Origin of the sequence: Stenotrophomonas sp. SMYL8, from assembly GCF_036320065.1 — a bacterium.
Lineage (GTDB): Bacteria > Pseudomonadota > Gammaproteobacteria > Xanthomonadales > Xanthomonadaceae > Stenotrophomonas > Stenotrophomonas maltophilia_A.
The window spans coordinates 16514-58903 of sequence record NZ_JAWIRR010000028.1 but is presented as its reverse complement, the minus strand read 5'-3'; the positions used below and the strand labels follow the sequence as shown (position 1 = coordinate 58903).

Here is a 42390-nt window from a genome sequence, read left to right as displayed (position 1 = left end):
GGCACCCACCGGGTTCAAGGTGTGTGCCAACCAAGGTCGGCACCTACCAGAGCAACGGCGGTCAGCTGGTGGTGCGCAGCGGCGCCATCTTCCACAGCAACGCGCGGAACGGGGCCAGCAGGCAGACGCCAATCGCCAGCTTCACCGCCAGGTCGCCGGCAGCCCAGCTCACCCACGGCAGGGTCGAACCGGCAAACGCGATCGACCAGAAAATGGTGGTATCCACCGTCGCGCTGCAGGTGGTGGCCACCATCGGTGCGCGCCACCAGCTGCCACGGCGCAGGCGGTCGAACACGGTGATGTCCAGCAGCTGCGCCACGATGAAGGCCGAGCACGAGGCAATGGCGATGCGCGGGGTGGCCACCCAGATCGAAAGCAGCACCGCCACCGCGAAACCGATCCACGCCACGCGGCGGGCAGGGCCCGGGCCGAAGCGGCGGTTGATCAGGTTGCTGACCAGGAACGCGACCGGGTAACTGAAAGCACCCCAGGTCAGCCAATCGTTGATCGGGTACTGCACCAGCACGTTGGACAGCAGCACCACCGCGCCCATGGCCAGCACCGCCAGCACCAGGGCGCGGGCGGTCAACGGGGCAAACACAGGGGCAGGACGCACGGACATGGCGAGCCAGGGGGACAAAGGGGATCGCCCATTATCCGCCCGGCCCGCGGCAATGCCAAAACCGGCCGTTCAGCTTTACAGCGTTTCGCTCATCACATCGCCGGCGGCATAGGCGGTCGGCACATAGGCCAGCGCCTGGCCCTGCGCGCTCTTCACGGTCCAGCCGGCACCCGCGTCGGTCGGGTCGAAGCGCACCTGCTGGCCGACGACGAAACCGGCAATCGGGTCATCGCCTGCAGCCGCCGGCCATTGCAGCGTTGCGGTCTGGTCGGCCTTGCCGGGCACCTGCAGGTGCACCTGGCGATCACCGGTTGGCGTGGTGGCAACCTGCTTCACTTCCATCGGCGGCAGCGGCACCGCCGGCGTGCGTGCGGCGACCTTGCCGTTGCGCTCGCTGGCCTTGAAAGGGGCCTTGGACAGTTCGGCCAGTCCCATCGACGTGGCCAACGGAATCGACAGCACGATCAGCGACGTGACCAGCACGCTGGTCTGGCCGCTGTTCAACTGCGGCGCGGCGCCGGCATGGACGGTGGGCACCACCAGCGCCGAAAGCAGCAGGGCAGTGGCGGGAACGCGCAGGCAACGGAACATGGAGACCTCCTGATCAGGGTGGGGACGGCGGCTCAGCGCCGGGTGTCGAAGATGTCGCGCGGGCCGGTGGCCTCGGGCAGGTATTCCAGCGGGCGGCCCTGGTTGTCCTTCAACTGCCATCCCTGGTCGGCGCCGGTCGGTTCGAAGTTCACGGTCTGGCCCACGGTGAACTGCACGGCGGGATCGCCGATGCCGCGCGGGTACTGCATCGATGCGGTGTTCTGCGGATCGTTGGCATCGCGCAGCAGCACTTCGCGGCGGCCATCCACGGTGGTGGCGATGGCGCTCACCTGCATCTGCGGCAGCTTGATCTGCTGCGGGCGGGCCAGCGGCTGGCCAGCGTCGGCGGCATCCTGGGCTTCCTTCGCCGCCGCCGCGCGGGCCGACGTCACCATCTGCGTGGACATCTCCAGGCTCGGTCCCTGCGGGCCCGGGTCGTGGATGATCACGATGCGGCGCTCTGCATGAGCGGCCGTGGACCAGGCCAGGCTTGCGACGATCAGCATCGGCATCAGGACGGCGGGCAGGGTACGCATGTCGTTCTCCTTGCTGGATTCAGGGCGTGGCGGCGGCAGCACCAGCTACCGGCACGTGAGGGATCACCAGTTCCTGCTGCAGCTGGCTGCGCTGGTGCAGGAAATCGAACACCGATTCCACCGTCACCACCGAATAGTTGCCGGAGATGCGCTCGCCGGCCGGATGGTCAGTGGTGGTGGCGTTGGCCACGAACAGACGCGCACCCACGCGCTTGCCGAGGCCGATATGCAGCACGCTGGGCTGGTACTTCTGCTGGCGCAGCCACTGCTGCGCCTGTTCGCGCTTGACGATGGCCGGCGCGCCTTCGGTCTGCGCCATCGCCGCGGCCAGCACTTCCAGCACCCACTGGTTGGAGTTCTGGTAGTCGGTGGCAAACGGGTAGGCAACCACGTTGTATTTGGTTTCGTGCAGTGCCTTCGGCTGGATCGACGGCGACACCAGCATCGCTTTCAACGCGGCACGCAGCGGCGCCGAGGGCACGCCGATGCGCAGGTCGGTATGGCCGCCGCTCTCGCCGACGAAGTTGCCCAGCCCTTCGTGGTACAGCTGCGAGCTGTCGGTCTTGCAGCGGTTGAGCAGGTGCATCGCGCGCCAGCGGCCATTGTCCTCACGCACCAGGAAGGCCAGGTGGCTGTGGCGCAGGCCGTAGCGGCTCAGGTCCTGGCCACCGCGCGCGGCCACCACCACGTCCACATCGGGCAGCGCGTCCAGGCGCTCAGCGGTGGTCCAGGCCACGTCCAGCATCGCCGCCTGCGCGGCAACGCTCGGGTAGCGCTCGCGGCATTCGGTGCTGTTGGCCCAGGCCGGTGCGGTCGCCAGCAGGCTGGCGATCAGCAGCGCGGCGCGCGGCAGGTGGGAGAAACGATCCATGTCGATACCTTCAACGGCGGGCAGGCCCGCGCGCCGATCATACGCTGCTCAGCGCAGGGGACGATCCACGCCCTTGCGCTGGAGCTCCTTGTCGCAGGCATCGCTGATCGGGGCCACCGGCAGGGGCGGGCGCTGGCCCTTCGGATCGCGCAGCGCCGGTTGTTCGCGGTACGCGTCCAACTGCTGCTGGCATTGATACGAAATCGGATCCAGCTCGGTGGGCGTGGTGGAACAGGCAGCGAGCAGGGCCAGGGGCAGCAGGAGCAGGGTACGCATGAAGGCGTTCAGAGTGATGGGGGAAACTGGACTCTAACCGCGGTACCGGATCGAAATGTTCAGAAAACGCTGGGCACCCGGCATTACCGTGATGCCAGGTGCCCAGGATTGCCGGCCAGCGGCCGGCACTACCCCGCTGCCAGGCGCTGTTTCACTTCTGCCGCCACCCGCGCGGTTTCGCGCAGCGGCTCGATACGGTCGTACTGCCAGTCCAGCCAGTGCGCCTGCAGCCGCCCGCGATCGCGCAGCTGCTGCTGGAAGCGTGCCAGCCGGCCCTGCACGGTATCGGCCAGTGCCACCATCACCGGCATGCGCGTGGCGCAGGCTTCAGACAGCAGGTTCACCGAATCGGGCGAGACCACCACGCGGTTGGCCCAGCCGAGCAGGCCGCCATAAGGATTCGTGCCGTCGCCGCCGTCGCCCCAGATCACGTGCGGCAGGTCGGCGAACGTCGCGCGCAGGATCTCGGCCAATGCCGGTGGCGTGCGCCGCGAAGTCGTGGCCAGCAGGCTGCCGCCCTCGCTGCGGATCTGCTCGGCCAGCGCCTGGAACACGCCCACCATCGCGGTCTCGTCCCATGGCGCCAGCGGCGTCGGACCGCCCACCAGCAGCGCGGTGCGCGGGCCGGGCAGGGTACTGAAGCCAGCGAACGCGGCGCGGCCCCAGGCCAGCCAGTCATCGTCCACCGGGTTGAGGCTGCCGAGCAGGGTCAGCACGTTGCTGCCACGCAGGGCATCGTGTTCGGGCACCACCACCATGTCCCAGTGGCGGGCATTGATGCGCGGGTCGAGGATCTGCACCACCTGGCTGCCACGTGCGCGCAGCACGCGCAGTGCGCCGGCGGCCTGGCGGCCACAGCCGATCGCAAGCGGCGGTGCGTCCGCGGCGAGTGACGCGAAAGCCTCGCCGTAGCCGTTCACATCACCGGGCAGCCGCCGCGGCGACAGCCAGCGCCAGGGGGCGCGGGGCTGCAGGACCAGCGGGCGATGGGTGCCCTGGCGCAGCGCAGAGGCCAGCGCGACCGCCTGGCGGACATTGCCGGCACGGCCGTCCGTGACCGTCCAGGGCGCACTCGATCGTTTCACCTGTGGCATTAATTCGTTTCAGCCCTGCTGGGTGTTGCAACAGTCGCGACACTCTACACTGCGGCTCGTCGTTTCGCCCCGCGCCGCCCGCGGGCACTGACTTCCCTTAGCCGCCCTGGAGATCCACCGATGTCCCACGCGCTCGACGCTGCTGCCCTCGACCAGCTGTTCCGTACTGCCCGCACCCAGAACGCCTTCCTCGACAAGCCGGTCCCGGCCAGCCTGCTGCAGGAACTGTATGACCTGGTGAAGTGGGGCCCGACCGCCGCCAACACCACGCCCGCCCGCTTCGTCTTCGTCACCTCGAAGGAAGCCAAGGCCAAGCTGGCCCCGGCCCTGTCCGAAGGCAACCACGACAAGACCATGGCCGCCCCGGTCACCGTCATCATCGGCTTCGACCTGGACTTCCACGAGAAGCTGCCGTACCTGTTCCCGCACACCGATGCCAAGGCCTGGTTCGACGGCCCGCAGGAAGGCCGCCACGAAGCCGCCATCCGCAACGGCAGCCTGCAGGGCGCCTACCTGATCCTGGCCGCACGCGCGCTGGGCCTGGATGCCGGCCCGATGTCCGGCTTCGATGCAGCCAAGGTGGATGAAGCCTTCTTCGCCGGCACCTCCATCAAGTCGAATTTCCTGGTCAACCTGGGTTACGGTGACTCGGCGGGCCTGTTCCCGCGTCTGCCGCGCCTGTCGTTCGACGAAGCGGCGCGCATCGCGTAAGTCGCTGTATCGGTTTCGGGCCTGCCGTCCCGTGGCAGGCTCTTGCTGCACCGTGTACCCACCCTACGATCCGGAGAGTTCCTCAGATGAGCGCCACCCGTAAACTGCTGCTGCCGCTGGCCCTGACCCTGGCCATCGCCGCCTGCTCCAAGCCGGCCGACACCGCTGCCCCGGCTGCTGACGCTGCCGCCCCGGCCACCACCGAACAGGCTGCCACCCCGGCTGCCGACGCCGCTGCCGCCGCGCCGGCCGCCGAAGCGATCAAGATCGCCTCGGGCACCTACAAGCTGGACCCGACCCACACCGACGTGCTGGCCCAGTGGAGCCACTTCGGCTTCTCCAACCCCAGCGCGCACTTCGGCAACGTCGAAGGCACCCTGGTGTACAACGCCGAAGACGTGACCAAGTCCACCGTGGAAGTGAAGCTGCCGCTGAGCGGCCTGAACAGCTTCACCGCGAAGTTCGACGAGCACCTGAAGAGCGCCGACTTCTTCGACGCCGCCAAGTTCGCCGATGCCACCTTCAAGAGCACCAAGGTGGAAGCCGCTGGCACCAACAAGCTGACCGTCACCGGCGACCTGACCATCAAGGGCATCACCAAGCCGGTCACCCTGGACGTCACCGTCAACGGCGGCGGCGAGCACCCGATGGCCAAGGTTCCGGCGGCCGGCTTCGATGCCACCACCACCCTGAAGCGCAGCGATTTCGGCGTCGGCGCCTACGCCCCGAACGTCAGCGATGAAGTGAAGATCCGCATCACCACCGAAGCCACCGGCGAAAAGCCGGCTGCTTGATGCACCCCACTCACTCGTCGTGAGAAGGCAGAAGGCCCGCTGAAAAGCGGGCCTTCTTTTTGGGTTCTGGTAGAGCCGGCCGCTGGCCGGCTGCATGCTAGGTGCCCGATGCTGATGGGGTTGCCGGCCAGCGGCCGGCACTACCCGGTAGGTGCCAACCTGCATCTGGTAGGTGCGGACCTGCATCTGGTGGGTGCGGACCGTTGGTCCGCACGATCCCTCAGCGCAGCGCGCCCAACCATGCCACGCACGCCTCGCTCGGGCTCTGCTTGGCCTTCACCGCCAGCCCGCTCACGCGCGCGAAGGTCTGCGCGGCCTGCGCCACCACTTGGCGTGCGATCAGCGCCGCCTGCTTGGTCGCGGCCTGCTGCTTGCGCAGCTGCACGATGTTGATCGAAGGCCGGCCCACCGGCGCGTACTTCTGGTCGCGGCGCAGCACATCGGCTACCTGCGCCACTTCGAATTCGGCCTGCAGGTAGCGGTGTTGTGCTTCCACCAGCTCACGCAGCGGTGCGCGCAGGGCAGCGGTGTCGGCGAAGGCGGCCAGTGCCGCGTCACAGGCGGCGTCATCGGCAAAGCGGGTACGCAGCGCATCCACGCTGGCCAGGGTCAGTTTGGCCATGTGGCCCTCGTTGCTGCAGGAAAGGAGCGCGATTGTCGCATTGCTTGCTGGCTGATGCGTTGAACCGGGCGGCGGAATACCTGTAGAGCCGAGCCCATGCTCGACTCATCGCGCGCAGCGCGATGCGTGCGGGTTTCGGGCTGCTGCCGCTGCTGATCTTCGCGCTGCAGATGGCATCCAACGCGGTAGTGCCGGCCGCTGGCCGGCAATTGCAGGTTCCTGCCGAGGGTTCATGAGGTTGCCCCCCCGCGGGCGGCCCGGCCGGGGGCCGCCATTGCCCGGGACCGCCCGGGGGCCCGGGGGGGGGCCGCCCCGCGCCCGCCACTACCCATTCGAAGGCGTGCCGACCAACGGTCCGCACCTACCGTCTTTTGTTCAATCGCCGTCGGTTTCGTCCGGGTGGGCCTTCCAGTAGCCGGTGGAACGGATCCAGTCGCGCGGCACGCCCAGGTGGCCTTCGATGAACTTACGCATCATCCGTGCGCGGCGCGATTCGGTGGCGATCCAGTAGAAGACATCGCCGTCCGGTGCCTCGAAGTCGGTCAGCATGTCTTCCAGAAGCGTGCTGGTCGCCGCCGGGAAGCCGTTGCGCTCCAGCCAGTGGATACGCACGTTCTCGTACTGCGGCAGGTCCTGGCGTTCGGCTTCATCGCTCACTTCGATGAAGGCCTGCACCTCGGCATCCTCCGGCAGCACGTCCAGCCAGCGGGCGATGGCCGGCAGCGCGGTTTCATCGCCGATCAGCACATAGGCCTCGTAGCTGTCGGCCACCACGAACGAGCCGCGCGGGCCGCCGATCACCAGCGTGTCGCCAGCCTTGGCCTGCTCGGCCCACGGCCCGGCAATGCCCTGGTCGTGCAGTACGAAGTCGATGGCCAGCTCGCCGGTCTCGTGGTCCCACCAGCGCGGCGTGTAGTCGCGGGCCGGGGAAGGCTCCTTGCCGGCCGGATAGCTGCGGCCTTCGGCGGTGACCACCGGCAGCACCATCTCGCCGCTGGCGTTGGGAAAGAACAGCTTGATGTGGTCGTCGGCGCCGGGCGAATCGAAGCCGACCAGATCGTCGCCGCCCAGCACCACGCGTCGCATGTGCGGGGTGACTTCTTCGGTGCGCAGCACGGTCAGTTCACGGAAGCGCACATCCAGGCGCAGGCGCGTGTTGTTGTGTTCGGTCATGGGGATACCTGTAAATGTGTCGCGCGGGGGCGCGCGGCGTAGGGGCGACCTGGCTGGATTCAGTCTGGCTGGGTCGTTGAAAAGGGTGGGCTCTCGCTACCGGCGGTACCGTTGAGCAGCGCGGATGCCCGCGTCAGCAGCGCCGCTACTTCTTCCGCCTCGCCCTCGGCCCAGCGGCCGTGGTGGTGCACCAGCGCCCGCTTGAACTCGCGCAGGGCACCGGCCAGCGGCGGCGGCAGCGAGGCCTTGGTGATCTCGCGGGCACGGTCGAAGGCGCGTCGCTGCGCCAGGCGCACCTGGGTGCGCTGCACCTTCAGCTCGAACTCGCCGGCGGTGGTGATGCGGAAGATCCGCTTGCCGTCCACTTCCTCGGCCTCGATCCAGCCGGCCTGCTCGAAGCTGGCCAGCAGCGGATACATGGTGCCGGCGCTGGGCGTGTAGGCCTGCATGAACTGGTTGCTGATCAGCTGCATCAGCTCGTAGCCGTGGCGCGGCTGCTCGCCGATCAGGGCCAGCACCAGAAGGCGCAGGTCGCCGCGGCTGAGCACCCGCGGCTGGCCGTTGCGGCGTGGCACTTCCGGATTGGTGGAACGGGCTCTGGGAGAAGCGGTACGGCTCATTTCGATATATCGGTAAACGAGTGTGCAAACGATATATCGATATATCGAAGCCGACAATCATCGATCCGGCCACAAGCAGGTCAGTTTTGGGCCACGGCCAGCCCCGCGCACAGCAAAAGGGGCGCCCCTTGCGAGGCGCCCCGGCAACACTGTGGAAGGGAGTGAGGCAGGGCCAGACGGCGGACCGAAGCGGGCGAGGCCAACACTCGAGGCCTACCCTGAGGGCAGGGCGGGGGGCGATCCAGAGGCAGGTGCGACACGTTGTCGCCCGTTCAGCGCCAGCACGCGGAGCCGATACAGGTGGGCATGGCGCTGCCCTACAACCGTCATCGGCAGCGGTAACACTGCGTCCTGCACATGGGCGCAGCGGCCCGCAAGCGACAGCCCGCGCAGCCAACAAGGCCCGCCGCAGGGCCTTCAGCGGGCCCGGCAAGCCCCTTGCGGACACTGGCCGGTTGCATCCATACGCCTGCGTAGCCAAGTGACGAAAGCCCTTGGTGCGCTACACTTTGCGGTCTAGAAATCTATACAACAGTCGCGCGCGTGCGTGCGGTTATGGGAGCGCTAATGAACTGGTTGAACGAGGTGCTGAACAACGACCCGAATCCTGTGGAAACCCAGGAGTGGATCGAGTCGTTGAAGGCCGTTATTGATGTCGAGGGCTCCGAGCGCGCGCATCAGTTGCTGGAAGGCATGGTGGAACTGACCCGTCGTTCGGGCGCCTACCTGCCGTTCTCTCCCACCACCGAATACGTCAACACCATCGAACCGCAGTTCGAGGCCAAGAGCCCGGGCAATGCCGAGCTGGAATGGCGCATCCGTTCGATCATCCGCTGGAACGCGATGGCCACCGTGGTGCGCGCCAACCGCAAGCCGGGTGACCTGGGCGGCCACATCGCCTCGTTCGCCTCCGGCGCCACCCTGTACGACGTGGGCTTCAACCACTTCTGGCGCGCCCCGAGCGAGAACCACCCGGGCGACCTGCTGTTCATCCAGGGCCACAGCGCCCCGGGCATCTACGCGCGTTCCTTCCTGGAAGGCCGCATCAGCGAAGAGCAGCTGGACAAGTTCCGCATGGAAGTGGACGGCGGTGGCCTGTCCTCGTACCCGCACCCGTGGCTGATGCCGGAATACTGGCAGACCCCGACCGTGTCGATGGGCCTGGGCCCGCTGGCCGCCATCTACCAGGCGCAGTTCATGCGCTACCTGGAAAACCGTGGCCTGATCGAGAAGTCCGACCGCAAGGTGTGGTGCTTCATCGGCGACGGCGAGAGCGACGAGCCGGAAACCCTGGGTGCCATCGCCCTGGCCGGCCGTGAGGGCCTGGACAACCTGATCTTCGTGGTGAACTGCAACCTGCAGCGCCTGGACGGCCCGGTGCGCGGCAACGGCAAGATCATCCAGGAACTGGAAGGCGTGTTCCGTGGCGGCGGCTGGAACGTGATCAAGCTGCTGTGGGGCGGTTACTGGGATGCCCTGCTGGCCAAGGACACCAATGGCGTCCTGAAGAAGCTGATGATGGAAACCGTCGACGGCGAATACCAGAACTGCAAGGCCTTCGGCGGCGCGTACACCCGCGAGCATTTCTTCGGCAAATACCCGGAAACCGCTGCGATGGTCGCCGGCCTGAGCGACGACGACATCTGGCGCCTGAACCGTGGTGGCCACGACCCGCACAAGGTGTACGCCGCCTACCACCAGGCCGTGAACACCAAGGGCATGCCGACCGTCATCCTGGCCAAGACCGTGAAGGGTTACGGCATGGGCAGCGCCGGTGAGGCACTGAACCCGACCCACCAGACCAAGAAGCTGGACGACGAAGCGGTGCGCCACTTCCGCGACCGCTTCAACATTCCGGTGACCGACGCGCAGCTGGCCGACGGCCAGGTGCCGTTCTACCACCCGGGCCCGGATTCGCCGGAAGTGCAGTACCTGCAGGAACGCCGTGCCGCACTGGGTGGTTACCTGCCGCAGCGCCGCCGCAAGGCCGACAAGACCTTCGTGGCGCCGAAGCTGGAAGCCTACGAGCGCCTGCTGAAGAGCAGCGGCGAGCGCAGCTACTCCACCACCATGGCCTTCGTGCAGAGCCTGAACATCACCCTGCGTGACAAGGAACTGGGCCCGCACATCGTGCCGATCGTGGCCGACGAAGCCCGTACCTTCGGCATGGAAGGCCTGTTCCGCCAGATCGGCATCTACGCGCCGTTCGGCCAGAAGTACAAGCCGGTGGACGCCGACCAGCTGATGTTCTACCGCGAAGACCAGAGCGGCCAGGTGCTGCAGCAGGGCATCAGCGAGCCGGGCGCGATCGCCTCGTGGATGGCCGCCGGTACCAGCTACTCGGTCAGCAACGTGCCGATGCTGCCGTTCTACATCTACTACTCGATGTTCGGCTTCCAGCGCGTGGGCGACCTGGCCTGGCAGGCAGCGGACATGCGTACCCGCGGCTTCCTGCTGGGTGGCACCGCCGGCCGCACCACGCTGAACGGCGAAGGCCTGCAGCACGAAGATGGCTTCAGCCATCTGGTGGCCGGTGGCATCCCGAACGTGCGCAGCTACGACCCGACCTTCGGCTTCGAAGTGACCGTGGTGCTGCAGCACGGCACCAAGCGCATGATGGAAGACCAGGTGGACGAGTACTACTACGTCACCCTGATGAACGAGAACTACACCCACCCGGAAATGCCGGAAGGCGCGGCCGAAGGCATCATCAAGGGCATGTACCTGCTGACCGACGCCGGCAAGCCGAAGAAGGGCGAGCTGCGCGTGCAGCTGCTGGGTTCGGGCACCATCCTGCGCGAAGCCATTGCCGCCGCCGAGCTGCTGGACAAGGATTTCGGCGTGACCGCCGACATCTGGAGCTGCCCGAGCTTCAACGAACTGCGTCGCGATGGTTTCGACGTGGAACGTGCCAACCGCCTGCATCCGGAAGGTGAGCAGCGCAAGGCCTACGTGACCGAGCTGCTGGAAGGCCGCCAGGGCCCGGCGATTGCCGCTACCGACTATGTGCGTGCGTATGCGGACCAGATTCGTGCGTTCGTGCCGATGTCTTATACGGTGCTGGGTACCGATGGTTTCGGCCGTTCGGATACGCGTGCGAACCTGCGTCGGTTCTTTGAAGTGGACCGGTACTACATCGCGCACGCCGCGATTGCGGCGCTGGCGAAGGAAGGGAAGATGACCGCGAAGGATGTGGCCCGGGCGATCAAGCAGTACAAGATTGATCCGGAGAAGGCTAATCCTGTTGGGGTTTGATTGAAACCGGATTGAACTAAGAAGAGGCGGCCATTGGTCGCCTCTTTTTTTGTGCATAATCGATCAATCGGTCCAGCCATAGCAAGGAGCAGGGGGATGACAATCGTTGCAACGCCGGCTGATGATTTGGAAGGGCAGGTTCTTGATAGTGGCTGGATAGTTGGCCCGAAGATCGGAAAGAAGAAAGGCGGTACTGGTTCGAATTTCGGAGTGTGCTATTCCGTTACCCGAGGCGAAGAGTTGGCGTTCATGAAAGCAGTGGATTTCAGGACGGCTCTCGCCCATTCCGATCCATTGCGAGCGATGCTTGCACTTAGCACTGAGCTGACGTGGGAAAAAGAGGCGCTAGAGTTCTGTGCGGAGAACGGCCTCTCAAAAATTGTCAGGCTAATCAGCCATGAGTACTTTAGTTCGCCAGGCATCACGGACCCTGGCATGAGAGTGTCCTGTCTGGTTATGGAGGTTGGGGCGGGGGATCTTCGGGGCGAGCTCTCGGTGAACGCGCAACGTCCCTTTTCTTGGGTGTTGTCTGTAATGCGAGATGTATGCCTTGCAGTGGACCAACTCCACAGGAAAGGCGTCTGCCATCTGGATGTAAAACCTTCCAATGTCATTGCCATGGACTCTTCTGATTGCGAGAGCGTGCCCGTAAAGCTAGGAGATCTTGGTCGCGTCGTTAGGAAGGGAGTCACCGGCCCATTTGATAGCGCCAACTGGCCGGGGGATAGGGGGTATCAGCCTCCCGAAAAATGGTATGGGTTCCGATGTGCAAACTGGAACGATGAGCGAGAGGCCGGAGATGCCTTTCTTGTCGGGAGTCTGTTTGTGTTCCTGATTACGCAAATTCCAATGCCTACGATGATTTACAACGAACTCCCTGATCCCTATAAGCCTGAGTTGTACAGAGGTAGTTTTAATGAGGAACTTATTAACGTTCTGAGGCTTGCACAGGTCCGTGTTCTGACTGCGCACGTCATTCCTTCAATACCGAGCACTTTCAGGGATGAGCTTGAAAGAATGCTGCTTGAGTTGACTCATCCGGATCCCCGTGTTCGTGGGAATAATAAGGCTCGCAAAGCAGGGACAATAGGCATAGATCGTTACCACCAGCGGTGGCATCAGATGGCTAGGAGGATGAAGTATGATGAATCGAGGGTGGCGGTATGACGTACGCGCTTGCGCGCCGTAGGCTGCTTCCAAAATGGCGTCGAATTACTTCGACGCTTAATATGTCAGAAGCGCAGCCAGAAGGGCGTAGTAGCGCACATCCTATTGCCTTGGATAAAAACGATCTTGATCGTGCTATCGATGCATGGCGAAAAAATCCAACATCAGGGCACATGGGAGACGTTCTCTCTTTTGCTGTCTCGGCAGAGAGTCTTGAGTCCGTGCGACAAGTGCTAAAAGTTGCACTGAATCAGGGTGCCGATCTATCGGCCGCCCAAAGGAGGTTTGCAGAAGATATCCTTGGAGTAAAAGCCCGAAACGAGGTGGTTAGTGGAGTTCTAAATAGTGCTAAATATCTCGAGGAGCGGACTAGACAGGTGAAGCTGTTGTTTAGTTCGGATCCAGGAAATCCCCTCGTTCTGTTGGATATGGCCCAGCTTCGATTGGCTCAGGGTGATGTAAGAAAAAGTGAGAAATTGCTTCGGTCGGCTAAGCAGTTCTCGCCCAATGACAGGCTTGTGCTGCGCATAACATCTAGATTTTTGACTCATGTGAATAGGGCGGACGAAGCTCATCATTTGCTAGCGAGTCATGCTAGAACTGCAATTGATCCTTGGTTGATGGCAAGTGAGATTGCGCTTTCTCAGATGGTAGGGAAAAGCTCGAAATTCGTAAGGATCGGACAGCGAATCATCAAAGAGAAGTCTCAACCGAGCGCGAGCACAACGGAGCTTGCTGCTGCCTTGGCTGGCGTGGAATTGGCTTCAGGAAACTATAAGCGTGCTCGCGAGTACTACAGGGGGTCGTTACTTGCTCCAAACGACAATGTTATGGCGCAAGTTATAACGGATCAGAGGATTCTGTCTCTTGATGCATCTTCATCCATTCTGCAGTCAGGAAGTGCGAATCCCTACGAAGCGAAGGCGCTAATTTCTTGGAGGAATGTGGACTATGCGGGCGCTTTTGACGCGGGCGTTTCATGGCATGCGGAAGAGCCATATTCAAGTCGTCCATTGCAATTCTTGACTTCATTCTTAAGTGCTAGCGCGGACTATGAAGACGCTATAATTCTTGCCCGGCGGGGTCTGGTTGCTGATCCTGACGATGTTGGGCTTGAAGTAAATCTTGCCTACGCGCTTGCGGCTACCGGTGATTTGGAAAATGCGGAGCGTTTGGCTAAAAAGGCTAAATCATCGGATCCTTTGAAATTCGCGGCTCAAGCGACAGCTACTTTGGGATTGGTCGCTATGAAGCGGGGGGACTTTGTTCGGGCGGACGAGTGCTATCTGAGCGCTCTGGACACATTCTCGAAAAGTAATGACAAGGCACTCTATTCAATCTGTCAGGCCTATTATGCTCGAACGGCGTTCGACTGTGGCCACGAGAGGGTGGGCGAGATCATAGATGCCGCTGTCGAAGGTTATAGAAAGAGCCCTGTTCCCGACTCTGCATTCATCTTGAAAGGTCTCGGTGCGGATATATCGAAGAAAGCTGACAGAGATGATGGGGTGAAGCGTGTCATTCAGTGGGAGTTTGACTCAGAAAAGGCGGAGTTGATAAAGAGGAATGTGCTGGTGGATGTGGGTGCTCCCATAATTATTAATCGGAGCAGATAGTTTTTGCACATCTAATCCAGGCTGCTAGAATCTCCTTTTCAATATTTGCAAAGAAGATTGGTTGGGTTCCCGTGGGTTTTGTCATGTTTGCGCGCTGGCTCACGCCGACTTTTTGATCTTAGAGATCCCTGTCCAAGAGGGAGTCTTAGGATCGTCATGATTGGCTCCTTACTTAATATCTAGACGTGACGCAATCGGCTCGATTCGGTACGATGAACGTCAGGTGGCTACTGATGATTTATGCATGGGACGTATAAGCTCGGCTATTGAGTTGCAGGAATTCGTCGTAGGTCAGAACTATTCACGGCAGCAAGTCGCTTCGCTTGGAGGGTTGGCAGTACCCCGTGAGATCTATGGGACCCCCTGGGCTGACGGTATCCTGGAGCTTGAGAACGCCGTAGTTCTGTTTGTCACGCTCGAGAAGGAGGGCGAGGCCGGTTACCTCGACGTCTTCGACGGCACTGACTTCTACTGGGAAAGCCAGAATCGAAACAGCCAGGCGTCCCCGATCATCCGAAGGATCTCCGGCGGTTCGCCGGCCTATCTGTTCGCTCGGATGAGGGCAAAGACTCGCGGCACTTCGAATGCTTCGCCATTCATCTACTGCGGGAAGCTCGACTTCGTGGCAATGGACGGAGAACATCCCGTTACATGCCTGTTCGATGCGATCGATATTGGAACTGACCAAGGCGAGAGCCTAGCCGAGATACTACGGTGGCGGCCGAGCGTTTCCTCGAATGACTTCTCCAAACGCCAGGTGCGATTGAAGGGCCATGAACGCAAGATCCTGCCGCCGGCAACAGCGAGATCATTCACCAGCCCTGCGCCAACCGCAATGACTGACCAACTGATATACGAAGTCGTGCTAACCGACGGCGCAATACGTAATGGTTACATCGCAGTGGATCCGAGTTGGGCAGGCTTCGATGCAGCGATGCTCGGCCGTCCGGATGTGGCTTCAGGTAAGAGATCAACTTTTACATTCCCTGATGGCTATCAGATCACCTCCGATCTGCGAGCCAGTGGACCGGGCTCGGCCCGCATCCGCGCACGGGTTGCGCCCGCGCTTAGGCGCCTTGGGGTAGCGGCGGGCGATTCGCTGCTCATCATTCAAGAGACAAACGGGCAGTATCGAGTCGAAGCGCGCAAGGGCAGCCGAGACACGTTTGAGCTCGGCTACGTACGTCTGCGCGAACGCTTCCTCGGACGATTCCCCGAATTTGCCGGCTTCTCTAAAGATCAGCGCCTGCTGCGCGAAACTATCTACAAGCGTCAGCTAGTAGAGCACTACAGGTCATTGCTGCTGCCTGCGCTAGATGCTGGTGGGCCGAAGGGCGTGTGGTCTGCGCTGATCAAATTACTGCGAGTTCGTGTCGGCGCTGAGAGCCCGCAGCCGCAGAATGTGGTTGGATGGAGAATCGTGGCGCAGTTGGCCGAATTGTCGGGCATAGATCAGGTAAGACTAGGCAAGGCTGTCCTTTCAATGCTTAGGGCTGAATCAGTGTCTACTGGGCTGGAGGCATTCAATCGAGGCACCTCCAAACTGAGTTTGCCGCTACAGCCCGCAGGTCAGCGGTCGCTCTCAAGTCTGTTGCTTACGCTCGAAGACTCGAAGCACTACTTCTTCATCAAGACCGGGCAGATGCGCCGTGCCCTGGAGATGCTCGATCCGTCCTTTGATTTCCGCAAAGGTGGCATGACCGGTGATGAGTGGGAGCGCATTCGCGCGCTATCAGCCCGACTCGCAGTTCGCCTCTCTGAAGACGGGTGGCCGCCGGCAGACATGATCGATGTACAGTCATTTCTCTGGGTAGCCATCGCCTACGAGCAGGGGAACGGTGCGGAGTCTGAGGAAGAAGATGTAGCTGAAATTGGAGCTGAATCTGAAGCCGAAGATGAAGCCGAAGATGAAGATGAAGCTGTGGAAGAGGACGACGACATGCCGGTGATGCACGCTCCCTCCAACACCATCCTTTATGGCCCGCCCGGCACCGGGAAGACCTATGGAGTCGTGAATATGGCTCTGGAGATCCTCGACCCGGCGCTATCTGCCGCCACCAATGGCCAGCGGGCGGATGCGCGTGCAACGCTCAAGCAACGCTTCGATGCGCTGCATGAAGAAGGGCGCATCCGCTTCGTCACCTTCCACCAGAGCTTCGCTTATGAGGACTTCGTGGAGGGCCTGAAGGCTCGTGCGGGTGCAAGCGGTGCGCTCGAGTATGGCGTCGAGAACGGGGTCTTCCTCGAACTCTGCATCGATGCGCAGCACAGCGACCTGCCGTACGTGCTCATCATCGACGAGATTAACCGGGGCAACATCGCCCGCATCTTCGGCGAGCTCATTACCCTCATTGAGCCCAGCAAGCGGCAGGGCATGGATGAAGCGTTGTCCGTTCGCTTGCCGTACTCCAAGCAAGATTTTGCGGTGCCAGCCAACTTGCACATCATTGGCACAATGAACACTGCGGACCGCTCGCTGGCTGCGATGGACGTAGCATTGCGCCGACGCTTCCGGTTCATCGAAATGCCGCCCCAGCCGGAGCTGCTTGATTGGGACGTCGACGGTATTCGCGTGGGTGAACTGTTAAGTACCCTAAACAATCGTATCGAAGTGTTGCTCGGCCGGGACCACCTCATCGGTCATGCGTACTTGATGGGCGCCAAGGATCTGCCTGGGCTGGCTGAGGCGTTCCGCTTGCGCATTCTGCCGTTACTGCAGGAGTACTTCTTCGAAGACTGGCGGCGCATCGCTTGGGTGCTGAACGATGATGCGAAGCCGCAGGGTGAGCGCTTCTTGCGCCAGCGCGAGCTGCAGTTGAACCGCCTGTTTGCTCCGGAGGCAAAGCTCGCACCTGACACTGCCAATTGGTATATCCATGAGGCAGCGTTCGAGCAGGCAGCCAGCTACAGGGGAATTCTCGTCGGCCAGGCAGACTGACCGATGGCTGTGCTCACTGTGCGCGAGTATGCGCGGATCGGCGTTTCAGAAGGCGGTCCGCGGCAGGAGGGGCTGGATGCCGCCTTCTTGCCGCAGGCGTCCTTTGACTGGCTCTGTGGTGAGTTCGAGCGCTTGCGCGCGGGCGGTGCGGCTCTCATGCAGCGCGATGGCGCACGCTGGCTGCGTCTGGACCAGTATGTGGGTGTAGTGGAATGTCCCGACGGCACCACATTGGAGGTGCTGCCGAAGCACGTTGAACATCCGGATGATGCGCTGGGCGCGAGGCGGTTGCTGCGCCGCATGCTATGCACCGTGCTAGACCTCCCACCGAGGGAAGGTAGTCCTGCCGACGTGACTCTGTTCGATACGCCCTTAAATGAATGGGTCATGGGGCGATTCATCGGCGCGCTGGATGAACTACTAAAGCGCGGACTTCGCTTCGACTACACACAGTTCCGCGAGGAGCAGTTATTCCTGCGTGGTCGCCTGGATATGTCGCGTCAGCTACGTCAGTCGCCCACTCGTGCCCACGTCTTCAACATCGAGCACGATGTGTTTAGCGAGGACAGGCCTGAGAACCGGCTACTGCGCGTCGCCCTGGATCGCGTGTGTGCACGTACGCGCAACGCGGGAACCTGGAGACTTGCCCAGGAGTTGTCTACGCGTATGGCCAGCGTGCCACGAAGTACCCAGGTGGCTAACGATCTGCGCGCTTGGGGCAGCGACCGGCTGATGGCCCACTATCGTGAAGTCCGTCCGCTATGCGAGCTGATCTTGTCGGGCCAGAGTCCCTTGGCATTGGCGGGCGATTGGCGCAGCCCAAGCATGATGTTCCCCATGGAGCGGCTGTTTGAGCGCTACGTGGGCGCTTGCCTAGCGCGCCAGTTCGCGCCGGAGTGGCGGGTTGGCGGTGCAGCGTCGGAGTACCTGTGCAGCCATGGCGGGGCAAGCTGGTTCAATCTGATTCCAGATTTTCTGCTGCGACGAGGCGATGAGCTCCGCGTACTTGACACGAAGTGGAAGGTGCTGGATGCGACGGCCAGCGATGCGCGTGAGAAGTACGGGCTCAAACAATCCGACTTCTATCAAATGTTTGCCTACGGGCAGAGCTACCTGGGTGGAGCAGGGCAGATGGCGCTGGTCTATCCGCAGCACGCGGGATTCGCGCAGCCCCTTTCCGCCTTCGATTTCAGCGCCGAACTACAGCTTTGGGTGTTGCCCTTTGATTTAGAGCGTGGATTGCTGGTGATGCCTGAACACTGGAGGCCGAATGGCAACGTCTCTCCTCAAGTGAGCCCACCCGCCGCGCATAGCGGCGAGCTCAGTAGCTGGGTTCCCTTAACTATCTGAGCCGGCCGCTCATGCACACGTGCTACTCCCGCACCTGCAACCGCTCAGTCACCTGCGCAGTCAACGCCACACAAGCCATCTTCAACCCCTCCATCACCCGATCCCCCAGGTACTCCTCGGGCGCGCCGTTCTGCCGAGTCCTTTCCGCAGCCAACATCAGCCCCGCCACCACACGCAGCCCGGCCAGCGCACAATCCGCGTCCGCCAGCTGAAGACACCGCCCAGGCAGTTGATGCCGTTCCGGCCAAGGCTGGCCGTCCGCAGCCGCACCGGTCTCGATGCGGTGCAACGTGGCGACGAAGGCGTTGGGATCGACGGACGGTTCGCGCTCGGCTTCGGCGTTGTCCGGATCGTACTGCGCGTGCAGGGAACGGAAGTCCGATGTGTTCATGGCAATGCTCCGTACAGGATAGATAGCAGCGCCACCTATAAAGGCGGCGGACGGTGCGTGTCTCGAAAACCGGTGAGTACCCAAGCCGGCGGGCCCGAAGGCCCCCACGCACCGCCCGCCATGGAACGCGAACGGATTGCCAGCCGGCGCCATCCGAAGATGGCGCCGACTGGCAAGCGTAAAGCACTGGGTATTCAGACGGGTTTTCGAGTCCCGCGCCACCCTTTTCCGGTGGCACGCCAAGAGATACCCGTGCAGCAACCAAATGCCAAGAAACCACAGGACGGATGATTGCCAGTCCTGACGCTTTTGGCATTGTCGCACACGGTGTTAAGCCAGCAAGCGATTGCGCCGCATGGGTCTTGAAGGGCTTGGCGCTATTGGCTCCAAGCGCAGGAATGCCCGCAGCCAGGGCCATGGCGTAGGGCCAATCGCGACAGATTGGACCAGCGGTTCAGCCCGGCGGTGCCTCGGCCGTGGGCACGAAGGTCAGACGGACCCGCACCCGCACATGCAGCGCGATGCCCTCAACCACGACCGGATCAAAGCGCCACTGGCGCACTGCGGCAAGGGCCGCGCGATCCATCTCCCGCAGTCCGCTGGACCGCGCCACCATCACGTTGGAAACGTGGCCCAGCTCATCCAATTGAGCAACCAACAGCACCGCCATGGGAGCCTGCAGGAAGGTATCGGGCGGCGTGGCAGGGGCCGTTGAAGACTCAATGGCAGGTGCCTGCTGCAGCTTGAAGGAGGGGTTGTCACCGGCCTCTACAAACACTTCAGTGGAAACCTGCGGGTCTGCCGCCATGGCCATGGCAGGTGTAGCGCCCAGCAGCATCAGAGCGAGGTGCAGTGCCGGGGCGGAGTTCAAACGGGGCATGCGTGGTTTCCATTCCGGTGCGCCGCCAGCATAGCGACCATTCACTGGCATCGCTTGCCTTGAATGCCAGTGTGCTGGCCTGCTGCGCGGATCACATAGGAGCGCCCGGCCGTGGCCACAGCGCATCGTCGCGCTCGAGGTCGTAGTCGCTGCCGAACGCCAGTGCAGCCTCGCGCGGTGGGAGGTCTGCGTAGCAGCCCAGCAGGTGCTCATCCATGCCGGCATCGCTATGGTCGATGGCGAACAGGTGGAGGAGCTCTTTGTCGAAGGCTTCGAGCCATGCGGGATCGATCCTGGTCATGGGCATCCTCCGGGGGGAGCAGAGGATGGTCTACCGCCATCTCAGAGGGTGCGATTACGGGCAGTACCTCCTTCTCAGTCATCACAGGGGCTCATCAGCGGAAGCCGCGAACTCATCGCATCCGCCTCGAAACGACCATGCCAAGAGGGGTAAGCTCCATCAGCGACATCATTGCAGGGAATCCAGGGACGCAGGCGATGAAGCGAAGCCCCACCCAAGGCCCTCAAGCGGGCCAGTTCTACCTGTTCTCACCAGATCTGGAAAGCAGCCGTCCTTTCCGGGGCGCCGAGGTTGAGAACCTGTCGGTGTTGCTCGATCCACCGCGCATCATTCTGCGCCCGGACAATGGGGGTTTCCCGGCGCTTTGCGAGACGCCACGCATCGTCTTCGACGCTTCCAAGGGCCCTGAGCCACGTGACCTGGAGGGCGGCTTCAGCGGGTACTGGCTCGTCTCGGAACGGCTATGGCAGGTGATGAATTCTGTGGATCCGCATGCGTTCGACTTTGTTGAGTGTGATGTCCGCCTGGCCGATGGCACAGCTATTTCACGGCGTTTCCTGTGCGACGTGGTGCGTGAACTGGACGCGATAGACGAGGAGTGTTCAAGGCTTGATATCGAGATCGATGAAGACTTCGTCAACGGAAAGTTCTATTCGATTGCAGGCGAGGCGAGTCTGGCCATTCGCCCGGAGGTGGTGCGAGATGCGCATGTCTTCCTGACTCCATTCAGTACCTTCGTGATCGCGAGCCGCGAATTTGTTGATGCAGTTCACGCGGCGGGGATTCCCACGAGTCCTCGGGATAGCGGCATCTCCTTCGTGGACGCTGCGGCAATCTGACCTTGGGGAGCAGACAACTGATGGCAAACCAGCTGCGACGTGTTGAACAGCCGCACGGTTCAGTCAGGCACGCCCGGCTGTAGCCGCTGCCCATCGTCCGGCTCCACGTCGTAGTTGCTGCCGAACACCAGGACTGCCTTGTGCGGTGGAAGGTCCGCGTAGCAGCCTACGAGCGATCTCGATTCACATTTACAGCGTGAGATGACAAGCATGCGATCGGACTCCACCCATCAGCCGCGCCAGGGCGAGTTCTTCAAGCTTCGACCGGATGCCACCCGAGGAGGAAAGGGCCACGGGGTGGTCTTTGACAACGAGGATGCGTTGCTTGCGACTCCCAGGCTGATCCTCTTACCCGAGGCCGGTGGCTTCCCTCCACTGCGTGAAACCCCGCGCTTGGTCTATCGGGAGCGGCAGGGCGTCCCTCCACAGGATCTGGAAGGCGGGTTGAGCGGCTATTGGCTGGTCTCCGAGCGTTTGCGCCAGGTCATGGAAGAGATTGACCCTGACGCGTTCGTCTTCGCTGATACCGACTACCGCTTGGAAGACGGCTCAAAGGGGCCAACCTACTTCCTTTGCGACGTGGTCCGCACGCTGGATGCCTTGGATGAGGAAGCCTCCCAGCTCAAAATCATGATCAGCGATGAGTACAAGGCAGGGAAATACTACCGCCTGACCGGTGATGTCCGGTTGGCGTTCAATCGCGAAGTGCTGGGTTCGGCTCACGTGTTCAGATTGCCGTTCCATGTCGGGGTATTCTGCGACCGAACGTTCAAAGATGCGGTGGAAGCTGCCGGCATCGTCACGGCCAAGAGATCCAACGGGCTCTGGTTTGAAGATGTGGTGAACTGCTGAGTCGGTCCCGCCGACGCCAACTTCGCGACCGATGCTGCAAGTTTGCAAAGTGCGGTACATGCCTCTAATTTGGAGAGGAACAGGCACATGCCCACGTTAGAACGTAATCAGCCTGTGCCCGGCGAGTTCTATCTGCTCATGCCTGACACGACCCGAAGGGGAAGAGGGCATGGCGTTGAGATCGAGAATGAGGACGCACTGCTGACGCCTCCCAGGCTGATCATCCGCCCCGAAGAAGGCGGTTTCCCTCATCTGGCGCAGAGACCGCGCCTGGTTCTCGATCCAAAGCTGGGGGATCCACCGCAGGACCTCGAAGGAGGAATGAGTGGCTACTGGTTGGTATCAGAGCGCCTCAAGAAGGCCTTCACCGAAATAGATCCCGTTGCCTTTGAGTTCGTGGAGTGTGACTACGTGCTTCCGGACGGCACAGAGGGCCCAACGTACTACCTGTGCGAGGTTGCTCGCGAACTGGATGCCGTCGACGAGGAAGCGTCGAAGTTACGGGTCATCGTTGATGAGGGCTATCCGGGCGGAAGGTTCTACGACCTTCGTGGCGGAGCAAGCTTGGCATTCAAGAGGGACGTAATCGGGGGCAGTCATGTCTTCAGGAGCCCCTACTCCGGCGATCTTGTCTACTGCGATCGCATGTTCCAGGATGCCATACGAGCTGCGGGAATCGGAAGCGAGTGTGAAACGCGCGGCGTTCGGTTCATCGATGCAAGCGATATCTAGGAGAGGCTGGCGCGATAAGGTGCGGACGCCGTACGGAGTCCGGAGCCAAGAGGTCACAATGAAAGAGGGAAACGTCCCGAGTGCCGGTGAGTTCTACCTACTTACGCCAGATACGAGGGGTGGCGGGCGTGGCCGAGGCGTGGTGTTGGAGAACAAGCGGGAAATCACCTTGGCAAGTTATCTCAGCTTGCCACCAGGAAATGGGGAACTTTCCGCATTGAAGGAAACCCCTCGACTGCGGCTTGACAGCAGCTTGGGTGAAATGCCAAGGGATCTTGAAGGAGGCTTTAGAGGCTATTGGCTGGTGTCCGAGCCGCTTCGATGCCTCCTTGATGCGATTGACGGAGCGGGTTTTGAATTCAGACGCAGCGTCGTCACTCTTGAGGATGGATCAGCAGGCGAGGCGCGCTATCTTTGCGAAGTTGTGCGCACGCTGGACGCGATTGGCGAGGAGGCATCCACCGTGGAAGTACTGTCGGATGGCTACCCGAATGGAAAGTTCTACGACATAACGGGCGGCGCTGATCTTGCATTTCGAAAGGATGTAATTGCTGGGGCACACGTCTTCAGGACGCCCTTCACCGCAGATGTCTACTGCGACCGGGTTCTGCGTGATGCCCTGATCGAGTCCGGGTTTGGAGTCCCGCCGGCCACTCGTGGCGTCTGGCTCATGGATGCGGCCAGTCTGTAGTTCGCTGCGTGTGGGGCGGCGTATGCTGGCTTGCTGAGTAGATGCATAACAATGGAATCGTTCTGCGTGCCATTGACCGGGTGTGACTGGGGCCCGTGCTATGGGATGGCTCGGGTATTCCGCGCGAGATGGATCCCAATTTCTTGTTGATCTTCAGGCGAAGCGAGCAATGACTTCGAATCTGACAAAGAAGGGCGAGTTCTTCGAGTTGCGCCCAGACGCCCGACGGCGCGGCAAAGGGCATGGCGTCGTTCTTGAGAACGAGTCTTCCCTGAAGACGCCTCCAAATTTCCTCTTGCGTCCCGATCAGGGGGGCTTCCCGCCTCTGCGCGAGACCCCGCGCTTGGTGTATTACCCAAGCGAAGGGTGGCTACCGGAGGATCTTGAAGCTGGGATGAGCGGCTATTGGCTCGTTTCCGGGCGTCTCCGCGAGGTGATGGCGGCCGTGGACCCAGGAGCTTTTGCGTTCAGGGAGACTGACTATCGACTCGCTGATGGAGCAATGGGTGGCCCCTATTTCCTTTGCGATGTCATCAGGACCATCGATGCCTTGGATGAGGCAGCATCCCAGCTGAAGATCATCGTAAGTGACGACTATGAAGAGGGGAAATACTACGATCTGACGGGCGACGTGCGTCTGGCATTCAAGCGGGAGGCCATCGTTGACGCCCACGTGTTCCGGCTCCCCTACTACGAGGGAGTCTTCTGCGACAACATATTCAAGAGCGCAGTAGAAGGCGCCGGCATTGTGACCGCCAGAACATGCAACGGGCTTTGGTTCGAAGACGTTGTGAACTGTTGAGCCAGACGGCCCTCCGAAGATTGAGTAGTGCTGCGGTTTCGAGCCCAATCTTTAATGACAATGCGATTGGGCGTGTTCTGTGGTGACAGAGACCGTAGCCTGCTTTCAGGCTAGGTATACAGGAACGCCTGATGTGCGGCACACCTATCAATCCAAGCGAGGCCAGCAGATGCTGCGATTGGGACGACGGATGGATTCATAGGCTTCTGATTGCTTGCTGTTGATGTTCCGGGTAGAACGGAGGCCAACGGATGCATCACGCCAACAGCGGGAGAAAGCCATGGCTGCTAGTGAAGACAACGTCGGGCTGTTCGATCTGTGCGCTCCGAACAATGTTCGCCTGAGCTCGCTGACACCAGTGGATAACAAGAATGAGTGAGGACGGCATGAATAAAGTTGCCCCCCCTAAAGGTCGCTTCTACGTGCTTAGCCCCGATATGGGCGCACTTGGCCGTGGTCATGGGGTCGAATTGGACAATGAAGAGGAAGTCCCTTGGCCGACCTATATGAGCGAGCCTTCTGAGATGGGCGGGCTTGCATCACTGAGGGTTGTTCCCAAGCTTCGCTTCGATAGCCAAGTGGGTGATATGCCTTTGGATCTGCAAGGCGGATTCAACGGCTATTGGCTGGTTTCTCAACCCCTAAAGCATGTAATGGAGAAAATCGATGCCGAAGGTTTTGCCTTTGCGAAGTGTGCCTTTCAGCTCGAGGACGGTTCAGAAGGTGAGCCCCACTACTTGTGTGAGGTGATAAGAATTCTGGACGCGATTGACGAGAATGCGTCGAGCGTGAAAGTTCTAGATGGCTACCAGAACGGCAAGTACTACAGCCTCTCCGGTGGCGGCAAGTTGTCCTTCAAAGAATCGGAAGTGGCTGATGCGCATGTGTTCATGGATATCCATTCGGGCAGCCGTGTCTACTGTGACAGAGTGCTTCGCGACGCGCTAATTGAGCATGGATTTGGAACGGTGATCAATCCGCGCGGCGTGTGGATTGAAGACGCTGCAGGCTACTAGTTCAACAGCACTTTTCGCCCTCTTGGGAATGGAATCCTATGCCCGCAGAAAGCGTAATTCTACAAAGTCATCATGTCTTTGAGCAGGTGGTGTTCAGGGATCATCCTCTCGTCAAGTAGCTTGCTGGGGCGTGGCGAACGAAAATGAACGAGGAAGTGATGAATAGAGTCGACCCTTCTACAGCTCGCTTCTGTGTGCTCAGCTCTGACATGGGTGCACCGAGTTCGCGCCGTTTCACTGCTGACGTGTGCTGTAATCGGGTTGTGCGGAATGCGCTGATTGAGTCTGGAGTTGGCGTTGCGCCTGCCACCTGTAACGTTTTTCTCACGGAAGTTGGGGAACCTTGTTCGATGGCTGGATAAGAAATCTGCTCCGAACGTTTGAATCTGCGAATCCATTCATTGCTGAAATCGAGGGCTTCTCATGGGAACTGAAAATACGCCAGTGGAAGGTGAGTTCTATCTCCTCCGGCCGGACGTGCGCGGGGGCGGGCGCGGCCACGGAGTGGTGCTGGAGAACGAAAACGAGTTGCCACTACCGGAGCATCTAAGCGAACCACCATCGGCGGGCGGAATTGGCTCCATGAATGAAATCCCTCGATTGCGGTATGACAGCCGGATTGGCGAAATGCCGGAGGATTTGCAGGCGGGCTTCAAGGGCTACTGGCTGGTGTCGGAAGCGCTGAAATCTGCCATGCAGACCATGGATGCAGACGGCTTCTCTTTCATGAAATGTGAGTTCCGGCTCGAAGACAGCTCAGAGGCGGCGCCGCACTACTTGTGCGAAGTGGTCAGAGTGCTGGATGCGATTGACGAGGATGCATCATCGGTGAAGATCCTTACGGACGACTATCCGAATGGGAAGTACTACAGCATTGGCGGCGGGGCCAAGTTTGCATTCCGCAAGAGTGTGATTGGCACGGCGCATGTTTTCAGAACGCCCTATACATCGAATGCTTTCTGTGATCGGGCCATGAGGGACTTCCTGATAGAGAGTGGGTTCGGCCGGCATCCTAATGCGCGCGGAGTTCGTCTGACCGACGCTTCTGACATTTGAAGACCCAGCATCTCCAGGAGTGAGGTAGAAAGGGATGTCAACTGCCAAGACAATTCTCCAGAGCCATCACATCCTGGAGCAGGCGCTGTTCACCAGCAGTCCATTGCTGAAAAAACTGGATCAATTCAACCTGCTGGGCAAGGATACATCGGCCAATCGGCTGTATCTGCCGGTGATAGGTGATCTCGCCGATGATTTGGATACTTCACCCCACAGGGGCCGTACGCGTAGCTCCTACACGGATGGAGTGATGGACTACCTCGAAAGCCTGAGCGAGACTCGAGACGGCCGCGCTGCCCTGGTGAACGACGTTGAGGCACTTCAAAGAGTATCGGCGAGGGTTGAGCGCTTTCGAGACACGCTGAAAGTGGCGCTGATAAACGGCGACGCGTTTGCAACAACGCCGAACGGAATGACCGATGCGGAAGCAAACGCTGTCAATAGGAAGCTGTACTCCCACTTCGCTCAATACGATGTAGATCATGCAGGTCAGATCAATGCGTTGAGACTTATGGGCGGTGTCGAGTCCGAGTGGGCGGCGGTCACCCGTTCTGATTCGAGGGTTTCGCGAGTTATTGATGAAATCTACGGGGCGCCGGGTAACTTGGTGCGCGGATCAAGCAAGGTGGATATGTCAGCTCGTGAAGTCGCGGGCAGAATGGAAATGCGCCTGGCCATATCTGACGCGGTGAGGGCTGGTCGCTTGACAATGTCTGAGTCAACGGCTGCTCAGGTACGTAGGGCGCTGCTGGATGATCTGCCCGAGATCGATGGCGCGGCTCGGGGCTTCTACGATCTGACATCGGGACCGCTCGGGAACTACAAGCCCGTCTCGCAGCGCGGCTTTGTCTCTATGGAGGCGCTCCTCGGCGAAGCCTCCACCAGCCAACTGATCCGCTCCGGCGGCCTGCTCGCCTCCGGCGCCGACGCCGTCATCACCGCCCGCCGCACCTCACAGCTGCTGGAAGCGGGCAACGGCACCGCCGCCCAATCCGAGCTCACCCACGCTCTGGCACGCAACGGCGGTGGCTGGATCGGTGGCATGGCCACGGCATCGGTGATCGGCACGTCCAGCTTCGTCCCTGCGGCCATCGTCGCGGGCGATGCGCTGCTGATGAGCAAGGCGTTCGACAAGGGCGCCGATCTGCTCGACAACCGCGCCGTCTACTGGCAGACCGACAAGGCCGATGTCACGTGGCAGTTCAATGGCCTGAACTGGCAGCGCCAGGCGGTCATGGACAGCGCGGGCGACGGCCTGGGCAATCCGGCTGAGCGCAGTGTGGGCGCCAGTTACGAGAAGGCCCGCGAGCTGGGCGCATACGCCCACGTAAAAGCGGTAGAGCTGGCGCTGGGCAAGGCGCCGCCGCCGCAGGATCCTTTCAGCATCCCGGCGAAGGACGGCGAGGGCCGTCTGGACAATCCCAACTGGCACCGCGATGCGCAGACCGAGCAGTGGACGCGGCAGGTCAAGATTGGCGTGTCCGGCGTTAATGACAGGGGGGTGTACGAGACGCAGACCGCCACCCCCGAGCGCGCCGACGAGTTGAATCGCGAGGCGGTGCAGCGCATCGAGAACAACATCGCCAACGGCAAGGCCGCCATTGCCGCCAGCTATCTGGAGACCTACGCCGCTACTCGTGCCAGCGACTTCGTGCCGCTGGTGCCGGAGGCGGTGGAGCAGGCCCGTGCCAGGCCCGACGCCGTCCAGGGCTCCGACAGCCATCTTTACCAGCGCGACGAATCAGGGCAGTGGAGCCATGCTGGCCAGATCGCGCAGGGCAACATGGCGCTGGAGTTGGAGCTGACCCGCACCATCCAGCAGCCATCACTCGATCAGTTCAACCAGACCATTGCCGCGTTGGACGCGCGGCCATTGCCGTCTGCGGCGGAAGTGAACCAGAACGAGCTGCGCCACAGCTACTACGCTGCGGGCGTTGCGCTGACCCCGGCGTGGGAGCAGGCGGTTGCGCTGGCCACGGCGCGCACGCGCGAGCAGCACGGCATTACGGGGCCCACATTGCAGGAGCTGGGGCCTGTAGCCGAGGGCAACGCCGGCGCCTCCCGGCCTATCACCCATTACCAGGTAGGCCAGGATGGCGTGGCACGCGCCGTCGCGACCACCAGTACGCAGGAGCTGCAGGCCGCATGGAATGAGGTGCGCGCGCGTGCCAATGAGCAGGCGCCGGTGCCGGACTCGCCCGAGCTACGTATTGCAGCGCTGTCGGCGGGTGAGCAGGAGGCGTACCGGCAGGCACTGCAGGAGGCAAATCGGTTGGGTGCTGCGCAGGTGGATGCAGGACAGGCTGCACGAGCGGCCGCGCAGGTGGTACATGGCGACAAGCCATCTGAGCAGGACGTGAGCGCGGAAGTACGGCCGGAAGAGCCGGCCACTGCGCAGCCTATCGCGCCTGCAGCGGTTGCGGCAGCGCCGCCCGCGATAGGGGTCACGCCACCACCTACTCCCGCGCCACAGGACAAGCCCGCGCCTCAGCGGCACGCCGAGCAGCGCGATCCACCGCGGCGTGAGGCGGAGCCCCAACCTCAGCCCCATCCAAACAGCGAGGCGCCCACCGAAAACCGTACCGCCTCACAGACGCCGGAGCCCACCGGGCCTATGCAGGCGCACCCGGCCGTGCCTGAGCGCGCGACGCCACACGCTGCCGCACCTCTGGCAGCGGCAACGCAGGCGGTGCCCACGCAGCGCACAGAGCAGGCATCGGAGCCGGAGCGGATGGCTGCGCCCGAGGTTGCTCCCAGTCCAAAGTTGGACGTGGCAGTACAGGAGGTTGAGACGGTGCCCTTCAAGGAGCCGCTGCCTGCTGAGCCTGCGCGCGATCCATGGCCCTTGGAGCAGGAAGCGGCACAACACGTGCCGGAACCCGAACCGGCCCCATCGGATGACCTCCAGCCTGACACTGCGGCTGTCACTGTTCCTGCCGAGCCTACGAAGGCGCCAAGCCATGAACCGGCCGCGTTCGCACCGGAATCGGATGAGGCTTCGGGCCCGAACCGGGCGCCGCAGGACCCCACGCAGCCCGGTCATCCCGATCATGCGCTGTATCAGCAGATCCGCGAGGGCGTGGAAGCGCTGGACGCCAAGCACGGCCGCAGCTTCGATGAAGTCAGCGAACGCATGACCGCCAGCCTTCTGGTACTGGCCAAGGGCAACGACCTGGAGCGGGTGGACCATGTGCTGGTGAGCAACGCTACGCGCGAACACCCAGCTGGGCACACGCTGTTCGTGGTGCAGGGTGAGCCAAGCAATCCTGCACATCAGCGCGCTGCGATTCCGACCGAGATGGCGGCGCAGACACCGGTGGAGGAGTCACTGCAGCAGTTCGACTCTGTCAGCCGTGAAGCGCATCAGCGTGCGCTTGCCAATCAGATGGACCAGCAGCTGGAAGACCAGCGGGTGCAGCACGACATCCAGATTCGTGCGGCCAGCGCGGGCTGATCACTGGTCAGGGGCGAACAGGTTCAGAAGTATGGCTGTTGTGAATCACCAAGGACAACACTTATCCCCTGTCCCTCAGTAACTTCAGGTCGTGCTTGTCGTGCTGCTGGTCACTTAATCCCTTTGGCGGAATCTGCAGAATTGCGAGCAGCAGATAGCCTTCCAGGGAATCCAGTACGTGGTGCGCATTCGCCGGCACGCCAGCGCCAGCCAAGGCATCCTGCGTGGTCAAGGCGACATAGCGCACATGGTGCCGTGACCGGACACCGGAGCCTGAGGCTGACAGCAGAGCATGAACGATCCTACGCAGAAAGGAAAAATCGTCCTCGGTGCTGCCCAGGGCTGACTTCTCTTCGAGCAAGCATCTCAATGACTGCGGGTATGTGAAGTCGAATGAATAAATGTCCTCCCAATGCCCCTCTTCTCTGATGTACCAATCCAGCCCTCCGCTCACCCCGGCGACCCCAACGCGCTCGCCGTTGCGCCGGAATACGTACTCATACTTTGCAGGTGATGGCCCACCGCCTTGCAGGCGAGCAAGGCTGACCATGACCGCGTTCTGCATCTCGGCTTCTGACGTTGCATCTGGATAGAAAGTACTTGGCATGTGTTTCCCTTGGTTGTCCTTGATGAATTACCGGCGACCCTATTCTCGTACTGCCGTCTGGTTCACACATTCAGCAAGCCGGTACCAGCATCCGGCTGTCCTCCACCTGCCCCCCATCCCACCTATGCCATCATCCGCCCAGGACCGCAGTACCCATCAAGGCTGAACAGGCATGGAGCAGGCAACACGCTACACGGCAACGCTTTATCTGGCCGCCCCCGGCACCCCGCTGAAAAGTGGAGGCATCTCGCCGCGCGGCCATATGTACCTGCAGGTGGCGGCAGGCGACGAGGCCCACAGCTACGGCTTCGCACCACCGCGCCAGGCGCCGGGAGAAACCCGGTCCGGCGTGCAGTACGCGCAGGTGCGCCACGACGATGCCGACGAGCATCTGGACCCGTATTACAGCCGCACCCTGGAAATCACCGAGGAGCATTACGGCTGCCTGCGTGATTTCGCCGAGGAACCGGCCGAGTTCGAATTCGATGTGGATCGCCCGGCCACCATCAACCGCTGCAGCGATTTCGTCTGGGCCGCGCTGCACTACGCTGGCCTGCATCCGCTGCCGGCGCCGCTGGATGGCGGCAGCAATCTGGGCGAGTTCGCGGTGCTGTTCAATCTTCCGGAAATCCAGTGCATTGCCGCGCCGTTCCCGGGCAGCAATCTGAATGCTGAAACCCATCATGCGATGCCCGAGCGCGAGGCCGAACACCATCGCCAGGGCGACCGTGGCAGCGATGAGCCGCCGCCGACGCCGATTGAGGTGGCCGGCACGCTGCTGGACCCCTCGCATCCAGACCATCGCCTGTTCGCGCAGCTGATCCAGAAGGTGGCCGAGCTGGACGCCGCGCATGGCCGCCCGTTCGATGCCGCCAGCCAGCGCATCAGCGCAAGCCTTCTGGTGCTGGCCAAGCAGAACAATCTCTCGCGCGTGGACCACGTGCTGCTCAGCCAGCCGACCCAAAGCAGCCATGCCGCCGAGAGCATCTTCATCGTGCAGGGCGATCGCAACGACCCGGGGCACCGCCGCGCCAGCATCGCCACCGAGGTGGCGGCCAAGACCGATGTGGCCGATTCGCTGCGGTTGAAGGAGCAATGACGCGGCCGCTGCGGCGGGGGCTGGTGGCACTGGCGGTGCTGGCCGCGCTGGCGGCATGCCGTGCGTCACCGGCGCCTGAGGTTGCGCCGACCCTGCTGACGCGCGCACAGGCCGAGGCGCGCACGGTTGTGCCGTTCACGCGGGCCGTGCAGTTGCAGAAGGCCGGTCGGATTGCCGAGGTCACGTTTGATTTGCCGGCGCCCCAGAAGCCGGCCATTCCGATCCTGAACATCGGGTTGCGGCTGCAGGATACCGATGGGCGCTCGTTGCTGGACGCGTGGGAGAAGATCAGGCTGGGAAAGCCACCCACGCGATTGCGCCTGGAGCGGATTGATGGCGGCGCACTTGGTCCTGTACAGCTATGGCAGAGCACTCCTGACGGGCGCGACTCACAGAGAATTCCAGAAGATGAGGTTGTGCGATATCTGGCTGATACAAGCTTGGATGACAACGCACTGATCGAGGCCGGTTTGCACTCGGATGAGATGCTGTATCAGGTGCTTCAGTTCGCGCAGGTCGGTTGGCTGGAGCCGGGCCGGTATCGGTTGACAGTCGACCTGATGGAGGACCGCCCGCAGTTGGAAGGGCTCCAAGCTGAACTTATTGTTGGATATCAATCGCTAGGGAAGTAAGACATGAGCAAGGAAGCAGAGCGCTATACGGTCACGATTCATCTCGCCGCACCGGGCACGCCGAGAGTCGATGTGGGCGACGCGGGCCAGAAGAGATTGTTGGATCCGTCATTTGCCGGGCACATGTTTCTTTCGCTGGCGCGATCAAATGACCCGGTACCCGTGAGCAGGGGATTCACGATGGGGAACGACCGTGCGAATCCCTCGCTGGGCAAAGTCGATGACACGGATCTGAGGGTCTACGACAAGCCCCGCTTCGAGCGCACGATCGAGATCAGCAAGGAGCAGTACGACCGCATCCTCGAGTTCTCGGCAGACCCGAAGAAGCACGGCTTCGACATGGATTACGACTTCTTCTCCAACGCGTGCACCGACTTCGCATGGGGTGCCCTGAACCACGCAGGCCTGCGCCCGGTCGGGCTGGCCGGGGAGATCAGCAACTACGAGGGCGCTACCAGGGTCTTGGACAACATCCGCGCGGTCAACGCCATTCCGCAGCAGGTGAAGGGCAGCGAGCTGGACAAGGTGCAGTGGAACCCGATGCCGAAGCAGACCTTCCGCGAGTGGATATTCACCGAGAACGGCGAGCAGTGGCGCGGCAACAGCACCCTCGCGGCAAGCGGCACGCCCGCAGACCCGGCGCATGACGATCATGCCCGCCTCAACCAGATCCATCAGCAGGTGGCCGACCTCGGCGCTTTCGGGGCGCGCAACGGCAATGTCAGTGCCAGCCTGCTCGCGCTGTCGAAGGAGCAGCAGTTCTCGCGCGTCGACGAGGTGGTGCTGGGCGAGCAGCGCGGTGATACCGCACCGAAGCTGTTCATCGTGCAGGGGGACCGCAGTGACCCGGCACACCAGCGCGCCAGCATGCCGGCAGAGGTGGCTGCGCAGGCACCGGTGGAGGCCTCGTTCGATCGGGTCGCGCAGTTGCAGCAGAATGAGCCGCAGCGAGACGCGCAGCGCCTGCAGGAGGAGCAGCAGCTTCAGCAGAGCCACGGCCCACGGATGGCATAGCGGCGGGCGCAGCATCGAGGTCGAGCGTCGGCCATGCCCGCGCCGGCGCACGCCACGCCCCCCACCTGCTACCATTCCCCCGCAACCCCAGCCAGCCCACCCCGCGCAGACAGATGCAGGTCGGGCCGTCGTAGAACGGCCCAGCGAGCCAGGACACCCTCCCGTGCCCATTCAAGGACGCTCGCATGTTCCGTAATCCTCTCTTCCGCTCGGCCGCCCTGGCCGTTGCCGTTTCGCTCAGCCTCGGCGTGCCCTCCGCGTTCGCCGACAACGCACCCGCCGCCAGCGCCGCCGCCGCCGTACAGCGCCAGGCCGTGGCCAAGGGCCTGTACGAGCTGGCCTACAGCCCGAAGCAGAATGCCGTGTTCGTGGCCTCGTCCGGTGGCTTCGGCGATGACGCCGGCCCGGCCCAGGTGCTGCGCCTGAACCCGGCCACGCTGGCGGTGGAAACCCGCATTCCGCTGGAGCGAAAAGCCTTCGGCGTGGTGCTGGATGACGCCCACAACCGCCTGTACGTGGGCAACACCGTGGACCTGTCGGTGACGGTGGTCGACACCGCGCAGAACAAGGCCGTCGGCACCATCCAGCTGATGGAGAAGAAGACCGGCAAGGACGGCAAGGCTGCCTACACCCACGACCTGCGCGAGCTGGTGGTCGACAGCGCGGCCAACCGCCTGTACGTGACCGGCCACAGCAGCCAGCCGGACGTGAGCAGCGTGCTGTTCGTGATCGATACCACCACGCTGAAGGTGATCAACACCATCGACGGCCTGGGCAATGCCAAGGCACCGGGCCTGGCGCTGGATGCCGCCAACAAGCGCGTCTACACCAGCAATCTGCTGGCCGATCTGGTGGTGGTGGGCACCGATTCGAACAAGGTGGTGGCGCAGCACAAGATCGCCGCCGAGCAGCCGATGAACATCGCGCTGGACCCGGCCGGCAAGCGCCTGTTCGTGACCGACCAGGGCTCGGAATTCCTGCGTGGCTACCAGGCCAAGAGCAGCGGCCTGGTCAGCAAGCATCCGGGCCAGCGCGTGCTGGTGCTCGACCGCAGCACTGGCAAGGAACTGGCCAGCATCCCGACCGATGCCGGCCCGCTGGGCATCCTGCTGGATGCACCGCGCAAGCGCCTGTACGTGACCAACCGCGAAGCCGGTACGGTGACCGCCTACAACAGTGACAGCTACCAGAAGGTGGCCACCTATACGGTGCCGACCCATCCGAACAGCCTGGCGCTGGATGCGAAGAACAACGTGTTGTTCGTGAGCATCAAGAACGGCGAGAAGGACGACAAGGGCGCTGACGAGAGCGTGGCGCGCATCCAGCTGTAACTGTGGTGCCCAAGCTGTAAACGAGGGGGCAGGGCGCAATGCGCTGCCCCCTTTTCAAGCCGCAGCGATTACCCCATCCGCGGCGCAGGATTCTGCATTTCCTGCGCCTGCACCTCGACCTGCGGCTGCGCACCCAGCCCCAGCTTCTGCATCGACTGCTCCACCGGCGTCTGTACCGCCACAGCCGTCGGCATCATCGCGCGCAGGTGCGCCGGATTGGCTGGGTCGCCCTGCACGACGAAGACGTTGTGCCCGGCCGGATGATTGGCCGTGGCGTTGCTGACCAGCACGTGGTCGACCTGCTGCAGGCCCTGCTCGCGGGCGAGCACGGTCAGGCTGGCGGTCAGGCGTTCGCTGGTCTGGTCGAACGGACGGCCATGCTGGGCGTCCAGGGCGGCCACGCCCTGGCGGATCTGCTGGTTGAGGCCGTACTCGGGATGGTTGGGGGTGATCTCTGCCATGGCGATCGGACGGTAGCGCTGGGTCGTGGTGGACCCCGCCAGTATAGATCCGGCCCGTGAAGCGCGCCCGAGGGGTCAGTCCGCCGGGCGATGGTCATAGCTGATCACTCGCTCTGCCAGCCAGCGCCCATCCACGCGGCGCCAGACCTGGATGAAGCGGGCCTGGCCCACCCAGCGCTCCACGCCGTCCTTGCCGCGTTCATGGAAGCGGTGGTCGCCGATCTCCAGCGCCCGCTCGTCGTGCAAGGGGAACACCTGCAGCGAAGATTCCACCAGCTCACGGCGCAGGCTCCAGCCGCCCTTGCGCGCATTGCTGCACATGTTGGCCACGCTGCGGCGGAAGTCCTCGCGGTTGCTGGCGGACTTGCCCGCCTTGTCATGGAAGAACTCCATGTCTTCAGTGGTCATGGCTGCCGCTTTGTCAGCGTCGCAGTCGTCGAACGCGGCAGCGAAAAGCTGCGCGTCGGCCTGGCGGATCTGCTCGCGCAGGGTTTCGGTAGCGTTCGGCGTGGTGGCCAGGCCGGCAGCAAGCAGGGGCAAGGTAAGCAGCAACATGGCGAAACTCCCGGGGATGGTTCACGCAGGCTCACATGGCGTTTGGGCCGCTGCAGCCGGCGTCCGATGAAACGGGTTTTACACGGAGCGAATGCCCGCATTGGCGGCCCGGCCGAGGCGTCGTCGTCTGTGCAGGCGATGTCATGGCGACCGGCGATTCCATCACGGTCGCGATAGGCGGCGGTCAATAGCCTGAAAGCCTCCCCTTCTACAGGAGCTCCCATGCCTGCTTCCCGCATCCGCCTGCACGTTGAAGACACCGGTGGTGACGGCCGCCCGGTCATTCTGATCCACGGCTGGCCGCTGTCTGCCGATGCCTGGAAACAACAGGTGTCGATCCTGCGCGATGCGCAGCATCGGGTGATCAGTTACGACCGGCGCGGCTTCGGCCGTTCCGATAAGCCAGCCGAGGGCTATGACTACGACACGCTGGCAGCGGACCTGGCCGGGGTGATCGAGGAGCGTGACCTGCACGACGTCACCCTGGTCGGCTTCTCGATGGGCGGCGGTGAGGTGGCGCGCTATGTGGCCAACCACGGGCAGGAGCGCCTGCACAGCGTGGTGTTTGCTGCTGCGGTTCCGCCGTATCTGCTGCGCAGTGATGACAACCCGCATGGCCCGCTCACCCAGGAAAAGGCCGATGAAATGCGCAGCGGTCTTGAGAAGGATCGTGAGGCGTTCTTCGATGGCTTCACCCGCGATTTCTTCAGCGCCCATGGCCAGTTGATGGTGACCGAAGAGACGCGTCAGGCGGCGATCGCGTTGTGCCATCAATCCGACCAGAACGCAGCGCTGGGGTGCATGAAGGCGTTTGCTACCACCGACTTCCGCGAAGACCTGAAGAAGATCACGGTGCCGACCTTGATCCTGCACGGTGACAGCGATGCCATCGTGCCGTTTGAAGGCTCGGGCCAGCGCACGCACCGGGCCATTCCGGGCAGCGAAGTGGTGATCCTGGAAGGCGCACCACATGGATGCAATACCAGCCATGCGGACCGCTTCAATCTGGCGCTGCTGAACTTCCTGAAGCGGTAAGCTGCGGCATGCGCCAGACCAAGACACCCCCGTGGAAGAAGCCCAATCCGAAGGGCCAGACCTTGCAGCCGCTGTCGCCTGCGCAGAAGAATGCGGCGCGGCAGCGGGCGGAAGAGAATGGCCGGCGTTATCCGAATCTGGTGGACAACATGTGGGCCGCGAAGCTGCCGCGCGGATCCTGATCTGTAAAGTCGAGCCGTGCTCGACCCCGCACGGTGCCCATCCACGCATGGCGTGGATCTACTGCAACAGCAGCCTGGCCTGGTCCGGCATCTACATGCCGTCCAGCGGCGTCCAGCCGGGTTCCAGCCACGGTGAGATCTCGCGCTGGCGGACGGTGATTGCCTCCGTCGGCAGCCCCGCCAAGCGCGCAAGCTCTGCACGCAGCAGCTCGGAATCCACCGACGCGGCCGTAGCCACCTGCAGCCGATCACCCTGATGCCTCACCTGTACCGGTAGCGTGGCGTGCGCGTCATGCTGGCCGCCGGTGCGCCCGATCGGGTAGCGCATTGTTACCGGCCGTGACAGCTGCGCCAGTGCAGGCTGCCACGCCTGCAGCACGAGGGGCTGCCCGGCAGCGGGAACATGTACTTCAGCAATCGTGGCCGGGTAGCCCGTAAGGCTCTCGACCAGCACCTGGAAGCGCGCGCCATCCGGCATGACCAGCACGGCGGCAATCAACGCAGAGAACGAAACGAACACCGCCGCGAGGTTCCAGCTGCGCGGCGCGGTGGCCGGGCGCGTTGCGGTACGCAGACCTGGCTTTCGCCGCAGCTTGCGCGTGTAGATGCGCCGGTCCTTCCTGCGCGGGCTGCTGCTGTGCTCGGGCAGGTTCAAGGGAACCCGTGGAAGGCGCGCCACGCGGGCCTTGATCAGGCGCGAAAGCAGCATCCACGCGATCACGAACGCCAACAGCGGAAGCAACGTTCGCACCCACAGATACAGCGTGACCATCTACAACACCTCTACATACGACCATCCATGCTCATCCACATCCTACCGGGACCGCGCGCCGGTTGTCGTATCCGCCAGCCGACAAGCACAGGGCGCTTGGTTAGGATGGTCCTTTGTTGTCATGGATGAACCGATGGTCTCTGCTGCTACCCGCTTCTGTCGTATCTGTGGTCCTGGCCCGATCCTGCTGGCACTGCAGGTGGTAGCGCTGCTGGCGGTCGCCCTTGCAGTCGGCTTCTTCCACTACCGTGTGGGACTGCTGCTGGAGCCGGTGGATGATGCATGCGGTGGGCCCGACCCTGTGGCGCGCATGCAGGTGGCCGAACAACTGCTGGCGCGGTCCACTGCGCTTGCACCGTGGCAACCCTTGCAGTGGATTCCGATGGCGGGCGTGGTACTGGCGCTGCTGGGCGCGATGTCGATCAGCGTCTACCGGCTGGGCCGCCTGTCGGAACGCCTGCGACGTGCCAACTGGGGGCTGATGGCGCTGCACGCCGCGATCCTGGCGCTGGCCCTCAGGGCATTGCACCTGTACGACCTGGCATGGACCGGCGTGGCCAAGTTGTCCCCAGCGGCGTGCCTGGTGGAGCTGGGCGAGCAGGGCCGGTTGCCGCTGGCACAGGCACAGCAGGTGGTGTTCGAGATCCTCACCCATGAGCATGCACCGCTGCTGCGCAATCCCGATGATCTTGCCCTGGTGCTGGTCGCATTGATGCTGATGGCGATGGCTGCAGGATTCATGTTGTGGCGGGCGATCGTGCGCGAACGTCAGGTGCAGTCGCCCGGCCCATAGCGGGTGTGGGACCGGCCGCGCGCCCGCAATCGCGCTAGAGTCAGCACTTCGCCCCTGCAAGGATGTGCTGATGCGTTGGTTGCTGCGTGCGGTGCCATTGCTGCTGTGTTCGTTGGCGGTACACGCCGCCGAGGTGGATCGCCGGATCGCGATGACCATCGACGACCTGCCGTGGGCGCGGGTGGACGAGATCGTTCCGCCGGACCTGCAGTCGCGGCACGAAGCGCTGATGGCCCAGCTTCGCCAGGCGGGTGTGCCGGTGGTCGGCTTCGTCAACGAGAACAAGCTTGAGATCAACGGACACGTGCAGCCCGCGCGGGTGCAGATGCTGCGCGACTGGCTGGACGCCGGGTATGTGCTGGGCAACCACACCTATTCGCACATGGATCTGAACGCCAGGGGTGTGCCTGCGTTCCAGCAGGATTTTCTGCGTGGTGAAACGGTGCTGCGGCCGCTGCTGGCCGAGCGCGGACTGAAACCGCAGTGGATGCGCCATCCCTATCTGCGTGCCGGACGCACACCGGAAGAACGCGCGGAGATGGACGTGTTCTTCAAGCAGCATGGCTACCGCGTGGCGCCGGTGACGGTCGACAACGGGGAGTGGGTGTGGGCCTTCGCCTATGCCAACGTGATGAACGAGCAGCCTGATTCCCCGGCGCGCGAGGCGACGCTGGCGCAGCTGCGCAAGGGCTATGTGCCCTACATGCTGAACAAGCTGGACTACTACGAGAAGCAGTCGCAGGCGCTGCTGGGCTACGCGCTGCCGCAGGTGTGGCTGATGCATGCCAACGAACTCAATGCAGCCACCTTCGCCGAACTGGTGGCGGCGACGAAGCGGCGCGGCTATCGCTTCGTTTCACTGGATGAGGCGATGCGCGATCCTGCTTACGGGCGTGGCGCCGAGGGCTACAGCGGTCGCTATGGCCCGAGCTGGCTGCACCGCTGGGCGATGGCCGAGAAGAAGCCGAAAGACTTCTACGCCGGTGAACCGGAAGTGCCGAAGTGGGTGATGAAGCTGGCGAAGGTTGACTCGGAATGAAGCTCAGCGCTTGACGGCCAGCACGCCGTCCAGCGCCAGCTCGGCCTTGAAACCGGCCTTTTCCAGGCGCTTGGCCACTTCGCGCGGCACGTCGCGGCCGCTGGTCAGCTTGTTCGGCGCGCCGGTGTAGTGGAACAGGCGCCCTCCCTTGCGGATGACGCGGGCGAGGTGGTCGTAGAACACCTGCGAGTACAGTTCGCCGGCGATGCCGAAGCGCGGCGGGTCGTGCAGGATCGCGTCGACACTGTTGCTGGCCACCTGTTCGATCTGCTGTGAGACGTCACCGTGGCTGAATTGCAGGCGGCCCCCGGCGGCGGCCGAGTCCGGATCCGGCGACCACGGGTTGAGCGTGCGCAGCCACATCACATCGGCGTTCTTCTCGAACGAGCGGATCTGGCTGACACCGGCTTCCAGCGCGCAGGCGGCGAAGTAGCCCAGGCCGCCGCAAGTATCGAGGATAACCTTGCCGGCCGGGGCGACCAGCTCGACCTTGCGGCGCGCATCCTCGAACGGTGACAGCTTGGAGGTCGGCAGCATCTTGATGCCGTCGATCTCGAAGGTCGGTGCGCCCCATTCGGTCGGCACCAGCTTGATCAGCGAGCTGCTGTAGCGCGAGATAGGTGCGAAGTCCTCGCCATCCCAGTAGTACAGCGTGCGGTCCTTCAGCTTGCCCGGCCACGGGTAGCGCTGGCCACGGAAGTGGAAGCCGTCGGCATCCAGCACCACGCTGTCCTCGCTGCGGCCAAGGTCGAGCGAGCCCTGCCAGTCGGCAGCGCCCTTGTCATGGGCACGGCGCAGGGTGTCAGCGCTGTCGCGGGTCAGCAGGGGGCCGGTGTAATGGGGCACGGCGGGTACCGGGGCGGTTCGGGGAGGGCATGGTACCGCAGCTGTTGCCGGTGGCTGCTGCAGTAGATCCACGCCATGCGTGGATGTAGTCGGGTGGAGCCGAGCGAGGGCTCGGCGCTACCGCTGGCTGGTGCAGCTGTAGCCGTGTGTGGTCCCTTCCCCCGAGAGCATGCCGACGCCACGCGACGGCTGCATGCCTACACGGGCGCACGACCGACGGTGGACCTCCTGGGTTTCCGGTGGCTGCCGATCAAAGTCGTAGCGCAGGCTGCCGTCTTCCTGCATCAGCCAATGCACGGTGACGCGCTCATGGCGACCATCACCGAGATCCCAGTCCAGGGTGCGCATGATCAGGGTCTGGCCATCGGGCAGCTGCCGGACTTCGTCATAGGCACCCTGGGTCTTCGGCGCGCTTACCGCAAGCAGCAGAAACAGCAGCATTGGCATCGCTCCTCAAAGAAGACAGGATGTGCCCATATTGCCCTGAGCCGCCATCAGAATCATTGCGTCTTACGGGCACTTGACCGCGTACACGGGCCCAGCCCCGATCAGCATCAGCGCCATGTAGTCACTATCACTGGCCTTTCCCTTCAGCGTCGCGCCCTTGTTGAAGTGGAAGATGCCGAAGCCACCGGCCATGCGGATCAATGCGCTGTCGATCTGCTCGGCGTCGTCGCGGAAGTAGCGGCTGATCTCGCTGCGGGTGGCCTTGTGCAGGGCATTCGGCTCGCGCTGCCACTGGTCGCCGCGGCTGAAGGAGACGAAGTACTGGCCGCCTTCCTTGTCGATGCGGAAGTCGGCCGGTTTGCGCGCGCCGGTGGCGAAGCAGCCCTGCAACGGGTCGGCGCTGAAAGGAAGCCCGGCATCACCACTGCAGGCGGTGAGCAGCAGGAGGGGACCGGGCAGCAGCAGGCGGAGCGTGCGCATGGGATGTCCCGACGGGGCAGGTGCGGCTAGTGTAGGCAGCACACGGGCGTGGTCCGTACAGAAATTCGGCAAGGACACAGGGGTTTTCGGATGGCGAAGGGCAAGGCACCGTGGTGCGGCGTGGCCAGTTGGCTGGGGATCGTGGTGGGCTGGGGCGCGGGCAGCCTCGCTGCGCAGGCGGCGGTGGCCGCAGGCGGCAATGGCATGGCTGCGGGATTGGGCGTGGGGGTGCTGGGCGCGGCGCTGGTGGGCTGCGGTCTGGCGGTGGCCTCGCGCGTGCGCGGCGAGCGCTGGCCGTGGATCGCATCGGTGGTGCAGTGCTGAGCGCGCTGCCGCTGCTGATGTACCTGCTGCGGATGTTGTTGACGCTTGCGGGTTTGTGCCGGCCGCTGGCCGGCACCTGCAGGTTGTGTGCGGCGTTCATGGGGTTGCCGGCCAGCGGCCGGCACTACCCGGCGTGGATCATGCGCTGCGGTGAATCTCCACCGTCACGTGCACCAGTTCCTCATGAATCGCCAGCGCGTTGCGCACGGTATCGGCATCCAGACCTGCGTCGCTGGTGACCACGCTGGCACTGACCGCGTACTTGCCGCGGCCGACCTGCCAGACGTGCAGGTCGGCCAGGCGCGCCGGCCACGGGCCTTGTTCGATCACCTCGCGCACTTCGGCCACCACAGGTGCATCCATCTGCGCGTCGAGCAGGATGCGGCCACTGTCGCGCAGCAGGCCGATCGCCCAGACCGTCACCAGCACGGCGCCGACCAGGCCCATCACCGGGTCCAGCCAGGTCAGGCCCAGCAGCTTGCCGCCAAGCAGGGCGACGATGGCCAGCACCGAGGTGGCGGCGTCGGCCAGCACGTGCACGTAGGCCGAGCGCAGGTTGAGGTCGTGACCGTGCGCATGGCCGTGATCGTGGTCGTGCCCGTGCCCGTGATGATGGTCATGGTCATGCCCGTGGTGGTGGTGCGCGTGGCCCGGGCTGTCGTGCAGCCACCAGGCGCAGAGCAGGTTCACGCCTAGGCCCACCGCTGCGATGGCGATGGCTTCGTTGTAATGGATGGGCGCCGGTACCCACAGCCGCTGTAGTGACTGCACGGCCATCAGCGCGGCGACGCCAAGCAGTGCGATGGCGCTGGTGTAGCCGGCCAGGATCTCGATCTTCCACGTACCGAAGGCGAAGCGCGGATCGTGCGCGTAGCGGCGCGCGCAGCGGTAGGCGAACACCGAGAGGCCCAGCGCCAGCGCGTGCGAACTCATGTGCCAGCCGTCGGCGAGCACGGCCATGGAGTTGAACCACCAGCCGCCGACGATCTCCACCAGCATCATGCTGACGGTGAGCCACAGGGCGCGGCGGGTGTTGCGTTCGGCCAGCGGGTTGCCGTCGTCGAAGCGATGTTCGTGGCGACGGGCGGCGGCAAGGGCGTCCAATTGCATGGCGGTGGGAGCTGGAGTGGATACCCCAATAGGGTATATGATCCCACCATGGCCCATGTACACAGGAATCGAAAGCAGCTGCTGACCCGGGTGCGCCGCATCGCGGGTCAGGTGGCGGCGTTGGAGCAGGCGCTGGACAAGCCCGAGGGGGAAGCGGGGGACTGCGCGGGCGTGCTGGTGCAGGTTGCCGCCGTGCGCGGTGCCGCCCACAGCCTGCTGATGGAGTTGCTGCACGAGCACCTGCAGGAACATGTGGTGGGTGCCGATGACCCGCAGCAGCGGGCGGACGAGGCTGCGGTGCTGGTGGAGCTGCTGCGCCGCTACGGCAAATAGCAGGGGTAGTGCCGGCCGCGGGGCGGGCGCAGGGGGTTGGGGGCGAGGGGGAGTGCGGTTGCGGGCGCCGGGCGGGCACG

General features: G+C 63.0%; 44 protein-coding genes and 1 pseudogene. 25 read left to right on the top strand and 20 right to left on the bottom strand.

The features are described 5' to 3' along the window. Nucleotides 1-61: 61 nt before the first annotated feature. The 6 genes from V3B25_RS18135 to V3B25_RS18110 form a co-directional block, all read right to left on the bottom strand. On the bottom strand, nucleotides 62-622 hold the full coding sequence (locus V3B25_RS18135) for a queuosine precursor transporter (RefSeq protein ID WP_004139497.1): 561 nt from the start codon (nucleotides 620-622) through the stop codon (nucleotides 62-64). Nucleotides 623-697: 75 nt separating this feature from the next. Continuing rightward, entirely contained in the window at nucleotides 698-1213 is a 516-nt protein-coding gene (locus tag V3B25_RS18130; RefSeq protein ID WP_065724830.1) for a hypothetical protein, read from the bottom strand. A 32-nt stretch (nucleotides 1214-1245) separates the two neighbouring features. Continuing rightward, the gene (locus V3B25_RS18125) at nucleotides 1246-1749 is read right to left on the bottom strand and encodes a hypothetical protein (RefSeq protein WP_004139502.1); all 504 of its coding nucleotides are present in this window, start codon (nucleotides 1747-1749) and stop codon (nucleotides 1246-1248) included. Between the two features lie 19 nt (nucleotides 1750-1768). Beyond that, nucleotides 1769-2620 carry a DUF2145 domain-containing protein gene (locus V3B25_RS18120; protein WP_032130025.1) on the bottom strand — a complete coding sequence of 284 codons (852 nt, stop codon included), beginning with the start codon at nucleotides 2618-2620 and terminating at the stop codon, nucleotides 1769-1771. Nucleotides 2621-2668: 48 nt separating this feature from the next. Beyond that, on the bottom strand, nucleotides 2669-2896 hold the full coding sequence (locus V3B25_RS18115; RefSeq protein WP_004139505.1) for a hypothetical protein: 228 nt from the start codon (nucleotides 2894-2896) through the stop codon (nucleotides 2669-2671). A 128-nt stretch (nucleotides 2897-3024) separates the two neighbouring features. Then, entirely contained in the window at nucleotides 3025-3990 is a 966-nt protein-coding gene (locus V3B25_RS18110; protein ID WP_329811168.1) for a mitochondrial fission ELM1 family protein, read from the bottom strand. 120 nt (nucleotides 3991-4110) lie between these two features. Here V3B25_RS18110 and V3B25_RS18105 point away from each other — a divergent pair, with 120 nt between their 5' ends. Then, a complete protein-coding gene (locus V3B25_RS18105) occupies nucleotides 4111-4701 on the top strand; it encodes a malonic semialdehyde reductase (RefSeq protein ID WP_004139510.1) in 591 nt (196 codons plus the stop codon). Between the two features lie 86 nt (nucleotides 4702-4787). Continuing rightward, the gene (locus V3B25_RS18100) at nucleotides 4788-5495 is read left to right on the top strand and encodes a YceI family protein (protein WP_005407837.1); all 708 of its coding nucleotides are present in this window, start codon (nucleotides 4788-4790) and stop codon (nucleotides 5493-5495) included. Between the two features lie 220 nt (nucleotides 5496-5715). Here V3B25_RS18100 and V3B25_RS18095 read toward each other — a convergent pair whose 3' ends face one another. The 3 genes from V3B25_RS18095 to V3B25_RS18085 all read right to left on the bottom strand — a co-directional run bounded on the left by V3B25_RS18095 (nucleotide 5716) and on the right by V3B25_RS18085 (nucleotide 7910). Further along, nucleotides 5716-6117: a hypothetical protein gene (locus V3B25_RS18095; protein WP_329811164.1), complete on the bottom strand. Its 402-nt coding sequence runs from the start codon at nucleotides 6115-6117 to the stop codon at nucleotides 5716-5718. A gap of 375 nt (nucleotides 6118-6492) precedes the next feature. Next, nucleotides 6493-7290 carry a siderophore-interacting protein gene (locus tag V3B25_RS18090; RefSeq protein ID WP_329811162.1) on the bottom strand — a complete coding sequence of 266 codons (798 nt, stop codon included), beginning with the start codon at nucleotides 7288-7290 and terminating at the stop codon, nucleotides 6493-6495. Nucleotides 7291-7349: 59 nt separating this feature from the next. Further along, a complete protein-coding gene (locus V3B25_RS18085; protein WP_049421165.1) occupies nucleotides 7350-7910 on the bottom strand; it encodes a PadR family transcriptional regulator in 561 nt (186 codons plus the stop codon). Nucleotides 7911-8477: 567 nt separating this feature from the next. On the opposite strand from V3B25_RS18085, the gene aceE reads away from it, so the two are divergent. From aceE to V3B25_RS18060, 5 genes are all read left to right on the top strand, one after another. Further along, entirely contained in the window at nucleotides 8478-11165 is a 2688-nt protein-coding gene (aceE, locus tag V3B25_RS18080; protein ID WP_329811159.1) for a pyruvate dehydrogenase (acetyl-transferring), homodimeric type, read from the top strand. A 96-nt stretch (nucleotides 11166-11261) separates the two neighbouring features. Beyond that, nucleotides 11262-12332, top strand: coding sequence for a hypothetical protein (locus V3B25_RS18075; protein WP_329811158.1), 1071 nt, complete (start codon nucleotides 11262-11264; stop codon nucleotides 12330-12332). 62 nt (nucleotides 12333-12394) lie between these two features. Further along, nucleotides 12395-13948: a hypothetical protein gene (locus V3B25_RS18070; RefSeq protein WP_329811156.1), complete on the top strand. Its 1554-nt coding sequence runs from the start codon at nucleotides 12395-12397 to the stop codon at nucleotides 13946-13948. Nucleotides 13949-14192: 244 nt separating this feature from the next. Further along, the gene (locus V3B25_RS18065; protein ID WP_329811154.1) at nucleotides 14193-16886 is read left to right on the top strand and encodes a DUF3427 domain-containing protein; all 2694 of its coding nucleotides are present in this window, start codon (nucleotides 14193-14195) and stop codon (nucleotides 16884-16886) included. Nucleotides 16887-16889: 3 nt separating this feature from the next. Next, nucleotides 16890-18236, top strand: coding sequence for an McrC family protein (locus V3B25_RS18060; RefSeq protein ID WP_329811152.1), 1347 nt, complete (start codon nucleotides 16890-16892; stop codon nucleotides 18234-18236). A gap of 22 nt (nucleotides 18237-18258) precedes the next feature. Here V3B25_RS18060 and V3B25_RS18055 read toward each other — a convergent pair whose 3' ends face one another. The 3 genes from V3B25_RS18055 to V3B25_RS18045 all read right to left on the bottom strand — a co-directional run bounded on the left by V3B25_RS18055 (nucleotide 18259) and on the right by V3B25_RS18045 (nucleotide 19808). Then, nucleotides 18259-18627 carry a hypothetical protein gene (locus tag V3B25_RS18055; protein ID WP_329811150.1) on the bottom strand — a complete coding sequence of 123 codons (369 nt, stop codon included), beginning with the start codon at nucleotides 18625-18627 and terminating at the stop codon, nucleotides 18259-18261. Nucleotides 18628-19081: 454 nt separating this feature from the next. Continuing rightward, nucleotides 19082-19507, bottom strand: coding sequence for an energy transducer TonB (locus tag V3B25_RS18050; RefSeq protein WP_329811147.1), 426 nt, complete (start codon nucleotides 19505-19507; stop codon nucleotides 19082-19084). A gap of 91 nt (nucleotides 19508-19598) precedes the next feature. Next, entirely contained in the window at nucleotides 19599-19808 is a 210-nt protein-coding gene (locus V3B25_RS18045; protein ID WP_329811145.1) for a hypothetical protein, read from the bottom strand. Nucleotides 19809-20005: 197 nt separating this feature from the next. Between V3B25_RS18045 and V3B25_RS18040 the strand changes: the two genes are divergently transcribed. From V3B25_RS18040 to V3B25_RS18005, 8 genes are all read left to right on the top strand, one after another. Continuing rightward, on the top strand, nucleotides 20006-20647 hold the full coding sequence (locus tag V3B25_RS18040; protein ID WP_329811144.1) for a DUF1629 domain-containing protein: 642 nt from the start codon (nucleotides 20006-20008) through the stop codon (nucleotides 20645-20647). 210 nt (nucleotides 20648-20857) lie between these two features. Next, the gene (locus tag V3B25_RS18035) at nucleotides 20858-21499 is read left to right on the top strand and encodes a DUF1629 domain-containing protein (protein ID WP_329811142.1); all 642 of its coding nucleotides are present in this window, start codon (nucleotides 20858-20860) and stop codon (nucleotides 21497-21499) included. 87 nt (nucleotides 21500-21586) lie between these two features. Then, a complete protein-coding gene (locus V3B25_RS18030) occupies nucleotides 21587-22231 on the top strand; it encodes a DUF1629 domain-containing protein (protein ID WP_329811140.1) in 645 nt (214 codons plus the stop codon). Nucleotides 22232-22289: 58 nt separating this feature from the next. Continuing rightward, entirely contained in the window at nucleotides 22290-22922 is a 633-nt protein-coding gene (locus V3B25_RS18025) for a DUF1629 domain-containing protein (protein WP_329811138.1), read from the top strand. Between the two features lie 169 nt (nucleotides 22923-23091). Beyond that, nucleotides 23092-23724: a DUF1629 domain-containing protein gene (locus tag V3B25_RS18020; RefSeq protein ID WP_329811136.1), complete on the top strand. Its 633-nt coding sequence runs from the start codon at nucleotides 23092-23094 to the stop codon at nucleotides 23722-23724. A gap of 371 nt (nucleotides 23725-24095) precedes the next feature. Continuing rightward, nucleotides 24096-24740, top strand: coding sequence for a DUF1629 domain-containing protein (locus V3B25_RS18015; protein WP_329811134.1), 645 nt, complete (start codon nucleotides 24096-24098; stop codon nucleotides 24738-24740). Between the two features lie 423 nt (nucleotides 24741-25163). Then, on the top strand, nucleotides 25164-25796 hold the full coding sequence (locus V3B25_RS18010) for a DUF1629 domain-containing protein (RefSeq protein WP_329811132.1): 633 nt from the start codon (nucleotides 25164-25166) through the stop codon (nucleotides 25794-25796). A gap of 34 nt (nucleotides 25797-25830) precedes the next feature. Further along, nucleotides 25831-29250: an XVIPCD domain-containing protein gene (locus V3B25_RS18005; protein ID WP_329811130.1), complete on the top strand. Its 3420-nt coding sequence runs from the start codon at nucleotides 25831-25833 to the stop codon at nucleotides 29248-29250. Nucleotides 29251-29311: 61 nt separating this feature from the next. On the opposite strand, the gene V3B25_RS18000 is transcribed toward V3B25_RS18005, so the two are convergent. Next, nucleotides 29312-29857: a hypothetical protein gene (locus V3B25_RS18000; protein WP_329811128.1), complete on the bottom strand. Its 546-nt coding sequence runs from the start codon at nucleotides 29855-29857 to the stop codon at nucleotides 29312-29314. Nucleotides 29858-30029: 172 nt separating this feature from the next. On the opposite strand from V3B25_RS18000, the gene V3B25_RS17995 reads away from it, so the two are divergent. The 4 genes from V3B25_RS17995 to V3B25_RS17980 all read left to right on the top strand — a co-directional run bounded on the left by V3B25_RS17995 (nucleotide 30030) and on the right by V3B25_RS17980 (nucleotide 33933). Next, complete coding sequence (locus tag V3B25_RS17995) at nucleotides 30030-30956, top strand: XVIPCD domain-containing protein (RefSeq protein ID WP_329811126.1); 927 nt, start codon at nucleotides 30030-30032, stop codon at nucleotides 30954-30956. Further along, entirely contained in the window at nucleotides 30953-31588 is a 636-nt protein-coding gene (locus V3B25_RS17990) for a hypothetical protein (protein WP_100437743.1), read from the top strand. The genes V3B25_RS17995 and V3B25_RS17990 overlap by 4 nt, the downstream gene beginning before the upstream one ends. 3 nt (nucleotides 31589-31591) lie before the next feature. Next, on the top strand, nucleotides 31592-32602 hold the full coding sequence (locus V3B25_RS17985; protein WP_154351963.1) for an XVIPCD domain-containing protein: 1011 nt from the start codon (nucleotides 31592-31594) through the stop codon (nucleotides 32600-32602). Between the two features lie 185 nt (nucleotides 32603-32787). After that, nucleotides 32788-33933 (top strand): YncE family protein, encoded by a 1146-nt coding sequence (locus V3B25_RS17980; protein ID WP_329811124.1) that lies wholly within the window; start codon nucleotides 32788-32790, stop codon nucleotides 33931-33933. 68 nt (nucleotides 33934-34001) lie between these two features. Here the strand turns inward: V3B25_RS17980 and V3B25_RS17975 are convergent, their stop codons facing one another. Beyond that, nucleotides 34002-34394, bottom strand: a complete 393-nt coding sequence (locus V3B25_RS17975; protein WP_049421152.1) for an XVIPCD domain-containing protein — start codon at nucleotides 34392-34394, stop codon at nucleotides 34002-34004. A 75-nt stretch (nucleotides 34395-34469) separates the two neighbouring features. Further along, the gene (locus V3B25_RS17970) at nucleotides 34470-34949 is read right to left on the bottom strand and encodes a DUF4440 domain-containing protein (protein ID WP_049421151.1); all 480 of its coding nucleotides are present in this window, start codon (nucleotides 34947-34949) and stop codon (nucleotides 34470-34472) included. Between the two features lie 222 nt (nucleotides 34950-35171). Here V3B25_RS17970 and V3B25_RS17965 point away from each other — a divergent pair, with 222 nt between their 5' ends. Together V3B25_RS17965 and V3B25_RS17960 are read left to right on the top strand one after the other, a co-directional pair. Beyond that, entirely contained in the window at nucleotides 35172-35984 is an 813-nt protein-coding gene (locus V3B25_RS17965; RefSeq protein WP_049421150.1) for an alpha/beta hydrolase, read from the top strand. A gap of 8 nt (nucleotides 35985-35992) precedes the next feature. Next, nucleotides 35993-36166 (top strand): hypothetical protein, encoded by a 174-nt coding sequence (locus V3B25_RS17960; protein WP_193391240.1) that lies wholly within the window; start codon nucleotides 35993-35995, stop codon nucleotides 36164-36166. Nucleotides 36167-36257: 91 nt separating this feature from the next. On the opposite strand, the gene V3B25_RS17955 is transcribed toward V3B25_RS17960, so the two are convergent. Next, nucleotides 36258-36938: a hypothetical protein gene (locus tag V3B25_RS17955; RefSeq protein WP_049421149.1), complete on the bottom strand. Its 681-nt coding sequence runs from the start codon at nucleotides 36936-36938 to the stop codon at nucleotides 36258-36260. Nucleotides 36939-37071: 133 nt separating this feature from the next. Here V3B25_RS17955 and V3B25_RS17950 point away from each other — a divergent pair, with 133 nt between their 5' ends. Beyond that, the gene (locus V3B25_RS17950; RefSeq protein ID WP_182267155.1) at nucleotides 37072-37731 is read left to right on the top strand and encodes a hypothetical protein; all 660 of its coding nucleotides are present in this window, start codon (nucleotides 37072-37074) and stop codon (nucleotides 37729-37731) included. A gap of 70 nt (nucleotides 37732-37801) precedes the next feature. After that, the gene (locus V3B25_RS17945; RefSeq protein WP_329811120.1) at nucleotides 37802-38770 is read left to right on the top strand and encodes a polysaccharide deacetylase family protein; all 969 of its coding nucleotides are present in this window, start codon (nucleotides 37802-37804) and stop codon (nucleotides 38768-38770) included. A gap of 3 nt (nucleotides 38771-38773) precedes the next feature. On the opposite strand, the gene V3B25_RS17940 is transcribed toward V3B25_RS17945, so the two are convergent. From V3B25_RS17940 to V3B25_RS17930, 3 genes are all read right to left on the bottom strand, one after another. After that, a complete protein-coding gene (locus V3B25_RS17940; protein WP_049421147.1) occupies nucleotides 38774-39616 on the bottom strand; it encodes an MnmC family methyltransferase in 843 nt (280 codons plus the stop codon). A gap of 117 nt (nucleotides 39617-39733) precedes the next feature. Beyond that, entirely contained in the window at nucleotides 39734-40057 is a 324-nt protein-coding gene (locus tag V3B25_RS17935) for a hypothetical protein (RefSeq protein WP_049421146.1), read from the bottom strand. 69 nt (nucleotides 40058-40126) lie between these two features. Beyond that, nucleotides 40127-40543 (bottom strand): hypothetical protein, encoded by a 417-nt coding sequence (locus V3B25_RS17930; RefSeq protein WP_201118025.1) that lies wholly within the window; start codon nucleotides 40541-40543, stop codon nucleotides 40127-40129. A 90-nt stretch (nucleotides 40544-40633) separates the two neighbouring features. Between V3B25_RS17930 and V3B25_RS17925 the strand changes: the two are divergent. Continuing rightward, nucleotides 40634-40914 (top strand): annotated as a pseudogene (locus V3B25_RS17925) (hypothetical protein); the annotation flags it as partial. A 91-nt stretch (nucleotides 40915-41005) separates the two neighbouring features. Here V3B25_RS17925 and dmeF read toward each other — a convergent pair. Next, nucleotides 41006-41977 carry a CDF family Co(II)/Ni(II) efflux transporter DmeF gene (gene dmeF, locus V3B25_RS17920; RefSeq protein ID WP_329811116.1) on the bottom strand — a complete coding sequence of 324 codons (972 nt, stop codon included), beginning with the start codon at nucleotides 41975-41977 and terminating at the stop codon, nucleotides 41006-41008. A gap of 48 nt (nucleotides 41978-42025) precedes the next feature. Between dmeF and V3B25_RS17915 the strand changes: the two genes are divergently transcribed. Further along, entirely contained in the window at nucleotides 42026-42310 is a 285-nt protein-coding gene (locus V3B25_RS17915; RefSeq protein ID WP_329811115.1) for a metal-sensing transcriptional repressor, read from the top strand. The last annotated feature ends 80 nt before the right edge of the window (nucleotides 42311-42390 follow it).

Coding starts and splice junctions, on each gene's coding strand:
- V3B25_RS18075 (WP_329811158.1), top strand. CDS start 11,262: ATGACAATCGTTGCAACGCCGGCTGATGATTTGGAAGGGCAGGTTCTT.
- V3B25_RS18135 (WP_004139497.1), bottom strand. CDS start 622: ATGTCCGTGCGTCCTGCCCCTGTGTTTGCCCCGTTGACCGCCCGCGCC.
- V3B25_RS18120 (WP_032130025.1), bottom strand. CDS start 2,620: ATGGATCGTTTCTCCCACCTGCCGCGCGCCGCGCTGCTGATCGCCAGC.
- V3B25_RS17975 (WP_049421152.1), bottom strand. CDS start 34,394: ATGGCAGAGATCACCCCCAACCATCCCGAGTACGGCCTCAACCAGCAG.
- V3B25_RS17955 (WP_049421149.1), bottom strand. CDS start 36,938: ATGGTCACGCTGTATCTGTGGGTGCGAACGTTGCTTCCGCTGTTGGCG.
- V3B25_RS18110 (WP_329811168.1), bottom strand. CDS start 3,990: ATGCCACAGGTGAAACGATCGAGTGCGCCCTGGACGGTCACGGACGGC.
- aceE (WP_329811159.1), top strand. CDS start 8,478: ATGAACTGGTTGAACGAGGTGCTGAACAACGACCCGAATCCTGTGGAA.
- V3B25_RS18020 (WP_329811136.1), top strand. CDS start 23,092: ATGACTTCGAATCTGACAAAGAAGGGCGAGTTCTTCGAGTTGCGCCCA.
- V3B25_RS18045 (WP_329811145.1), bottom strand. CDS start 19,808: ATGACCAGGATCGATCCCGCATGGCTCGAAGCCTTCGACAAAGAGCTC.
- V3B25_RS18050 (WP_329811147.1), bottom strand. CDS start 19,507: ATGCCCCGTTTGAACTCCGCCCCGGCACTGCACCTCGCTCTGATGCTG.
- V3B25_RS18065 (WP_329811154.1), top strand. CDS start 14,193: ATGGGACGTATAAGCTCGGCTATTGAGTTGCAGGAATTCGTCGTAGGT.
- V3B25_RS17965 (WP_049421150.1), top strand. CDS start 35,172: ATGCCTGCTTCCCGCATCCGCCTGCACGTTGAAGACACCGGTGGTGAC.
- V3B25_RS17985 (WP_154351963.1), top strand. CDS start 31,592: ATGAGCAAGGAAGCAGAGCGCTATACGGTCACGATTCATCTCGCCGCA.
- V3B25_RS17970 (WP_049421151.1), bottom strand. CDS start 34,949: ATGTTGCTGCTTACCTTGCCCCTGCTTGCTGCCGGCCTGGCCACCACG.
- V3B25_RS17960 (WP_193391240.1), top strand. CDS start 35,993: ATGCGCCAGACCAAGACACCCCCGTGGAAGAAGCCCAATCCGAAGGGC.
- V3B25_RS18070 (WP_329811156.1), top strand. CDS start 12,395: ATGTCAGAAGCGCAGCCAGAAGGGCGTAGTAGCGCACATCCTATTGCC.
- V3B25_RS18060 (WP_329811152.1), top strand. CDS start 16,890: ATGGCTGTGCTCACTGTGCGCGAGTATGCGCGGATCGGCGTTTCAGAA.
- V3B25_RS18015 (WP_329811134.1), top strand. CDS start 24,096: ATGAGTGAGGACGGCATGAATAAAGTTGCCCCCCCTAAAGGTCGCTTC.
- V3B25_RS17990 (WP_100437743.1), top strand. CDS start 30,953: ATGACGCGGCCGCTGCGGCGGGGGCTGGTGGCACTGGCGGTGCTGGCC.
- V3B25_RS18035 (WP_329811142.1), top strand. CDS start 20,858: ATGCGATCGGACTCCACCCATCAGCCGCGCCAGGGCGAGTTCTTCAAG.
- V3B25_RS17935 (WP_049421146.1), bottom strand. CDS start 40,057: ATGCTGCTGTTTCTGCTGCTTGCGGTAAGCGCGCCGAAGACCCAGGGT.
- V3B25_RS17950 (WP_182267155.1), top strand. CDS start 37,072: ATGGTCTCTGCTGCTACCCGCTTCTGTCGTATCTGTGGTCCTGGCCCG.
- V3B25_RS18040 (WP_329811144.1), top strand. CDS start 20,006: ATGAAGCGAAGCCCCACCCAAGGCCCTCAAGCGGGCCAGTTCTACCTG.
- V3B25_RS17915 (WP_329811115.1), top strand. CDS start 42,026: ATGGCCCATGTACACAGGAATCGAAAGCAGCTGCTGACCCGGGTGCGC.
- dmeF (WP_329811116.1), bottom strand. CDS start 41,977: ATGCAATTGGACGCCCTTGCCGCCGCCCGTCGCCACGAACATCGCTTC.
- V3B25_RS18010 (WP_329811132.1), top strand. CDS start 25,164: ATGGGAACTGAAAATACGCCAGTGGAAGGTGAGTTCTATCTCCTCCGG.
- V3B25_RS18000 (WP_329811128.1), bottom strand. CDS start 29,857: ATGCCAAGTACTTTCTATCCAGATGCAACGTCAGAAGCCGAGATGCAG.
- V3B25_RS18100 (WP_005407837.1), top strand. CDS start 4,788: ATGAGCGCCACCCGTAAACTGCTGCTGCCGCTGGCCCTGACCCTGGCC.
- V3B25_RS18025 (WP_329811138.1), top strand. CDS start 22,290: ATGAAAGAGGGAAACGTCCCGAGTGCCGGTGAGTTCTACCTACTTACG.
- V3B25_RS18115 (WP_004139505.1), bottom strand. CDS start 2,896: ATGCGTACCCTGCTCCTGCTGCCCCTGGCCCTGCTCGCTGCCTGTTCC.
- V3B25_RS18005 (WP_329811130.1), top strand. CDS start 25,831: ATGTCAACTGCCAAGACAATTCTCCAGAGCCATCACATCCTGGAGCAG.
- V3B25_RS18105 (WP_004139510.1), top strand. CDS start 4,111: ATGTCCCACGCGCTCGACGCTGCTGCCCTCGACCAGCTGTTCCGTACT.
- V3B25_RS18085 (WP_049421165.1), bottom strand. CDS start 7,910: ATGAGCCGTACCGCTTCTCCCAGAGCCCGTTCCACCAATCCGGAAGTG.
- V3B25_RS17995 (WP_329811126.1), top strand. CDS start 30,030: ATGGAGCAGGCAACACGCTACACGGCAACGCTTTATCTGGCCGCCCCC.
- V3B25_RS18090 (WP_329811162.1), bottom strand. CDS start 7,290: ATGACCGAACACAACAACACGCGCCTGCGCCTGGATGTGCGCTTCCGT.
- V3B25_RS17945 (WP_329811120.1), top strand. CDS start 37,802: ATGCGTTGGTTGCTGCGTGCGGTGCCATTGCTGCTGTGTTCGTTGGCG.
- V3B25_RS18130 (WP_065724830.1), bottom strand. CDS start 1,213: ATGTTCCGTTGCCTGCGCGTTCCCGCCACTGCCCTGCTGCTTTCGGCG.
- V3B25_RS18030 (WP_329811140.1), top strand. CDS start 21,587: ATGCCCACGTTAGAACGTAATCAGCCTGTGCCCGGCGAGTTCTATCTG.
- V3B25_RS18125 (WP_004139502.1), bottom strand. CDS start 1,749: ATGCGTACCCTGCCCGCCGTCCTGATGCCGATGCTGATCGTCGCAAGC.
- V3B25_RS17980 (WP_329811124.1), top strand. CDS start 32,788: ATGTTCCGTAATCCTCTCTTCCGCTCGGCCGCCCTGGCCGTTGCCGTT.
- V3B25_RS18055 (WP_329811150.1), bottom strand. CDS start 18,627: ATGAACACATCGGACTTCCGTTCCCTGCACGCGCAGTACGATCCGGAC.
- V3B25_RS17930 (WP_201118025.1), bottom strand. CDS start 40,543: ATGCGCACGCTCCGCCTGCTGCTGCCCGGTCCCCTCCTGCTGCTCACC.
- V3B25_RS18095 (WP_329811164.1), bottom strand. CDS start 6,117: ATGGCCAAACTGACCCTGGCCAGCGTGGATGCGCTGCGTACCCGCTTT.